The organism is Kitasatospora sp. NPDC057015, assembly GCF_042673745.1.
In the GTDB taxonomy this organism is placed as follows: Bacteria; Actinomycetota; Actinomycetes; order Streptomycetales; family Streptomycetaceae; genus Kitasatospora.
In genome coordinates this window covers 1-55,618 of the sequence record NZ_JBHUSG010000042.1, presented here as the reverse complement: position 1 = coordinate 55,618, position 55,618 = coordinate 1, and the positions used below count along the sequence as shown (strand labels likewise).

At 75.1% G+C, this 55,618-nt stretch carries 53 protein-coding genes and 1 pseudogene (1 of these 54 cut by a window edge); 28 read left to right on the top strand and 26 right to left on the bottom strand.

Annotation, left to right across the window (positions count from 1 at the left end; all coding sequences use genetic code 11):
* Both ACFTWP_RS30895 and ACFTWP_RS30890 read left to right on the top strand, forming a co-directional pair.
* Positions 1-72, top strand: partial view of an isoprenylcysteine carboxyl methyltransferase family protein gene (locus ACFTWP_RS30895; RefSeq protein WP_380268240.1) — the 3' end only. Its footprint begins 447 nt before the window's first position; 72 of the gene's 519 nt are visible here — the last part of the coding sequence; the start codon falls outside the window, past its left edge; it ends in the stop codon at positions 70-72.
* Between the two features lie 11 nt (positions 73-83).
* Positions 84-1,103: an NAD(P)/FAD-dependent oxidoreductase gene (locus tag ACFTWP_RS30890; RefSeq protein ID WP_380268239.1), complete on the top strand. Its 1,020-nt coding sequence runs from the start codon at positions 84-86 to the stop codon at positions 1,101-1,103.
* Between the two features lie 51 nt (positions 1,104-1,154).
* On the opposite strand, the gene ACFTWP_RS30885 is transcribed toward ACFTWP_RS30890, so the two are convergent.
* Both ACFTWP_RS30885 and ACFTWP_RS30880 read right to left on the bottom strand, forming a co-directional pair.
* Entirely contained in the window at positions 1,155-1,952 is a 798-nt protein-coding gene (locus ACFTWP_RS30885; protein WP_380268238.1) for a tyrosine-protein phosphatase, read from the bottom strand.
* A 62-nt stretch (positions 1,953-2,014) separates the two neighbouring features.
* Positions 2,015-3,145 (bottom strand): DUF1152 domain-containing protein, encoded by a 1,131-nt coding sequence (locus ACFTWP_RS30880; protein ID WP_380268237.1) that lies wholly within the window; start codon positions 3,143-3,145, stop codon positions 2,015-2,017.
* Positions 3,146-3,363: 218 nt separating this feature from the next.
* Between ACFTWP_RS30880 and ACFTWP_RS30875 the strand changes: the two genes are divergently transcribed.
* The gene (locus ACFTWP_RS30875; protein WP_380268236.1) at positions 3,364-4,767 is read left to right on the top strand and encodes an STM4012 family radical SAM protein; all 1,404 of its coding nucleotides are present in this window, start codon (positions 3,364-3,366) and stop codon (positions 4,765-4,767) included.
* Between the two features lie 82 nt (positions 4,768-4,849).
* Here the strand turns inward: ACFTWP_RS30875 and ACFTWP_RS30870 are convergent, their stop codons facing one another.
* Positions 4,850-5,755 (bottom strand): DMT family transporter, encoded by a 906-nt coding sequence (locus ACFTWP_RS30870; RefSeq protein ID WP_380268235.1) that lies wholly within the window; start codon positions 5,753-5,755, stop codon positions 4,850-4,852.
* 243 nt (positions 5,756-5,998) lie between these two features.
* On the opposite strand from ACFTWP_RS30870, the gene ACFTWP_RS30865 reads away from it, so the two are divergent.
* The gene (locus ACFTWP_RS30865; RefSeq protein WP_380268234.1) at positions 5,999-6,235 is read left to right on the top strand and encodes a hypothetical protein; all 237 of its coding nucleotides are present in this window, start codon (positions 5,999-6,001) and stop codon (positions 6,233-6,235) included.
* Between the two features lie 320 nt (positions 6,236-6,555).
* Here the strand turns inward: ACFTWP_RS30865 and ACFTWP_RS30860 are convergent, their stop codons facing one another.
* Positions 6,556-7,146 (bottom strand): hypothetical protein, encoded by a 591-nt coding sequence (locus ACFTWP_RS30860; protein WP_380268233.1) that lies wholly within the window; start codon positions 7,144-7,146, stop codon positions 6,556-6,558.
* 114 nt (positions 7,147-7,260) lie between these two features.
* Positions 7,261-8,676: a PLP-dependent aminotransferase family protein gene (locus ACFTWP_RS30855; protein WP_380268232.1), complete on the bottom strand. Its 1,416-nt coding sequence runs from the start codon at positions 8,674-8,676 to the stop codon at positions 7,261-7,263.
* 68 nt (positions 8,677-8,744) lie between these two features.
* Between ACFTWP_RS30855 and ACFTWP_RS30850 the strand changes: the two genes are divergently transcribed.
* Entirely contained in the window at positions 8,745-9,659 is a 915-nt protein-coding gene (locus ACFTWP_RS30850; protein ID WP_380268231.1) for an EamA family transporter, read from the top strand.
* Between the two features lie 118 nt (positions 9,660-9,777).
* Here the strand turns inward: ACFTWP_RS30850 and ACFTWP_RS30845 are convergent, their stop codons facing one another.
* The gene (locus ACFTWP_RS30845; RefSeq protein ID WP_380268230.1) at positions 9,778-9,993 is read right to left on the bottom strand and encodes a hypothetical protein; all 216 of its coding nucleotides are present in this window, start codon (positions 9,991-9,993) and stop codon (positions 9,778-9,780) included.
* A 344-nt stretch (positions 9,994-10,337) separates the two neighbouring features.
* Here ACFTWP_RS30845 and ACFTWP_RS30840 point away from each other — a divergent pair, with 344 nt between their 5' ends.
* Positions 10,338-12,014, top strand: coding sequence for a carbohydrate binding domain-containing protein (locus tag ACFTWP_RS30840; RefSeq protein WP_380268229.1), 1,677 nt, complete (start codon positions 10,338-10,340; stop codon positions 12,012-12,014).
* 111 nt (positions 12,015-12,125) lie between these two features.
* Here ACFTWP_RS30840 and ACFTWP_RS30835 read toward each other — a convergent pair whose 3' ends face one another.
* From ACFTWP_RS30835 to sigK, 3 genes are all read right to left on the bottom strand, one after another.
* Positions 12,126-12,557: an SRPBCC family protein gene (locus tag ACFTWP_RS30835; protein WP_380268228.1), complete on the bottom strand. Its 432-nt coding sequence runs from the start codon at positions 12,555-12,557 to the stop codon at positions 12,126-12,128.
* 218 nt (positions 12,558-12,775) lie between these two features.
* Positions 12,776-13,012, bottom strand: a complete 237-nt coding sequence (locus ACFTWP_RS30830) for a hypothetical protein (RefSeq protein WP_380268227.1) — start codon at positions 13,010-13,012, stop codon at positions 12,776-12,778.
* 148 nt (positions 13,013-13,160) lie between these two features.
* Positions 13,161-13,757, bottom strand: a complete 597-nt coding sequence (sigK, locus tag ACFTWP_RS30825; RefSeq protein ID WP_380268226.1) for an ECF RNA polymerase sigma factor SigK — start codon at positions 13,755-13,757, stop codon at positions 13,161-13,163.
* A 287-nt stretch (positions 13,758-14,044) separates the two neighbouring features.
* On the opposite strand from sigK, the gene ACFTWP_RS30820 reads away from it, so the two are divergent.
* Positions 14,045-14,386 (top strand): hypothetical protein, encoded by a 342-nt coding sequence (locus tag ACFTWP_RS30820; RefSeq protein WP_380268225.1) that lies wholly within the window; start codon positions 14,045-14,047, stop codon positions 14,384-14,386.
* 171 nt (positions 14,387-14,557) lie between these two features.
* Here ACFTWP_RS30820 and ACFTWP_RS30815 read toward each other — a convergent pair whose 3' ends face one another.
* The 3 genes from ACFTWP_RS30815 to ACFTWP_RS30805 form a co-directional block, all read right to left on the bottom strand.
* Positions 14,558-14,935: a hypothetical protein gene (locus tag ACFTWP_RS30815; protein WP_380268224.1), complete on the bottom strand. Its 378-nt coding sequence runs from the start codon at positions 14,933-14,935 to the stop codon at positions 14,558-14,560.
* Positions 14,936-15,170: 235 nt separating this feature from the next.
* Entirely contained in the window at positions 15,171-15,803 is a 633-nt protein-coding gene (locus ACFTWP_RS30810) for a hypothetical protein (RefSeq protein WP_380268223.1), read from the bottom strand.
* Positions 15,804-15,949: 146 nt separating this feature from the next.
* On the bottom strand, positions 15,950-16,564 hold the full coding sequence (locus tag ACFTWP_RS30805; protein ID WP_380268222.1) for a CGNR zinc finger domain-containing protein: 615 nt from the start codon (positions 16,562-16,564) through the stop codon (positions 15,950-15,952).
* Between the two features lie 92 nt (positions 16,565-16,656).
* Here ACFTWP_RS30805 and ACFTWP_RS30800 point away from each other — a divergent pair, with 92 nt between their 5' ends.
* The 5 genes from ACFTWP_RS30800 (at position 16,657) to ACFTWP_RS30780 (ending at position 23,022) form a co-directional block, all read left to right on the top strand.
* On the top strand, positions 16,657-17,439 hold the full coding sequence (locus ACFTWP_RS30800; RefSeq protein WP_380268221.1) for an MBL fold metallo-hydrolase: 783 nt from the start codon (positions 16,657-16,659) through the stop codon (positions 17,437-17,439).
* Between the two features lie 315 nt (positions 17,440-17,754).
* Positions 17,755-18,483 carry a hypothetical protein gene (locus ACFTWP_RS30795; RefSeq protein ID WP_380268220.1) on the top strand — a complete coding sequence of 243 codons (729 nt, stop codon included), beginning with the start codon at positions 17,755-17,757 and terminating at the stop codon, positions 18,481-18,483.
* A 2-nt stretch (positions 18,484-18,485) separates the two neighbouring features.
* Complete coding sequence (locus tag ACFTWP_RS30790; protein WP_380268219.1) at positions 18,486-20,243, top strand: alpha/beta hydrolase; 1,758 nt, start codon at positions 18,486-18,488, stop codon at positions 20,241-20,243.
* Positions 20,240-20,833, top strand: a complete 594-nt coding sequence (locus ACFTWP_RS30785; protein WP_380268218.1) for a hypothetical protein — start codon at positions 20,240-20,242, stop codon at positions 20,831-20,833. Before ACFTWP_RS30790 ends, ACFTWP_RS30785 begins: the two co-directional genes overlap by 4 nt.
* A gap of 284 nt (positions 20,834-21,117) precedes the next feature.
* The gene (locus ACFTWP_RS30780; RefSeq protein ID WP_380268217.1) at positions 21,118-23,022 is read left to right on the top strand and encodes an alkyl/aryl-sulfatase; all 1,905 of its coding nucleotides are present in this window, start codon (positions 21,118-21,120) and stop codon (positions 23,020-23,022) included.
* 147 nt (positions 23,023-23,169) lie between these two features.
* Here ACFTWP_RS30780 and ACFTWP_RS30775 read toward each other — a convergent pair whose 3' ends face one another.
* Positions 23,170-24,051 carry a hypothetical protein gene (locus ACFTWP_RS30775; protein ID WP_380268216.1) on the bottom strand — a complete coding sequence of 294 codons (882 nt, stop codon included), beginning with the start codon at positions 24,049-24,051 and terminating at the stop codon, positions 23,170-23,172.
* A 151-nt stretch (positions 24,052-24,202) separates the two neighbouring features.
* A complete protein-coding gene (locus ACFTWP_RS30770; RefSeq protein ID WP_380268215.1) occupies positions 24,203-24,895 on the bottom strand; it encodes a DUF2306 domain-containing protein in 693 nt (230 codons plus the stop codon).
* A gap of 206 nt (positions 24,896-25,101) precedes the next feature.
* Between ACFTWP_RS30770 and ACFTWP_RS30765 the strand changes: the two genes are divergently transcribed.
* From ACFTWP_RS30765 to ACFTWP_RS30755, 3 genes are read left to right on the top strand one after another with little or no spacing between them, the layout of a single operon-like run.
* Entirely contained in the window at positions 25,102-25,281 is a 180-nt protein-coding gene (locus ACFTWP_RS30765) for a hypothetical protein (protein WP_380268214.1), read from the top strand.
* Positions 25,269-26,522 carry a sensor histidine kinase gene (locus ACFTWP_RS30760; protein WP_380268213.1) on the top strand — a complete coding sequence of 418 codons (1,254 nt, stop codon included), beginning with the start codon at positions 25,269-25,271 and terminating at the stop codon, positions 26,520-26,522. The genes ACFTWP_RS30765 and ACFTWP_RS30760 overlap by 13 nt, the downstream gene beginning before the upstream one ends.
* An 8-nt stretch (positions 26,523-26,530) precedes the next feature.
* Entirely contained in the window at positions 26,531-27,205 is a 675-nt protein-coding gene (locus ACFTWP_RS30755) for a response regulator (protein WP_380268267.1), read from the top strand.
* Between the two features lie 25 nt (positions 27,206-27,230).
* Here the strand turns inward: ACFTWP_RS30755 and ACFTWP_RS30750 are convergent, their stop codons facing one another.
* The 3 genes from ACFTWP_RS30750 to ACFTWP_RS30740 form a co-directional block, all read right to left on the bottom strand.
* The gene (locus ACFTWP_RS30750; protein ID WP_380268212.1) at positions 27,231-27,923 is read right to left on the bottom strand and encodes an aspartate/glutamate racemase family protein; all 693 of its coding nucleotides are present in this window, start codon (positions 27,921-27,923) and stop codon (positions 27,231-27,233) included.
* Positions 27,924-28,087: 164 nt separating this feature from the next.
* Positions 28,088-28,861, bottom strand: a complete 774-nt coding sequence (locus ACFTWP_RS30745; RefSeq protein WP_380268266.1) for an isocitrate lyase/phosphoenolpyruvate mutase family protein — start codon at positions 28,859-28,861, stop codon at positions 28,088-28,090.
* A 32-nt stretch (positions 28,862-28,893) separates the two neighbouring features.
* Positions 28,894-29,895 (bottom strand): cytochrome P450, encoded by a 1,002-nt coding sequence (locus ACFTWP_RS30740; RefSeq protein WP_380268211.1) that lies wholly within the window; start codon positions 29,893-29,895, stop codon positions 28,894-28,896.
* 336 nt (positions 29,896-30,231) lie between these two features.
* On the opposite strand from ACFTWP_RS30740, the gene ACFTWP_RS30735 reads away from it, so the two are divergent.
* A complete protein-coding gene (locus tag ACFTWP_RS30735) occupies positions 30,232-30,462 on the top strand; it encodes a hypothetical protein (protein ID WP_380268210.1) in 231 nt (76 codons plus the stop codon).
* A 72-nt stretch (positions 30,463-30,534) separates the two neighbouring features.
* On the opposite strand, the gene ACFTWP_RS30730 is transcribed toward ACFTWP_RS30735, so the two are convergent.
* Together ACFTWP_RS30730 and ACFTWP_RS30725 are read right to left on the bottom strand one after the other, a co-directional pair.
* Positions 30,535-31,158, bottom strand: coding sequence for a dihydrofolate reductase family protein (locus ACFTWP_RS30730; protein ID WP_380268209.1), 624 nt, complete (start codon positions 31,156-31,158; stop codon positions 30,535-30,537).
* Between the two features lie 134 nt (positions 31,159-31,292).
* Positions 31,293-32,501: an FAD-dependent oxidoreductase gene (locus ACFTWP_RS30725; protein WP_380268208.1), complete on the bottom strand. Its 1,209-nt coding sequence runs from the start codon at positions 32,499-32,501 to the stop codon at positions 31,293-31,295.
* A 251-nt stretch (positions 32,502-32,752) separates the two neighbouring features.
* Here ACFTWP_RS30725 and ACFTWP_RS30720 point away from each other — a divergent pair, with 251 nt between their 5' ends.
* The 5 genes from ACFTWP_RS30720 to ACFTWP_RS30700 all read left to right on the top strand — a co-directional run bounded on the left by ACFTWP_RS30720 (position 32,753) and on the right by ACFTWP_RS30700 (position 37,454).
* Positions 32,753-33,247, top strand: coding sequence for a peptidylprolyl isomerase (locus ACFTWP_RS30720; RefSeq protein WP_380268207.1), 495 nt, complete (start codon positions 32,753-32,755; stop codon positions 33,245-33,247).
* A gap of 212 nt (positions 33,248-33,459) precedes the next feature.
* On the top strand, positions 33,460-33,741 hold the full coding sequence (locus ACFTWP_RS30715) for a hypothetical protein (protein WP_380268206.1): 282 nt from the start codon (positions 33,460-33,462) through the stop codon (positions 33,739-33,741).
* Between the two features lie 162 nt (positions 33,742-33,903).
* Entirely contained in the window at positions 33,904-34,434 is a 531-nt protein-coding gene (locus ACFTWP_RS30710; RefSeq protein WP_380268205.1) for a hypothetical protein, read from the top strand.
* A gap of 231 nt (positions 34,435-34,665) precedes the next feature.
* Positions 34,666-36,252 carry an MFS transporter gene (locus ACFTWP_RS30705; protein WP_380268204.1) on the top strand — a complete coding sequence of 529 codons (1,587 nt, stop codon included), beginning with the start codon at positions 34,666-34,668 and terminating at the stop codon, positions 36,250-36,252.
* A gap of 230 nt (positions 36,253-36,482) precedes the next feature.
* Positions 36,483-37,454: a LuxR C-terminal-related transcriptional regulator gene (locus tag ACFTWP_RS30700; RefSeq protein WP_380268203.1), complete on the top strand. Its 972-nt coding sequence runs from the start codon at positions 36,483-36,485 to the stop codon at positions 37,452-37,454.
* A gap of 30 nt (positions 37,455-37,484) precedes the next feature.
* On the opposite strand, the gene ACFTWP_RS30695 is transcribed toward ACFTWP_RS30700, so the two are convergent.
* From ACFTWP_RS30695 to ACFTWP_RS30675, 5 genes are all read right to left on the bottom strand, one after another.
* The gene (locus ACFTWP_RS30695; protein ID WP_380268202.1) at positions 37,485-38,096 is read right to left on the bottom strand and encodes a LysE family translocator; all 612 of its coding nucleotides are present in this window, start codon (positions 38,094-38,096) and stop codon (positions 37,485-37,487) included.
* A complete protein-coding gene (locus ACFTWP_RS30690) occupies positions 38,090-38,833 on the bottom strand; it encodes a thioesterase II family protein (RefSeq protein ID WP_380268201.1) in 744 nt (247 codons plus the stop codon). Before ACFTWP_RS30690 ends, ACFTWP_RS30695 begins: the two co-directional genes overlap by 7 nt.
* 5 nt (positions 38,834-38,838) lie before the next feature.
* Complete coding sequence (locus ACFTWP_RS30685; RefSeq protein WP_380268200.1) at positions 38,839-39,093, bottom strand: acyl carrier protein; 255 nt, start codon at positions 39,091-39,093, stop codon at positions 38,839-38,841.
* Positions 39,090-43,508, bottom strand: coding sequence for an amino acid adenylation domain-containing protein (locus tag ACFTWP_RS30680; protein WP_380268199.1), 4,419 nt, complete (start codon positions 43,506-43,508; stop codon positions 39,090-39,092). The genes ACFTWP_RS30685 and ACFTWP_RS30680 overlap by 4 nt, the downstream gene beginning before the upstream one ends.
* A gap of 239 nt (positions 43,509-43,747) precedes the next feature.
* Positions 43,748-44,662 (bottom strand): DMT family transporter, encoded by a 915-nt coding sequence (locus tag ACFTWP_RS30675; protein WP_380268198.1) that lies wholly within the window; start codon positions 44,660-44,662, stop codon positions 43,748-43,750.
* 83 nt (positions 44,663-44,745) lie between these two features.
* Here ACFTWP_RS30675 and ACFTWP_RS30670 point away from each other — a divergent pair, with 83 nt between their 5' ends.
* Positions 44,746-45,699, top strand: a complete 954-nt coding sequence (locus ACFTWP_RS30670) for a LysR family transcriptional regulator (RefSeq protein ID WP_380268197.1) — start codon at positions 44,746-44,748, stop codon at positions 45,697-45,699.
* Between the two features lie 179 nt (positions 45,700-45,878).
* Here ACFTWP_RS30670 and ACFTWP_RS30665 read toward each other — a convergent pair whose 3' ends face one another.
* Positions 45,879-46,730, bottom strand: a complete 852-nt coding sequence (locus ACFTWP_RS30665) for a universal stress protein (protein WP_380268196.1) — start codon at positions 46,728-46,730, stop codon at positions 45,879-45,881.
* Between the two features lie 462 nt (positions 46,731-47,192).
* Here ACFTWP_RS30665 and ACFTWP_RS30660 point away from each other — a divergent pair, with 462 nt between their 5' ends.
* Complete coding sequence (locus ACFTWP_RS30660) at positions 47,193-47,906, top strand: helix-turn-helix domain-containing protein (protein ID WP_380268195.1); 714 nt, start codon at positions 47,193-47,195, stop codon at positions 47,904-47,906.
* 120 nt (positions 47,907-48,026) lie between these two features.
* Here the strand turns inward: ACFTWP_RS30660 and ACFTWP_RS30655 are convergent, their stop codons facing one another.
* Positions 48,027-49,484 carry an MFS transporter gene (locus ACFTWP_RS30655; RefSeq protein WP_380268194.1) on the bottom strand — a complete coding sequence of 486 codons (1,458 nt, stop codon included), beginning with the start codon at positions 49,482-49,484 and terminating at the stop codon, positions 48,027-48,029.
* Between the two features lie 264 nt (positions 49,485-49,748).
* On the opposite strand from ACFTWP_RS30655, the gene ACFTWP_RS30650 reads away from it, so the two are divergent.
* The 5 genes and pseudogenes from ACFTWP_RS30650 to ACFTWP_RS30630 form a co-directional block, all read left to right on the top strand.
* A complete protein-coding gene (locus tag ACFTWP_RS30650; RefSeq protein ID WP_380268193.1) occupies positions 49,749-50,204 on the top strand; it encodes a MarR family winged helix-turn-helix transcriptional regulator in 456 nt (151 codons plus the stop codon).
* Positions 50,205-50,408: 204 nt separating this feature from the next.
* The gene (locus ACFTWP_RS30645; RefSeq protein WP_380268192.1) at positions 50,409-50,975 is read left to right on the top strand and encodes a GNAT family N-acetyltransferase; all 567 of its coding nucleotides are present in this window, start codon (positions 50,409-50,411) and stop codon (positions 50,973-50,975) included.
* A 75-nt stretch (positions 50,976-51,050) separates the two neighbouring features.
* Positions 51,051-53,324 (top strand): hypothetical protein, encoded by a 2,274-nt coding sequence (locus ACFTWP_RS30640; RefSeq protein WP_380268191.1) that lies wholly within the window; start codon positions 51,051-51,053, stop codon positions 53,322-53,324.
* Between the two features lie 134 nt (positions 53,325-53,458).
* On the top strand, positions 53,459-54,022 hold the full coding sequence (locus ACFTWP_RS30635; RefSeq protein ID WP_380268190.1) for a hypothetical protein: 564 nt from the start codon (positions 53,459-53,461) through the stop codon (positions 54,020-54,022).
* Positions 54,023-54,183: 161 nt separating this feature from the next.
* Positions 54,184-55,618: pseudogene (locus tag ACFTWP_RS30630) on the top strand (hypothetical protein); the annotation flags it as partial.

The window sequence follows — 55,618 nt, the reverse complement described above, 5'->3', positions numbered from 1 at the left end:
AACCTGCCCCTGCTGGCCGTCCGGCTGCGCTGCGAGAACGCCGCCCTCGCCGCCGCCCCGGCCGCCCCCTGACCGGGCCCGCCGTGATCGACCTGCTGGTCGCCGGCGGCGGACCGGCCGGACTCGCCACCGCCATCCGCGCAGCGCTCGCCGGCCTGGACGTGGTGGTCGCCGAGCCCCGCGCCACCCCGATCGACAAGGCCTGCGGCGAGGGCCTGATGCCCCCCGCCCTGCGCGGGCTCACCGGCCTCGGCGTCACCGTCCACGGCCACCCGCTGCGCGGCATCCGCTACCTGGACGGCGCCCACCGGGTCGCCCAGGCGCCCTTCGCCTCCGGGCCGGGCCTGGGCGTGCGCCGCACCGACCTGCACACGGCCCTCGCCCACCGGGCGGCCGAACTCGGCGTCCCCGTCCTGCCGGTGCGGGTGGACGGGATCCGCCAGTACGGCGACCACCTGCAGGCCGCCGGACTGCGCGCCCGCTACCTCGCCGCCGCCGACGGGCTGCACTCGCCGATCCGCCGCAGCCTCGGCCTGGCCCTGCCGGACGACCGCCCCGCCCGGTACGGGCTGCGCCGGCACTTCGCCCTCGCACCCTGGAGCGACCACGTGGAGGTGCACTGGTCGGCCCACTCCGAGGCCTATGTCACCCCGCTCGGGCCGGAGTTGGTCGGCGTCGCCGTCCTCACCAGCCGGCGCGGGCCGTTCGACCGGCAGCTGGCCGACTTCCCGCTGCTCGCCCGCAGGCTGCCGCCCGCGGCGGCGCTCGGCGCGGCCCGGGGCGCCGGCGCGCTGCGCCAGCGCGTGCGCCGCAGGGTCGCCGGCCGGGTGCTGCTGGTCGGCGACGCCGCCGGCTACGTCGACGCGCTGACCGGGGAGGGCATCTCGGTGGCGCTGGCGGGGGCCGCCGGACTCGTCGACTGCTTGCTGGCCGGGCGTCCGCAGGCGTACGAGCGCGTGTGGAGCCGCAGCACCCGGCGCTACCGGCTGCTCACCGAGTCCCTGGTACGGCTGCGCGGCCGGCCGGCGGCGGCCGCCCGGATCGTCCCGGTGGCGGCCCGCTGGCCCGGCCTCTTCGCCACCGCGGTCCGGTGCCTGGGCTGACCGCCGGTCGCCGCCCGGACCGCGAGCCGGCCGCCGAGCCCCGGCCGCGGGTCAGGCCTCGGTGAGCAGCAGCTCGCGCAGCCGCCCCCGGAGCCCGTCGCTGAGGCCGAGACCGTCCCGGAGGTAGGCCTCGGGGCCGCCCCAGTGCTCGCGTACCGAGTCCCAGGCCGCCCGGAGGTACTCGGGGCGGGCCTCGAAGATCGGGCGCAGCAGGGTCCACACTTCGGAGCCGGGCTCCGGGACGCTGCCGTCGGCCCGCCGGAACCGGTAGGCCTGGGCGGGGTCGTTGCTGGCCAGGTAGTCGGCGAGGATCGCCTCCTCGGGCACACCCAGTGCCAGCAGCACGACGGCGACCGCCCAGCCCGCCCGGTCCTTGCCGGCCGAGCAGTGGACGACGGCGGGCAGCCCGCCCGGCTCGGCCAGCAGCCGCAGGATCCGCCCGTGCTCCTCGGTGCGGGCGAGCACCCGGTTGCGGTAGGCGGCGATCATGCGGGCCTCGCCGCCGCCGTCGGCCAGTGCGGCCCGCAACGCTGCCAAGTCCCCCTCGCGGAGCAGCCCGTGGAACTTCGCCCCGGCCGCCGGGTCGGTGAGCGCGATCGACAGGTGCGAGGCGCCCGGGATCGGCACGTCCGTCCGCTCCGCGCGCAGGTCCGCCGTCCCCCGCAGGTCGATGACCGACCGCAGGCCGAGGGCGACCAGCGCCGCCACGTCCTGCGCGGTCGCGTGGGCCAGGTGCCCGCTGCGGAACAGCAGGCCGCGCCGGACGGACCGGCCCTCGCCGGCCGGCAGCCCGCCGACGTCGCGGAAGTTGCGGACTCCGGTGAGGTTCGGTGCGGTGTGCTGCTCCACGGCGGGGCTCCCTCGGACGACTGCGCTGACACCCGCACCCTACGAGGGCGCCACCCCGGTGGTCAGGCCCCCGCGGCGGCGGCCCGGCCCGGTACCCGCCAGAGCGGCGCCGCGTTCTGGGCGGGGTCGGTGGACAGCCGGGCGCGCAGCAGGTGCACCGACGCCTCGTCGAGCGCCAGCCCCTCGGTGAGGCGGCGCTGGGTGACGAGGGTGATGCCCCGGCCGCGGAGTGCGGACTGCCAGCGGGCGTGCCGGGTGACCGGACCGGTCGGCCCGTCACCGGGCAGGACGGGGAACTCCGCGTCGTCCGGGGCGGATTCGGCCGGCGCGGCGGCGCGCGCCCGCTCGCGCGCGATCTCGGAGAAGCCGCAGACCTCGACGGAGGCCTGCTCGGCCTGGCTCAGGGTGCGGGCGTCGGTGAGCAGGCGGGCCAGCGGGTTGCGGGCCATCGCCTGGGCGAGGGTCAGCCGGTGGACGCCGGCGCTCCGGGCGTCCAGGCGCAGCGGCTCGGGGACGTCGCGGATGCCGCACAGTCCCCGGACGCCCCGGGCGGCGGCGGCCAGCATCGCGCTGGCCTCCGACGGGTGCCAGTCGAAGATCCGGCGCACCGGCGCGGTGGCCTCGGCGGGCAGGGCGAAGGCGGGCGGCGGCAGGCGGGCGAAGAGCTCGGCCTCGGGGATCTCGCGGTCCAGTCCGGGGCCCGTGACGTACACGTCGGCGGGCAGGCCGCTGCGGGCGCACGCGGCGAGCACCAGGGCGTCGCCGAGCGGGCTGCGCAGGGTGGGTTCGTCGCCGGCCGCGAGGATGTCGCCACCGACGTCGACCACGTCGATCCGCTCGGCGCCGCAGTACGCGGCGGCCGCGGCGACCGTCCGGGCGAGGCCGGCGGCGCCGTCGTACGGATCGAGCAGCCCGAGCGGGCCGCCGAGGTCGCGGGCCAGCCGGGGCAGCGAGGACCCGGCCGGGGCGAGGGCCGTGCTGTCGCCCGTGACCAGGGCCAGCCCGGGGAGCGGGGTGGCGAGCCCGGTGAAGTCGGCCCGCCCGCGCGGGCCGGGCAGCGGGTCGACCGTCAGCCGCTCCCACGAGTAGGTCAGCACCAGGGCGGGGGCGGTGGGTCCGTAGAGCGCGGTGCGCAGCATGGCGGCGGCGATGACGTCGCCCCCACCGCCGGCCGCGATGACAAGTCGCTTCATGGACGCCACCGTTGCCGCAATTATCGGCAATTGCCAGAGGAGCGACGGGCACTGACGAAAAGTCATTTCCCCCCAGGGTGCGAACGTCCCAACCGGCCGGCGGGAGACGGGCGTGCGCTCGGACGTTCACCCCATGACCGCGGGCGGGTGCCAGGCCCTAGCGTCATGGCTTCGGCTTTACCGAAACTTGACTGCGAGGAACGGGAGTCATGCCCCCGATGAGCCATTCGTCACCGGTTTCCCTCACCCTGCTGCCCACCGGCGGCCCCGCCGCCGAGGAGTCGCCCGGAACCCCGTACAAGCAGTACGTCTACGCCTATCCGCACCAGAAGGCGTACCGGCCGCAGAGCGCCGGTGCACTGCTCGGCGACCTGTGGGCCGGTGAGCGGCTGGACGCGCTCTCGCTCTACGTGCACGTGCCGTTCTGCGAGATGCGCTGCGGCTTCTGCAACCTCTTCACCCGGACCGGTGCGCCGGAGCAGGTCACCGGGGCGTTCCTCGGCACCCTGGAGCGGCAGGCCCGGGTGACCCGGGAGGCCCTGGAGGCCCAGGGCCGGGAGATCCGCTTCACCCTGGCGGCCTTCGGCGGCGGCACCCCCACGTACCTGACGGCGGCCGAACTGGCCCGGCTCTGCGACGTCTGCGAGAACGTCATGGGCGCCGACCTGCGGGCCGTCCCGTGGTCGGTGGAGACCTCGCCGGCCACCGCCACCGCCGACCGCCTCGCCGTCCTCGCCGAACGCGGCGCGACCCGGCTCAGCATCGGCGTGCAGACCTTCCTGGAGGACGAGGCCCGGGCGGCCGTACGACCGCAGAAGCGCGCGGAGGTGGACGCGGCGCTGGCCCGGCTGAAGGCCGCCGCCTTCCCGATCCTCAACATCGACCTGATCTACGGCATCCAGGGGCAGAGTGAGCGCAGCTTCGTGGAGTCCCTGGACGCGGCGCTCGGTTGGGAGCCCGAGGAGATCTACCTCTACCCGCTGTACGTGCGCCCGCTCACCGGCCTGGTCGACCGGCACCGCGAGAGCGGCGAGAGCTGGGACGAGCAGCGGTTGCGGCTCTACCGCTTCGGCCGCGACCACCTGCTGGCGGCCGGGTACGAGCAGACCTCGATGCGGGTCTTCCGGCGGCCGGGCACGGCGGCCGTCGAGGCGGCCGACGCCGGCATCAGCGAGTACAACCAGCAGGCCGGCATGGTCGGCCTCGGCGTCGGCGCCCGCTCCTTCACCACCGGGCTGCACTACACCACGGACTACGCGGTCGCCGTGCCCGAGGTCCGCCGGATCATCGACGACTACATCGCCACCCCGACCCAGGACTTCCGGCGCGCGCAGTGGGCGTTCCGGATGGACGAGGACGAACGCCGCCGGATGTACCTGCTGCAGACCCTGCTGGAGAGCGCCGGGACGTCGGTCGCCCGCTACCGCGAACGGTTCGGCGCCACGCCCCGGGAGCACTTCCCCGCGCAGTTCGCCGAGCTGTCCGCCCGCGACTGGGCGACCGAGGACGCCACGGGCACCCTGCGGCTCACCCCGGAGGGCATGGCCTGGGCCGACGCCGTCGGCCCGCTGTTCTTCTCCGCCCGGGTGAACGAGGCGATGGCGGCCTACCGGGACCGCTGAGCCCCGCCGCGAGGGCCCGGGGCGGTCGACCCCGGCCGACCGCCCCGGGCCCCCGGAACGCCGCGGCGGGCGGCGGCGCCGGTCAGGCGACCCCCGCCGGCGGCCGGACGCGGCGCCCGTCCGGCAGCGCCACCGCCACGAGCCCGCCGAGCAGCAGCGCCATGCCCGCGCCGGACCAGCCGGACAGCCGCTCGCCCAGCAGGAGCACCCCGAGCAGGGCGGCCACCAGCGGTTCGGCGAGGCTGAGGGTGCCGGTCGTCGCCGCGCTGATCCGGGTCATGCCACGGGTGAAGAGCAGGTAGCCGAGGGCCGTGGTGCCGAGGGCCAGCCAGCCGACCAGGACGAGCCCGCGCGTCGAGCCCAGCCCGGCCGGCGCCCCCACCAGCCACGGGGAGACCAGCAGCCCCGCGCAGAACACGCTCGCCGGAGCGGCCGCCGCCGGATCCGCGCCGGCCGCCGCGAGCCGCTTGGCCGCGACGATGTAGACGCCGAAGCTCGCGCCGGCCGCCAGGGCCAGCAGCACGCCCCCCGGCTCGGCACGCCCGCCGCTGCCCGGCAGGGCGAGCAGCGCGATCCCGGCGGTGGCGCAGGCCGTGCCGGCGAGCCACCCCGCGGGCGGCCGCTCGCGGTGCAGGACGCGGGCGCAGAGCCCCGAGACGGCGGGCACGCTGCCGAAGGCCACGGCCGTCGTCACGGCCGCGCCCGTCCGGTCCACGGCCTGGAGGAAGGCGCCCTGGAAGAGCGCGGTCACCCCGACGCTCACCAGCATCCACACCCGCGTGCCGGGCCCCCACAGCGTGCGCAGGCCGCTGGGCCGGACGGTCAGCGCGCACAGCACCGCGCCGCCGAGCAGCATCCGGCAGGCGCCGAGCGCCACCGGGTCGACGCGGGCCTGCGCCAGCAGCTGCGCGGGGCCGACCGTGCCCCACAGGACCGCTGCGGACAGCACCGGCACCACACCGGCGCGCACCGCGATTCCACCCGTCACGCCGAGCTCCCGCCCTAGGGCGGCCGAGCCGCCGGATGCGAGGAATGCTAGATTCGCCCCGCCCGCAGGCCCATTGGGGAATTCCCTCGACTACGGATCCCCGGCCGCGCCCCGGCCCGGAGTTTCGTACGGCAGACGCCGGCGGCCCGTGCGGCCGTGCGTGCGCGGGCCCGGCCGGCTGCCCGGCGGCCGTTCTCCGACCCTCCCGGCGCGCGCCGTCCGCGGGCACGGGAGAATGGGGGCATGACCGATGACCATGCCGCAACCGACGCACCAGCCGATGCACCCAGGAGCGCCACCGAGCGACGGCAGCAGTTGCTAGACACGATTCGCCGGGACGGCGGCGCCTTCGACTGGCGCCGCGCGCGGGAGACCTACCGGGTGTACCCCGATCCGCGCCTGGTCCGCCGCGACCTCGAACAACTGCGCAAGGCCGGACAGCTGGTACGACTCGACACGGGTGAGTACCAGGCCGGTTAGCCGAGTACCCGGGCCGGCCGGCCGGGCACCGGGCCGGTCGAGGCGGCCCCCGGGCCCGTGACGATCGGCCGGGACCGGCACCGCGGCCCGCCGCGGGGGCGCCGACGGAGTTCCGCCGGCCGGCGCAGAACCGAGAGACGTAGGAGCAGTGTCCGCCGCCGTCGCCCCCGCGGGGGTGGCGGCGGCGGACCTGTCGGGGCGGGTGGTGACCGCCGCGGCGCTCGTCGGCGGCCCGCCGCGCTACCGCCCCCGCGCCGGCCGGGCCGCGCAGCCGGATCGGTCGGCCACCTCAGGCCGTGCAACCGGATCGCCCGGCCACCTCAGGCCGCGGAGTCGGGCGAGCCGTCCGGCTCGGCCGCCGCGCCGCCCTCGCGGAACCAGCGCGGCGGCCAGCTCCGGTCCCGGGAGACGGCGACCCCCGGGATGCCCAGGGTCGACCGGGCGCAGCGGTGGAACTCGTCGCGCGCCAGCCGGTAGGCGGCGAAACCCGCCCGCCACCGCACCGGATCCGCCGGGACCCGGCCGCTGCTCATCGCGCTGAGGTGCCACACGCACCGGTTCAACTCGGTGACGGCGGTCATCGTGTCCGAGTCGGTGAGCAGCCGCACCGTCTCGACCAGCGCGATGCGCCGCACCTCCGCGTCGTCCAGCTGGGCGAGGTTCTGCTCGGTGGGTTCCAGCGGTGTGGCGTGCGGCGTCAGGCCACGGTGGGCGGCCAGCCGGTTCGCGGCGGCGACGATGTCCTTGATGGCGCTGACGTAGTCCGCGTACGCGACCAGCCGCCGCTCGTCCCAGCGCACGTCGAGCTGCCGGCGCCAGCGGGCCCGCTCCGACAGCGAGGTGCTGACGTACGAGGCACCGGCCCCGACCACGACACCCACCAAGGCGATGAACTCGGCACCCACAGCCACTCGGCCCCCCTCCCGCGGTCGCGCGGCGGATGTGGCCGCACCCGTCGACACTGGCACGAGCGGCGCCGCACGTGAAGCCCCTTCTCGTTCCCGCCGCGCGGCCCGGGCGGGACGTCAGCGGCGGCCCCGCCCCGACCGGTCGGCGCCGGCCGACGGACCGCCGGCCCGGCCGACCGCCCCGGCCAGCAACTCGGCGGCCCGGGTGAGCCGGTGCGGGGGGAGCGTCCCGTAGCCCAGGGCCAGGGCGGGCGGGCCGGGCCGCAGGCGCATCGGGGCGACCGCCTCGACCCGTACGCCGGAGGCGGCGGCCTGAGTGACCGTCAGCTCCTCGGAGGCACCCGGCGGCAGCGCGAGGTAGAGGTGCAGGCCGGCCGCGACGCCGTGCACGCCGGCCGCGGGAAGGTGCTCCCGCAGGCCGTCCAGCAGGGCGTCGCGGCGCCGGTGGTAGTGGGCCCGGACGGTGCGCAGGTGCCGGTGGTAGCCGCCGCCGGACAGCAGCTCCGCGAAGGCGAGTTGGTCGATCACGCCGGTGCCGAGGTCGGCGTAGCACTTGGCGTGGTGGAAGTCGGGGGCGAGCGCCGGGGGCAGGAGCGCCCAGCCGAGCCGCAGGCCGGGCGCGAGCGACTTGCTGAGCGAGCCGAGGTGGACCACCAGGTCCGGGGCCAGGCCCTGGAGGCAGCCGATCGGCTCACGGTCGTAGCGGAACTCGGCGTCGTAGTCGTCCTCCACCACGTACCCGCCGATCTCCTGCGCCCAGGAGAGGAGTTCACCGCGGCGCGCCGGGGCCAGCACCACGCCGGTCGGATACTGGTGCGCGGGGGTGACCAGGACGACGGTGGCGTCGGTGGCGGCGAGCGCCGCGACGTCGAGGCCGTCCTCGTCCACGGGGACGCCGACCGGCTCGACCCCGTGCGCCCGCAGCAGGGCCAGGGTGCCCGGCGAGCACGGGTCCTCGACGGCGAACCGGTGGTGGCCGTGCCGGGCCAGCACCGCGATCAGCAGGGACAGGCCCTGGGCGACCCCGCCGACCACCGTCACCTCGCCGGGGCCGGCCGCCGCCGCCCGGGCTCGGCCCAGGTGACCTGCCAACTCCGCGCGCAGGTGGGGGAGTCCGACCGGATCGCCGTACCCGAACCGCGGGTGCTCGGCGGAGGCGAGGGCCCGCCGGGTGGCGGCCAGCCAGGCACCCCGGGGGAACGCCGCGAGGTCGGGCGTGCCCGGCTTGAGGTCGTAGGTCGGGGGTGTCTCGGCCGCGGCCGGCGGTGCGGCGGGGGCGGGCCGGGCGATGCCCGGGGCGACCCGGGTGCCCGACCCGTGGGCGGCGACCAGGTAGCCCTCGGCCACCAGTTGGGCGTACGCCTCGACCACCACGCCGCGCGAGAGGCCGAGTTGGCCGGCCAGCGCCCTGGTCGCCGGGACCTTCGCCCCGGCCGTGAGGCGGCCGGACCGGACGGCCTCCCGCAGCGCCCGGGTCAGCTGGCCGGTCAGGTCGCCGAGCCCGGGGTCGACCGTGATGAGCAGCTCCGACAAGTGGTCCTCCTCGACGCGTTCGAAGTGGATCTGTCCAGCGGACCACTTCCGCTCCTAGCGTGCCAGACATGCCACTCTCCGACAGCGCCTCCGGCGCCCTGCGCGCCGCCACCGGGATGACCGTGCTGGGGTGCTCGACCAGTGCCACCGCGGCCCTCGCCGACTACCCGCTGCACGGGGCACAGGCCCTGCGCTACCTCCTCGCCGCCGCCGTCCTGCTCCCGCTCGCCCGGCGGGCCGGCCCGCTGCGGCCCGCGCTGAGCCGCGCCGAACTGGCCCGGCTGACACTGCTCGCCGCCACCGGCCTGTTCGCCTTCAACGTGCTGATGATGCAGGCGCTGCGCCACAGCGACCCGGCGGCGGTCGGCAGCGTGGTGGGGTGCACCCCGCTGCTGCTGGCCGTCCTCGGTCCGCTGCTGGCCCGTCGCCGGCCGCAGGTCCGACTGCTGGCCGCGGCCGCCGTGGTGGTGGCCGGGGCGGCCGTCACCCAGGGCCTGGGCCCGGGTGACCTCCCCGGGTTCCTGTTCGCCCTGGGCACGCTGGCCTGCGAGGCGGCGTTCTCGCTGCTGGCCGTCGGCCTGCTGCCGAGGCTGGGCCCGGTCCGGGTCTCGGCGTACACCACCGCGCTGGCGGTACCGATGTTCGCCCTCACCGGGCTGGCCCTGGAGGGCGGCCGGATGGTCCGGATGCCGAGCGCCGCCGAGGGGGCGGCCCTGCTGTACCTGTCGCTCGCCCTGACCGTGGTGGCCTTCCTGCTCTGGTACACCGCGCTGGGCCTGCTCGGGCCGGAGCGGAGCGGACTGTTCGCGGGCCTGATCCCGGTGACCGCCGCCCTGTCCGGAGCGGTTCTCGGCACGGCCGCCCTGCGCCCGGCCGAACTGCTCGGCAGCGTCGTGGTCGGCCTCGGGGTCTGTGCCGGTCTCGTGGTGGCGAAGGCGCCTGAGCCGGCCCGGCCGGCGGAGGCGGTGCCGGCCGGGCGTTGAGGGCGCCCGGCCGCCCGGTCCGCCGTGGGGGCGAGGTGTCCGTAGTGGGTGGCCGGGCGGTCGGTGAACGGGCGCCGGTGACCGGGTGCCGGTGACCTGGGGGGTGACTGACCTGGGGTCAGTGCCCGAGGAGTCCGGCGAGGTCGGTGCCGAGGTTAGCGACCTTGGTGAGGTCCCCGACGTCGGTCACGGCCAGCACGGGGATGCTGTAGGTGTGCTCCGTGCGGGAGGGCGCCACGGTGTCCGCCGGGGCCGCCGTCGCGGCGTCGGCGGCGGTGAGCGCGCCCGCGAGGAGCAGGGCGCCGGCGAGGGCGGTACGGGCGGCGGTGCGCATGGGGCCTCCGGGGGTAGGGTCTGCCGGCCCTGCTCAACTGCCGGCGTCGTGCGAGGTCACGGGTGCTGCGGGAAAGCCGCCCGGACGGCCGCCGGGCGTGTGCGCCGCCGGTGTGACGGATCGTCCGGTCGCCGGTGTGACGGGCCGTCCGGCGCTGGTGGAGGGGGCGGCCGGCGGCCGGTGGAGGGCGGCGGTCGGAACGGACGCGGGCCCGTGCGGACAGCCGCCGGTGCGACAACTCCGCGGGCCGCCGCCGGGATGCGGGCTTGACATCGGAATTGGTCCAGTCCATTTTGTTCAGCACCCCCGCACCTCCATCCCCCACGATCTCCACCGGAGGTACCGTGCACGTCCGTACCCGGCTGCCCGCGGTCGGCGCAGCCGTCCTGCTGGCCGCGACCGCCGCGCTCACCGCCCCCACCGCGGCCCATGCGGCGAACCTGATCACCGATCCCGGCTTCGAGAGCGGTTCGCTCACCGGCTGGTCCTGCTCCGGCGGGCTCGGCTCGGTGGTGTCCACACCCGTCCACGCCGGCTCGCGCGCCCTGGCCGGAGCCGCCAGCGCCTCCGACAACGCCAAGTGCGTGCGGACCGTCGCCGTCCTGCCCAACACCACGTACTCGCTGTCCGGTTGGGTGCGCGGCAGCTACGTCTACCTGGGCGTCACCGGCGCCGGCTCCACCTGGACGTCCTCGCCCTCCGCCTACACGCAGCTCGCCGTCTCCTTCACCACCGGAGCCTCCCAGACCAGTGCCGAGGTGTACCTCAACGGCTGGTACGGGCAGGGCACCTACTACGCCGACGACGTCAGCCTCGACGGCCCCGGCGGCGGTACGCCCGACACCCAGGCGCCGACCGCGCCCGGGGCGCCGGCCGGCACCGGCAAGACCTCCTCCACGGTCTCGCTGTCCTGGACCGCCTCCACCGACAACGTCGGCGTCGCGGGCTACGACGTGTACAGCGCCGGCGCCAAGGTCGCCACCACCACCGGCACGGGCACCACCGCCACCGTCACCGGCCTGACGGCGAGCACCGCCTACACCTTCACCGTCAAGGCCCGCGACGCGGCGGGCAACACCTCCGCCGCCTCCGGCCCGGTCACCGTGACCACCGACGCCGGCGGCGGCACGGGCACCGGCTTCAAGCAGGCCGCGCCGTACCTCTACAACGGCTGGGGCAACCCGCCGGCCGCCACCACCGTGATGAACGCCACCGGCGTCAAGTGGTTCACGATGGCGTTCATCCTCTCCTCCGGCGGCTGCAATCCCGCCTGGGACGGCCAGCGCGCCCTGGCCGGCGGCGTCGACCAGAGCACGATCAACGCCGTCCGGGCGGCCGGTGGCGACGTCGTCCCGTCCATCGGCGGGTGGAGCGGCAACAAGCTCGGCCCCAACTGCGCCACCGTCGCCGACCTGGCCGGCGCCTACCAGAAGGTCATCGACGCCTACGGGTTGAAGGCCGTCGACGTCGACATCGAGAACACCGACGAGTTCGAGAACAACGCCGTCCAGGACCGCATCGTCGGCGCGCTCAAGCTGGTCAAGCAGAACAACCCGGGTCTGCGCACCATCCTCACCTTCGGCACCGGGACCACCGGCCCCACCGCGGCGGGCAACCGGCTGATCGAGCAGTCCAAGGCCCTCGGCGCCGACATCGACGTCTTCACCATCATGCCGTTCGACTTCGGCAACGCCTCCACGGACATGTACGCGAGCACCGTCAGCGCGGCCGAGGGCCTCAAGGCGAAGCTCAAGTCCACCTTCGGCTGGGACGACGCCACCGCGTACGCCCACCTGGGCATCTCGGGCATGAACGGCGTCAGCGACAACCAGGAGGTCACCACCGTCCAGAACTGGACCGGGATCCGGGACTGGGCCAACTCCCACCACATCGCCCGACTGGCCTTCTGGTCCGTCAACCGCGACCGCGGCTGCGCGGGCGGCGGCCTGGCCGAGAACTGCTCCGGCATCGCCCAGAGCGACTGGCAGTTCACCTCCATCACGGCCGGTTTCACCGGCTGACCACACCCCGCCCACCCGCCACGGGTGGGCCCCGGGCCGGACCGCCGCTCCAGGCGGTCCGGCCCGGGGGCGGGCGCCGGTTCACGGGGGAGGAGTCCCCGCATGCGGGTCTCAGAGGGTGTCGAGCACCCGGGGCAGCCGCTCGGCCACCTCGTCCGCGAGCCGCTCGAACGCGGGGCGCAGGAACGGGCCGGCCACCCGGGCCAGGCCCTTGAACTGCAGCCGTGCACGGTAGTCGACGACGGTACGCCCCGCCCGAGCCCGGACCGTGATGTCGTCGGTCGCCGTCACGGTGCGGTTCGCCCCGACGAACACCAGGCGGTCGGCCTCGTACCGGTCGAGCCGGTAGGAGAGTTCGGTGCGCCGCCCCCGGAACCGGGAGACGTTCAGCCAGCGGGCCCCCTCGGCCACCGGGCCGCCGTCCAACCGGGCGCAGCTCTCGGTGCCCGGGTCCCACTCGACCGTGTGGCCGAAGTCCGCGAGATACCTCAGCACCTCGTCGGCGGGACGGTCGACGGTGATGCTGCGTTCGACGGTGACCATCGGTGCTCCCTCCTGGCGCCCCGGCGCCGCGCCGGCGTCCGCCGTCGGCTTGTTCGGAGCCGGACGGCGTTCGGATGGGTCGGGTCGGCCCGGTGTGCGGGTGGCCGGACGTTCGAACTGGCTCGGTGCTCGAACCGGCTCGGTGCTCTGACGGGTTCGGTGCTCGAACCGGCTCGGTGCTCGGGCGGGCTCGCCGGGGTTCGGACGGTTCGCCGTGCCTACCAGCCGGCGATCCGGCCGACGGCGAAGCCGAGGCAGCTGACCACCATCAACGCGATGAGCAGCAGCGGAATCCAGCCGGGCCAGGCGGTGTGGAGTTCGACGGACTCGGGGGTCGAGATCGCGGCGCCGGTCGAGGACTCGCACTCCGGGGTCTCGGTGGGCGCCGGGCGTGGCGTGCCGGTGGTGGGCCGGGTCGCCGGCGGGCGACGTACGGTCGGTTCGATCACAGCCATCGTGTCCTCCTGCCGAGAAGCCCGTCCGTGCACCGGTTCGAGGGGCGGACGGGTGAGGGGTACGGGTCCCAGCGTCCCGCCCGGAGCCCCGACCGGCCGCTCGCATCGCTTGCGCACCGGTTGCCCGGGGCCGGAGCGGGCCGGTGGCTCAGGAGTCGCCGTCCAGCTGGGCGCGCAGGCGGATCAGGCCGTCCCTGATCCGGGTCTTGACGGTACCGAGCGGGGTGTCGAGGAGGTCGGCGATCTGGGCCTGGGTGTAGCCGCCGTAGTAGGCGAGGATCAGTGACTCGCGCTGGGGCCTGGTCAGTGCTGCCAGCAGCCGCCGGACGCGCTCCTGCTCGAACCGGAGCTCCACCTGCTCGGCGACCTCGTCGAACACCGGCGCGTACGAGCGGACGGTGACCCGCCAGTCCCGGTCGAAGGCGGCCTGGGTGGCGCGGACCCGGTCGACCGCCCGGCGGTGGGCGATGGTGAGGGCCCAGGCGAGTACGGACCCGCGCTCCGGCCGGTAGCGCCCCGCCGTGTGCCAGAGCTCCAGCATCACCTCCTGCGCCACCTCCTCGGACTGCGCCGGATCCCGCAGGACACGGGTCGCCAGGCCGAGCACCGGCCCGGCGAGCTCGTCGTAGAGGCGGGCGAAGGCGTCCTCGTCGGCCAGGGCGACCAGCGCCACCAGCGCCGGCAGCCGAACGTCGCGGTCCCGCCGGTCGGTGGCCGGGGGGCCGGGGCGCGGTCTGACTCCCACGCGGCTGTGCCGCGACTCTGCCTTCACCAGGCCACCGTCACGGAACCGACCGGAGGGAGGCTACTTGCAGCGTTCCTGCACCGTTATGGGGTGCGCTGCTCCCGCGGCACGTCGTCCAGCGCTCCGGCACCCGCCGGTCGGCGGGGTGCGACCCCTGGCCGACGGCGGGGGAGGGGAGGTCCGACGGCGGGGGGCGGTTCGTCCCGGAGTACGAGGTGACGGCGGCCCAACGCTTGCGACGCTTTCTGAGGGCATGTCATGTCCCGGAAAGAGAAAAGAGATCACTGATGATTCGCACGCGCAGGATGACCGGCCTGGCCGCCTCCGTCATCGGCCTGGTGTCGGCAGGGACGATGCTGGCCGCCGCGCCGGCCGCCCAGGCCGCCGTCGGCCCGGAGGGCTGTACGGCCTATGTCTCCCACACCGACGAGCACACCGCGGTCGGCTGGTGCGCACGCGGCAACGGCACCTGGTACGTGAAGGCCAAGTGCGCGGGCCCGGGCCGGGTGAACGGTCCCTACGTCGGCAGCCAGGGCAAGCGGTCGATGGGCCGGGAGCAGGCCTCCACGGTGAACTGCGGCACCAGCGGCTGGCCGATCGAGATGAGCGTCGTCAACATCAAGGCGTGAACGTCAGGTCGTGAACACGAAGTAGTGAACGACAAGCCGTGAACGTGAACGACAAGCCGTGAAGGTGAACGACAAGCCGTGAACGGCGGGTACGGGCCCGGCGGCCTTCGGGCCGCCGGGCCCGTACCCATGGGTGCACGTGGGGGCCGGGCCCGTACCGGCGGGTGCCGCTCACATCGGCCCCGGCTCCTCCGGCCAGAGCACGGAGGGCTCGCCGGGTTCGACGGCCGCGTCGGACAGGTCGACGACGGCGTCGTGGCGGTGGCGCCGCGCCGTGTCCGTGCCGGCCTCGCGGGCCGCCGCGGCCAGGGCCTCCTCGGCGGTCGGGGCGCAGACCGTGAAGTGCTGGATGCCGCGCCGGCCGCCGCCGGTGACGGTGGTGAGGGTGACGCCCCAGCGGCGCGGCGGCAGGTCGAACCGGGGCCGGCGCCGGCCGGTGGGCCGGGCGAGCGGGGTGGGCGCGTCCGGGGTGGCGGACGGGTCCCCGTCCGGCGGCCGCAGGCACCGCGCGGGGTCGTCCGCGCAGGGGGACGGCAGTTTGGCGATCACGGGCGGCATCCCTTCGAGAAGGCCGAGCGGCCGGCGGCGGGGTCGGGCGCCCCGCGTCGAGGCCGGCCTCGGACAGTGGGTCTGGTCCGGTCTCCGGAGTGGGTGGGAGCGGGTACGGCCCGCCGGGCGGTGGTCGCGCGCCCCGGAGTGCGTCCCGGAGTGCGGCACGTGACGCCCGCGCTCGCGTCGCCGGCGCATCACCGGTCAGCGCGTCACCGGTCGGCGGGCCGTCGGTTCAGCGGGCCGCAGTCGCATTCCAGGTGTGCGCCACATCGACCACCAGGCGGTTGTCGAGCTGGAAGACCCGGAACGGCAGGCGGGCCCGGACTCCGAGGCCGATCTGGGTCTGGCCCTCGAAACTGGCGCCGAAGCGCGTGTCGGTGAAGGTTCGGTAGCCGGTCAGGTCGACGCCGGGCAGCGCGCGGCCGCCCTGGCCCGGGTAGGTGGTGGCACCCGTCGCAGGGTCGTAGGAGGGTGCGTTGACGACGATCTCGATGATCGCGCCGCCGCGTACCGGCAGCGGCCGGCCGGAGCCGTCCTGGTACAGCGTGTCGACGTACCGGACGTGGTAGCCGACCGGTGTGCCGGCCGAGGTGCCCGGTACGTCGAGGACCAGTCGGTCGTAGCACGGGTGCGTGCCGGTGCGGATGTTCCGCAGCGAGTGTGAGTTGACGGAGCCGAGGTCCTTCGGCAGGCTCCCCCAGCCGGTCGGGCAGGTCTGCGCGGCCGGGGCGGGCTGGGCGCTCCGGGCGGCCGCGGCCACCGTGGTGGTGGCGGGCGCCGCCGGGGAGGCGCCCATCAGGGTGACGGGGACCGCGATCGTCGCGGCGAGAGCGAGTGCACCCGGGATTCTGAACCAACGTCGCATGGCTGCCTCCTTGGGCAGTGCGTGAGTCTCTCACCCTGGGAGACGGCGCCGGCGGAGCGCATGGTTCCACTTCTGCCCCGCCGCACCGATTCCCGGTTCAGCCCGGTTCGGTTCCCAAGAAGGCCCGGCCCCCTCCGGCTGTCGGCTCAGGCCTGTTCGGCGGCGCGGGTGCGGGCGTAGTGGCGGGCCGCGCGGACCCGGTCGCCGCAGCGCTGGGAGCACCACTGCCGGGCGGCGTGGGTGCGCAGGTAGAAGCGGATGCAGTCGGGGGCGCCGCAGGCGGCGACCGAGGCCGCCTGCGGGCCGTCGAGCAGCTCCGCCGCGTCGCGGGCGAGGAGGGCGAGGGCGGCGTCCAGCGGAGTGGCGGCGGCGGGCAGCGACTCCAGGCGCGGGCCCGCGTCGGCGTCCTCCCAGTGCAGTCGGCCGCCGAAGGGGGTCGCGCCCAGGACGGCGTTGACCTCGGCGAGTGCGGCCGGATCAGGGGTTTCGTGGTGCAGGCGGGCGCCGAGCAGGGCGCGTACGCACTCGCGCAGTGAGCGGAGCCGCTCGATCCCGGCGGGAGTGAGCGCGGCCGGGCTCGGGAGCAGGCCGGCGGTGGTCAGCCACTCGCGGGCGGCGGCGGGGTCGGCGAGGTCGTCGACGGGCCCGGTGGGGCGGGCGGTCCGGGTGTTGACCAGGGCCAGCGCGGGGTGGTCGGCGGCGCCGGGGGCGGCGGGCAGGGGTGCTGGGGCGTGCTGGGGTCCGGCATGCGGGGTGCTCACATCTCTCACGGTACCTCTTGCTGTTCTCCGTGAGGAGGACTAGCGTCATCCTCACGCCAAAACGTGAACTATTCCGTGAGAGGTTCCATCTCGTGACGACCACCACCGCATTCGCCGTCCGCGCCGTCGGCGGACCGACCGCCGTCCTCGAGTACGGCGGACTGCGCCTGCTCACCGACCCCACCTTCGACGAGCCCGGCGACTACGTCCCCGACCACGGGCTGATCCTCAGCAAGCTCCGGGCCTCCGCCGTCGGGCCCGACGAGATCGGCCCGGTCGACGCCGTCCTGCTCTCGCACGACCAGCACGCCGACAACCTCGACACCGCCGGGCGGCTGCTGCTGGCCGAGGTGCCGCTCACCGTCACCACCCCGGCCTCCGCGGAGCGCCTCGGCGGCACGGCCCGCGGCCTCGCACCCTGGGAGTCGCTCGAACTGGCCCGCCCGGCGGGCGGCCGGGTGGTGGTGACCGCCGTACCCGCCCGCCACGGTCCGGCGGGCTGCGAAGCCGTCACCGGCGACGTCACGGGATTCGTGCTGACCGGCGCCGGTCTGCCGACCGTCTACGTCAGCGGCGACAACGCCTCGCTGGACCTCGTCCGGGCGATCGCGAAGCGGACGGGCCCGGTGGACACCGCGGTGCTCTTCGCCGGCGCCGTCCGCACCCGGCTGTACGACGGCGCGCTGCTCACCCTCGACAGCGCGCAGGCCGCCCTGGCCACCGGGATCCTCGGCGCCCGCCGGGTCGTGCCGGTGCACTTCGACTCCTGGCAGCACTTCACCGAGGGCGCCGCCCACCTGCGTGCCGCCTTCGAGCGGGAGGCCCTGGCCGACCGCCTCGTCCTGCTGGCCCCCGGCGAGTCCGCGGCGCTCTGACGGACCGCCATCCCGCTCGCGGGCCCGGCCGACCCCCGGCCGGTCCCCGCGCCGGTCCCCGTGCCGGAACCCCGGGCGGCGTCGCCGGCGTGACCGGCACCACGTACGGTCCGTCAACCTCCGTACGGGAAGCGGTTCGCCCCCCGACTAGGCCGCCACCGCAGGGGCCACGCCCGGCTGTCGCCCCGGCCCCGGGCCGCGCACCCGGCCGACCTGCGGGTAACACCTTCGCCACCCGGGTGGATCCAACCGTCGGGTACTCGCTACGGTGGCCCGCAACCGCATCACCTGACACATCCGCACAACGGGGGCACCATGGTAAGGGCACCAGAACCGGGGGGCTCGGGGTTCCGGGTCCAGCCCGGCGAGCTGGACGGGGCCGGGCAGACCGCCAAGCAGACGGCGGAGCTCATCCCGGGGGAGACCAAGGGCGTGCTCGGCTCGTCCGACAAGGCCGAGGGCAGCCTCAAGGGCTGGGCCACCGGCGCCGAGCTGAACGTCTGCACGGACTCCTGGCGGGCGCTGCTTGACGCCCTGTCGGCGGAGATGGACCGGCAGGGCGAGAACCTGGTCAAGACCGCGAAGAACTACCGCGAGTCCGAGGAGAAGGCCGCGGGCCGGATCGGCGGCCTCGCGCACGCCGGCGGCGGGCCGGAGTTCGCCGCCGGTGGTGGCGGCGGCGCGGGCGACCGGCTCTCGACGATGTCGGCCTTCGACAACGGGATGGCGAAGGGCGGAGCCGAGACCGGGTCGACCAGGCCCACACCGGCCGACCCCGGATCGACCAGGCCGACTCCGGCCGACTTCGGGTCGACCAGGCCCACGCCGGCCGACCCGCCGTGGGCGCACACCTTCCAGCCGCCGGACGACGGCACGGTCGGCTGGGAGCGCCCGGTCATCACCGGCGACCCCGACCCGGGCTTCCACGCCCCGCCGGGGATCGGCGAGAACTTCGCCGAACTCCCGCTCCCGAGCCCGGCCGAGCGCGCCCGCATCGACGCCGAGCGATTCGGCCCCGGCGCCAAGTCCCCGCAAGGAATCTGACCATGGACATCGCGACCCTGCGGGACGCCAGGCCCGCCGACCTCTACGACACCGCCACCGCCTACGACAAGTTGGCGGAGAACTTCGGCAGGCACGCCGGCACCTGGAAGGACGGCGTCGACACCCGCGTCAAGAACTCGCAGTGGACGGGCAGCGCCGCCGACCAGGCCGAGACCTCGCTGTCCCAGACCACCGCCAAGCTGTCCGCCGCCCAGATCGAGCTCGGCATGATCGGGCCCGTCCTGCGCGACGGGGCCGAGGCCTTCCTGCTCGCCCAGTCCAAGCTGCTGGACGCGCTGGAGGAGGCCAAGGCCGGCGGTTACACCGTCACCGACGACGGCGGCGTCTCCTGGCCGCCGGCGTCGCCGGGCGAGCGGCACGACCCGGACTTCCAGAGCCCGTCCGTCAAGGGCCACCAGATCTCCGACCGGATCAGCAACGCCCTCGCCGAGGCGGCGCACGCCGACCAGGTGATCGCCGAGCGCCTGCGGCACTACACCGACAACGCCAAGAGCGGCGCCGGCCTCGACCTCGGCACCGCCACCACCGAGCTCACGAGCAAGGTGATGAACATCTTCGGTGGTGAGGAGGACCTGCTCGCCAAGGGCATGCCCGCCGCGAACGCCACGCCGACCGAGGTCAACTCCTGGTGGAACGGCCTCACCGCCGACGAGCAGCAGCGCCTGCTCAAGGACCACCCCGACCTGCTCGGCAACCGCGACGGCATCCCCGCGGAGACCAGGGACACGGCCAACCGCGCCCTGCTCCCCGGCCTGATCAAGGACCTGGAGAACAAGCCGAACCGCACCGAGGACGAGCAGACCAAGCTCGACGGCTTCAAGAAGATCCAGGGCCGGCTCGCCGAGGAGGACGGCAAGGGCAACCCGCCGGTCTTCCTGATGGCGATCGGCACCGAGGGGCAGGGCCGGGCGGCCATCTCCTTCGGCAACCCGGACACCGCCGACGACGTGGTCGCCTACGTCCCCGGGCTCGGCACCAAGGTCGGCGACGTCGGCGGCAAGGACGGGAACCGGGCCAAGGACCTCTGGACGGAGGCCCAGAAGGCCGACCCGTCCCGCACCACCGCCTCCATCACCTGGCTCGGCTACGACGCCCCGCAGCTCAAGGGCGCCGAACAGGAGACGCTGGCCGTGGCCGGCACCCAGCGCGCGGAACAGGGCGGGGCCGGCTACCAGCAGTTCCTGCAGGGCCTGCGCAGCACCCACGAGGGCACGCCCGCGCACGTCACCGCCCTCGGGCACAGCTACGGTTCGCTGACGGTCGGCCAGGCCGCCCAGCGCCCGGGCGGCATCCCCGCCGACGACATCATCCTGGTCGGCAGCCCCGGCACCGGCGCCCAGAAGGCCGATCAGCTCGGCGTCGGCTCCCAGCACGTCTGGGTCGGCTCCGCGGAGCACGACCCCGTCACCCACCTGCCCAGCCACTCCGAGACCAACGGCATGCTCGGCGGCGCCGGCATCGGCCTGGTCACCGGCGGCATCCCCGGCGCCCTGGTCGGCGGGTTCATCGGCGACCAGGTCGGCAAGTCCGGTGACCCGCACGAGCTCTGGTTCGGTCAGGACCCGGCCAGCAGCGAGTTCGGCGGCCGGCGCTTCGACGTCGCCGACGGCGAGTGGAAGCACTCGCACTCCGACTACTGGAACCAGGACTCCGGCGGCAGCGGGGGCAACTCGCTGCGCAACCTGGGCAGCATCGTCTCCGGTCACGGCGACCGCGTGAACCTTCAGGAACCCCGATGAACCCCCGTGCACTGCGCGCCGTGGCCGCGCTCGCCGTCACCGCCCTGCTGGTCGGCGGCTGCTCGTCGGCCGGCGCGGACACAGAGAAGAAGAGGACCCCGAGCATGGACGCCTCCGAGGCCCGGAGCAAGATCGACGCCCTGCTGGACGGCACCACCAAGGCCATCGTCCCGGCCGTCCAGTTCAGCGACGACGCCTACACCAGCAGCGAGAACACCGAGGGGATGAACGACCGCCCGGACGGCACCACGCACCTGTCCAAGAACCGCTACGTGATGACCAAGGTCGCGCAGGCCAAGTACGGCGCCCTGCTCGGCCTGGTCGAGCGGTACTGGAAGGCGCAGGGGTACACCATCACCAGCGTCAACTCCGACGACCGGATGCCGGCCATCGACGCCCAGGCCGGGGACGGCATCGGCGTGCACATCCAGATCGGGTTCCCCGGCAACGTCACGCTCTCCGCCGGCGTCGGCGCGGTCAAGGACCCGCAGACCCGCTACCCGTTCGGCCCGGGCACCCCGCTGCCCACCGACGCCAAGGGCAACCAGGACCTGCTGCCCAAGGTGGACGACCCGTTCTGGTCGCACTGACGGGCCGACGACGCCCGACGGTCCGCCGCCCTCCCTCCTCGCCGTTCGGCGAGGAGGGAGGGCGGCGCCGTTCGGTCCCCGCGCGGCGCCGTTCGGTACAGGGCGGGTGGCGCCGCGCGGCGCGCCCGATGCCCGGCGGAGCCGCCCTCCGCGGGCGGGGCACCCGTGGCGCGCCCGGGGCGGTGTCCGGCCCCTCACCCGAACGGCCCTGTCGCCTTGCCGGGGGGCGGGTTCCCGGAAGGCTGGGGGAGTCAGCCGTCGCCGTACCGGACAGGAGGGTCTCCATGGCCCGGATATCGAAGCCCGCCACCCCTGCCACCGCCACCGCGAACCGGGAGGCGCTGGCCGGGTACGACATGGCCGACCGGCAGGACTTCGCCGACAGTGCCCGCGGGCTGATCGCCCCGCTCCCGTGCCGGCTGTCCGGGGCCGACGGGCACGTCATCTTCGATCCGGCCGCCTACGACCACCTCGCCGACGACGCCCCGGCGCCCGACACGGTGAACCCGAGCCTGTGGCGGCAGTCGCAACTGATCTCCAAGGGCGGCCTGTTCAAGGTCGTCGACGGCGTCTACCAGGTCCGCAACAACGACATCGCCAATCTGACCGTCGTCGAGGGCGAGCACGGCCTGGTCGTCGTCGACTGCATGGCCTCCGTCGAGGCCGCCGCCCAGGGCATGGCGATGATCCGCGAGCACGTCAGCGACAAGCCGGTGGCCGCGGTGATCTACACCCACACCCACATCGACCACTACGGCGGCGTGAAGGGCGTGGTGAGCGTCGAGGACGTGGCCTCCGGCAAGGTCCCGATCATCGCCCCGGGGACGATCGCCTCCTTCGACAAGCACGCGATCGGCGAGAACGTCATCGCGGGCAACGCGATGTCCCGCCGGGCCGGCTACGCCTTCGGCAGCCTGCTCGACCTCAGCGCGACCGGCTGCGTCACCTGCGGCATCGGCATCGGTACCGGACCGGGCGTCACCGTCTCCTACATCTCCCCGACCGACGGGATCACCCGGACCGGCACCCGGCGGGACCTCGCCGGCCTGGAGTTCGAGTTCCTCTACGCCCCGGACACCGAGGCGCCGGAGGAGATGCACATCTGGATCCCCCAGCTCGGCGCGCTCACCTGCGCGGAGAACGCCAACCACTCCCTGCACAACATCCAGACCCTGCGCGGCGCGCGCACCCGGGACGCCCGCAACTTCGCCCGCTACCTCGACGAGACCCTGCAGCGCTGGGGCGACGACGTCCTAGTCCACTACGGCCCGCACACCTGGCCGGTCTGGGGGAACGGCGAGGTGACCGCGTTCCTGGAGTCCCAGCGCGACACCTACAAGTACATCCACGACCAGGCCCTGCGCCTGGCGAACAAGGGCTACACCCCGCTGGAGGCGGCCGAGGAGATCGAGCTGCCCGAGGAGCTGGGCCGCAGGTGGTTCAACCGCGGCTACCACGGCACCCTCCACCACGACGTGCGCGCGGTGTTCACCAAGGAACTCGGCATGTGGGACGGCGACCCGGTCTCCCTCCACCCGCACCCGCCGGTGGAGACCGCCAGGCGGTTCGTCGACCTGATCGGCGCGGAGAAGATCCTCGCCGAGGGCCGGCGCGCGATCGCCGCCGCCGACTACCGCTGGGCCGCGCAGATCCTGCACGCCCTGGTCTTCGCGCAGCCCGACCACCAGGCCGCCCGCGACCTCCAGGCCGACGCCTACGAGCAGATGGGCTACCAGGCGGAGGGGCCGCAGTGGCGAGGCGTCTTCCTCACCGCCGCCCGGGAGCTGCGGGAGGGCGTGCTGCCCGCCGCGTTCGCCACCGCCAGCCCGGACAGCATCCTCGCCATGCCGATCGACATCCTCTTCGACTACGCCGCCGTCCACCTGATCGGCGACAAGGCCGCGAACGCCGACCTGCGGATCGACTTCCACTTCACCGACTCGGACCAGACCTGGACGATGTGGGTCGGGCGCGGTGTCCTCAACGCCCGGCCCGGCGCCTCGGCCGACACCCGGCTCACCGTCACCGGGCCCAAGTCGGCCCTCGTCGGCGCCCTGCTGAAGCCCGCCACCGCCGGGCAGCTGGCCCAGGCGGGGAAGATCGTCCTCGACGGGGACGAGACCGCCCTCCAGACCCTCGCCGGTCTCTTCGACGACTTCGACCCGGACTTCGCCGTCGTCACGCCCTGACCGCACTGCACCGCACCGCTCGCGGCCCCACCTCTCCCGGCCCCACCTCTCCCGGCAACGGGAGCGGGCGTCCGCCGGCCGCGGCCTCGGGAACGCCGGGGCGGCGGCCGGCGTCCCGCCGGCCGCGAGCGGCTCGCCCGGGGGAGGTCACCAGGTGGGTGCGGGCACGGTGGTGATACCCAGCGTGCTCTGCATCGGCAGCAGTCCGGCCTGGATCACGCCCAGGAAGAAGGGCACCATCAGCTCCATGAAGCGCTCGGACCGCTCGGTCCCCAGCGCCTCCCACGGCCCGGCCGCCAGCTGGTCGGTGAGCCGCTCGACCTCGTTGCGGCCGGCCCGCCCGCGCTCGGTGACCTCGCCGTCCGCGTCCAGCCAGCCGCGCGAGGCCAGCCGCTCCCGGGCGGCCGACCACTCCTCGTCCGTCCAGCCGCGGCCGGCGAAGTTCTCCGCCGGAGCGGCTCCCACCGCGGCGAAGGAGACCAGCGACTCGCACGGGTCCAGGCCCGCCGTGAGGAGTGCGGCCAGGTGCCCGTCCCCGCGGTGCTCGCGCAGGACGGTGACCGCCTGCCAGAGCGCCAGATGCGGCTCCTCGGGCCAGGCCAACGCGGCGTTGGCCGCGGCCAGCGGCCGCCCGGCCGTCACGGCGGCCTCGGCCGCCAGCCGGGCCAGCCCCACCAGTTCGGTGAACTCGGCGGTGTGCAGCCGCCCGGCGAACAGGCTGCGGTAGACGGCGTCCACCGACCGCAGCCGTGCCTCCAGGACCTTCTCCGGACCGGCCACCGCCCAGGCCTTCGGCACGTGGCGGGCGACGGCCGCGGGGCTGAAGCTGTAACAGACGGCGGTGGCCACCTCGGCGCCCACCGCCCCCAACGGGGCGATCCGCCAGGCGAAGTAGCGGGGCCAGCGGTCCGTCACGTCGTAGCCGAGCGCCTCGGCCTCGACGGCGGCCTCCTGGGCGAAGTACAGCACCGCGTGCATCGGCTCCAGGTGGTGCCAGGCGCGGCGTGGTAGGGCACGGTCGAGCGTCATGGCGAGATCCTCCCGGGGGCGGCTACGGCGTCGGGACCTGATCGAACACCACCCGGAACCGCACTGTCCAGCGAGCCCGGACCGGGCCGGCCGGCGGCATCCGGAACGCTGGACTCCCTTTGACGGTGGCCGATCTGACGGTGCGACGACCTCAGCTGTTTGCTACGGGCGGGCGCCGGTCCCGGAGCCGGGCGATGACGAGTTCGGCTACCAGCAGGTCCAGCAGCCAGGCCGCCCAGGCGCCGCTCTCGTACGCCTGCCCGAACGGGACGCCGGCCGCCGAGAAGCCCGAGATCCACAACCGGAACGTCACCCCGGTGAAGATCAGGGCGTACGACCTGATCATCCACACCTGGTGGCGGGCCACCGCGCCCCGCCTGATCGTGACGTACGCGGCCACCGAGGTCGCCGCCACCAGCAGCCCCAGCGCACCGAAGCCGAGCGGGGCGATCGGGCCGAACAGCCCGTTCGGAGCCAGCCACAGGCCGCCGGACGCGGTGGCCAGCGTGCTCACCAGGTAGATCCGGCCGATCAACCGGTGCACGGCCGGGTACCGGCTGCGGAAGCGGGGCGGGAACTGCCAGGGCCCCAGGAGCAGTGCCACCACCGCGCCTCCCACGTGCAGCGTCAGCGGCGCCAGATGGGCGAGGTAGGTGGCGCGCTGCTCCGGGAGGAAGGTGTCGGGGTCGAGGGTCAGATAGCGGGCGGAGAGCAGGGAGATCGCGGTGGCCAGCACGGTGACCGTGATCCAGCCGGCCCGGCGGAGGGCGGTGGGCGCCGGCGTGGCCGGCCGGGCCCGGGGGCGGGGAGCGGGCGGGGCTGCGGTGGGTCCGGAGGGGTTCATGGCGAGGACGCTACGGAGCGGCGGGCCCGGCGGCGTCCCCCTCCGGAGGCCGTCCGTGGTGCCGGCGGGAGGGTACGTCCGGCCCCGCGTACCCCGCCGGGGGTACGTCCGTCGTACCCCCGCCGGGCGATGCGCCCGCCCACCGTGTGCCGCTAGGGTCCGGAGCTGTCACCGCGCTGCGGTGAGCGCGACCCACCGGAGCTGCGATGAGCCTGCCGACGTCCCCCGCACCCCGCACCAGGCGCCCGGCCGCCCCGCCGGCCGGCGCGCCGTCAGGAGCCCCGGCCGCCGAGCCGTTCGCGGACCTCCGGGAGCACCTCGACCGTCTCGACCGTCTCGACCGCCTCGGCCGTCTCGGCCGGGTGGAGCAGGCGTGCGCGGCGTGACGGCCGGCGCGGGCTCCGCCCGGGTGCTCGGGGCGGCCCGGCTGGTCGGTGCCGCCCGGAGCGGCGTCGCCGACCTGCGCCGCACCGGTCGGGGCGCCGCCCTCCTGGACGGCGCGCTCGCCGCCGCATGCCTCGCCGCCATGGTCGCCGAACGCGTCCGGGCGGCAGCGCCGGCACACCTGGCGCTCCCACCGGCCCTCCTGCTCAGCCTCGTCGTCGCCGGCGCCCTCGCCCTGCGCCGCCGCGCGCCGCTGGCCGCATACCTCGCCGGGACGGCGGCGCTCGCGGTCGAGGCGCTGTTCGTGCTGCCCAGCCCCGTCTCCCCGTACGCGAACCTGATCGGCCTCCACTCGCTCGGCCTGTACGCCACGCGCGGCCGGGCCCGGCTGGGGCCGCTCGTGCTGCTCCCCGGCCTGGCCGCGTACTTCGCCGGCCTGGCCCACACCTACCCGGCCGTGCCCGCGGGCGTCCTCTTCCTCTGGCTGCTGGCCTGGGCCGTCGGCTACGCCACCGCGCGGCGCCAGGAGGAGCGCGAGATCGCCCGCCGGCTGCTGCGCCAGCGCGTCGTCGTCGAGGAACGGGCCAGGATCGCCCGCGAGCTGCACGACCTGGTGGGCCACACGCTGAACGTGATGCTGGTCCAGGCCGGCGCCGCCCGCCGGGTCCTCCCCCGGGACCCGGAGCAGACCCGCGAGCTGCTCGCGGGGCTGGAGCACACCGGACGGGAGGCGCTCGACGAACTCGACCGGGTACTCGGCCTGCTGCGCCGGGTCGGCCCGCCGCCTTCCGCCCAGGCCACCGGCTCCGAGCAGGGGCCGCCCGCCCCGGACGGCCCCGACCCGCAACCCGGCCTCGCGGACCTGCCCCGGCTGATCGACCGCGTCGGCCAGGCCGGCGTCCGGGTCACCGCCCGGCTGGATCCCGCTCTCGACCAGGTGCCGCGCACCATCGACCGGTCCGCCTACCGGATCGTCCAGGAGGCCCTCACCAACACGGTCAAGCACGGCCGGACCGGCGCCGCCGACACCGTGACCGCCACGGTGACCGTCGCCGTCCGCCCCGAGGCGGGCCTGCTCGACCTCCTGGTCCGCGACGCCGGCCGCGGCGCCCCCGGCGGCTACACGCCCGGCCGGGGCCTGCTGGGGATCGCCGAACGGGTCGCGATGTTCGGCGGCAGCCTGGAACACGAGGGCGGTGAACGGGGCGGGTTCCGGATCCACGTGCTGCTCCCGCTCGGGTGACGGCCGGGGTGCGGGTGCGGGTGGTGATCGCCGACGACGACGCCCTCCTCCGGGCGGGCGTCGCCGTGGTCCTCGGCACCGAGGACGGCATCGAGGTGGTCGGTCAGGCCGCCGACGGCCTGCAGGCGGTCGAACTGTGCCGCACGCTGCTGCCGGACGTCGTCCTGATGGACGTCCGGATGCCCGGCATCGACGGGATCGAGGCGACCCGGCGGATCGTCGCCGACGGCCTGGCGACCCGCGTGCTGGTGCTGACCACCTTCCACCACGACGAGTACGTCTGGGGCGCGCTGCGGGCCGGTGCGGGCGGGTTCCTGCTCAAGCGGGCCTCGCCCGAGCGGCTGGTCGACGCCGTCCGGACGCTCGCGGCCGGCCAGGCCCTGCTGGACCCGGCCATCACCCGCGACCTGGTGAGCCACCTCGTCGCCCGCGGCCCCGCCCCGGCGGTGCCCGCCGTCCCCGACCGTCGGCTGGCCGGGCTGACCTCCCGGGAGCGGCAGGTGCTGCGCCGCGCCGCGGAGGGCGACTCCAACGCGGAGATCGCCGAGCTGCTGGTGGTCGCCGAGTCGACGGTGAAGACGCACATGAAGCGGATCCTCGCGAAGACCGGCGCGCGGGACCGCGCGCAGGCGGTGGCGATCGCCCACCGGGGCGGCCTGATGGCCGCGGCGGACCCGCTGTGACGGGCCGTGGTCCCGAGTACGGGGGTCAGGGCGCCAGCGCGGCGTCCACGGCGGCCCGGGCGTGCAGGCTGGTGGTCGCGAACACCGGGACGGGGCTGTGCTCGGGGCCGATCAGTAGCTCGATCTCGGTGCAGCCCAGGACGATCCCCTCCGCGCCGGCCGCGACCAGGTCGGCGATCACGGCCCGGTACGCGTCCCGCGACTGCGTACGGACGATGCCGAGGCAGAGCTCCTCGTAGATCACCCGGTGCACCTCCGCCCGCCCGGCCCCGTCCGGCAGGATCACCTCCAGACCGTGGCCCGCGAGGCGGTCCCGGTAGAAGTCCTGCTCCATCGTGAACGCGGTGCCGAGCAGCCCGACCTTGCCGAGACCGGCGGCGAGCACCGCCTGCGCGGTGGTGTCGGCCAGGTGCAGCAGCGGCACGGACACCGCCTCGGCCACCTGGTCCGCGACCTTGTGCATGGTGTTGGTGCAGATCAGCAGCAGGTCGGCCCCCGCCGCCTCCAGCGACCTGGCGGCCTCGGCCAGCACCTCGCCCGCCCGGCGCCAGTCCCCGGCGACCTGGAGCCGCTCGATCTCGGCGAAGTCGACGGAGTACAGCACGCACCTGGTCGAGTGCAGCCCGCCCAGGCGCTCGCGGGTCAGCACGTTCAGCAGGCGGTAGTACTCCGCGGTCGATTCCCAGCTCATCCCGCCGAGCAGTCCGATGGTCTTCACCGGGCCACTCTGGCACAACCCCGGCCGGCACCGGCGGGGGAGGGCCCGCAGGGCTTCCGGGCGGGCGGGAGCCGGGCGTACGGACCCTGCGGTCAGGCGGTCAGGCGGTCAGGCGGTCAGGCGGTCAGCGGGTTAGCGGGTCAGTCGGTCAGCGGGTCGGCGGGTCAGCGGATGAGCCGCTGGACGTCGGTGTAGCTCGGGGCCCGGGACGTCACCCCGGCGGGCGACCGGCCCTCCCGGACGGCCACGGCCGCCGCGACGGCGGCGCCGAGAGCCAGGCGGTAGAGCAGCGAACCCAGGCTGACCCGCGCCACACCGAGGTCGGCGAGCTGCGGCAGGGTGGGCCCGGCGGGGGAGAGCAGGACGTTCAGCGGCGCCTCGACCTGCCGGACCAGCTCGGCGATGCCGGCCGGGTCGGCCAGGCCGGGTACGAACACCCCGTCGGCGCCGGCCTGCTGATAGGCGTCGAGCCGCTCCACGGTCTCCCGCTCGTGGCCGCCCAGCCAGTAGGTGTCGGTACGGGCGTTCACGAAGAGGCCGGGGGCCTCGGCCTTCACCGCCGCGATCTTCGCCGCGTGCAGGGCCGCCGGGGCCAGCGAGCCGTCGGCCCGGCCGTCCTCCAGGTTGAGGCCGGCCACGCCGGCCGCGGCCAGTTCACCGGCGAGCGCGGCGACCTCGGCGGGGTCGTCGCTGAAGCCGGCCTCCACGTCCACGGAGACCGGGAACGGCTCCCGGCCCAGCCGTCGGGCCAGCCGCAGGGTCTCCGCCCGGGTGGCGCCCGTGCCGTCGGGGAGGCCGGCCGCCGCCGCGACCCCCAGGCTGGTGGTGCCGATCGCCGCGAAGCCCTGGTCGGCGAGCAGTACCGCCGAGGCGTGGTCCCAGGCGTTGGGGAGCAGCAGGGGTGCGCCGGGCCGGTGCAGAGCGGCGAAGGGGGTCATGGCGTTCTCCGGTGGGGTGGGGTGGGTGGTGCTCACGGGGTGGTCGGGCGGTCGTCGCCGTCGCGGGTTGCGCCGTCCAGGACTCCGGCAGCCAGGACTCCGGCGGTCAGGACTCCGGCGGCCAGGGCGAGCGCGTGCCGGTGGCCGGGGCAGAGCCGGGGCGCGGCGCCGAAGGTCAGCGCCGCCGGCCCGGCGGCGGGGGCCCGGTCGGGGGTGAAGACGTCCGGGTCGGTGAACACCTCCGGGTCCCGGTTGGCGGCGGCGACGTCGAGCAGGACGACGTCCCCGGCGGCGATCTCGACACCGGCGACCCGGGTGCCGCGTACGGCGACCCGGCGCAGGGCACGGACCGGCGGATCGTGCCGAAGGGTCTCGACCAGCAGGGCCTCGGGGGAGTGACTGCCGGGCCGGTCGGCGACCGCACGGCGGGTGTGCTCGACCAGCGTGGCGGTCGCGTCGCAGGCCTGGACGAGCAGTCCGATCCGGTTGGCGGCGGCCTCCAGCGCCGCCTCGTCCGGGTCGGGCGCACCGCCGGGGGCGGGCGGGTCGGGGAGCAGCCGGGGGAGCAGCCAGGCCACCGCGGCGTCGGCAGCGTCGTCGGCCTCGGCCTCGTCGGCCTCGTCGGCAGCGTCGTCGGAGGAGGCATGCGCGGGGCCGGCTCCCGGCCCCGCGCCGGGAGCCGCGCTGCCGAAGTAGGCGCCCGCGACCACCACCACCGCCCGGGCGACCGCCTCGGGCTCGGCGACGCCCAGCGCGGCGGCGAGCACCCCCACCACCCGGAGCCGGGCGTCGGGCCCGGTGGCCGCGGCGGCGGCCGTCCGCAGCGTCGCCGGATCGAGCCGGGCCAGCTCGGCCTCGACCAGGGCTCGCCGGCGCGCGTGTACGTCCCCGGCGCTGAACCTGGCCACCGTGGCACGCAGCCAGGCCGTGCTCCCCGGCGGGCCCGACCGGGCGGGCAGCGGGACGAGGTGCGGGTCGGCGAGGGCCGTCCCGACCTCGGCGTGGCGGGTGAACACGTGCTCCGTGGTGGGCATGTCCGCCACTCTAGGAGCGGCACGTTTCGGCGCCCGCCGAACCGTGCCGTGGTGGCCGGCCGGCATCGGAGCCACCGTCAGAAACGCCGCCACGGCCCGGACCGCCCTTCCGCCCTTCCGTCCTTCCGTCCTTCCGGAGTTCCCGAGTTCCCGAGTTCCCGAGTTCCGAACTTCCGGACTTCGCCCGGGCGGGGTTGCCTGCCGCTACATTTGACGCACGGCCCCGGCCGTACGTCGCTTCGGTTCGCCACCCGGGGCGAGGAGGGACGGCGGCGCTCCACCGGGCACCGCCGGCAACCGGTGTCCCCGGGCCGGGAGCAGCGAAGGAGCCGCAGCATGACGACTCATGACGCATCGCCCGTGCGCGAGCGGGTCAGCGCCGACGAGGCCGAGGCCCTGCACACCCTGGCGACGCGCGAGCTGGCCCGGGCGGCGACGCTGGCCTCCCTGCTGGAGGACGTCGCGCTCAACGGACTGCCCGCCCCCGAGGAGTGCCGGCCGTGGGAGGAGATCCGCGAGGAGCACCTGCGACGTGCCGACGCCGGGTCGGCGGGCGGGACCGCCTGACGGCGGTGGCTCCGGCACCACGGGCCACACCGCACGTCCCCCGAGGGCTCCGCCCGGGGGCGGGGGCAGCACTCACCCGTCGGTGGCGAAGCTCCCGAAGACCGCCCGTCCGACGGGCCGGTAGGTGTGGATGGCGACCCCGGCGGCGGTGGTGCGGGATTCCAGGAGCCGGAACGAGGTGGGCAGTCCGACCTCCGGGAACAGGCGCTTGCCCTGGCCGAGGACGACGGGGAAGACCAGCAGCCGGTACTCGTCGATGAGGTCGTGCTCCAGCAGGGACCCGGCGAGCGATCCGCTGCCGTGGATCTGGAGTTCACCGTCGAAGTGCTGCTCCTTGAGCTGCGCCACCTGCTCCGGGACGTTCGCGCCGAGGAGCGTGCTGCCCGCCCAGTGGGTCCGGTCGAGGGTCGCTGAGGCGACGTACTTGGGCAGGGAGTTCAGCCGGGTGGCGATCCGGTTCTGCGGGTCGGTCACCTTGGGCCAGTAGCCGGCGAAGATCTCGTACGTGCGGCGGCCGAGCAGGAAGGCGCCGGCGCGGTCGACGACCTCCGTCATGAAGTCGCCCACCTCCTCGTCGCCGAAGGGGACGAGCCAGCCGCCGAACCCGAAGCCGCCGCTGGTGTCCTCCTCGGGACCGCCGGGGGCCTGCACCACACCGTCCAGGGTGAGGAACGTGGTGAAGGTCAGTTCGGTCATGGCGCTTCCCGTCTCCGTCCGGCGCGGTCACTGCGCCCAGATTTCCAGACGGGACCGGCTCCGCCGCCCGCGGCGCGCCGAAGCCGCGGGCCTGCCGCGCCGCCCGGCTACCCGGCCCGCCCGCGCCGCGGACCTCAGGCCGGGTGGTCCGGCGCCGCCGGCAACGGGGTGTCCCAGTCGAGCAGCCGCCGCAGCTCCTCGTCCACGCCGGGGGCTGGCCGCTCGGAGTCGCGCGGTGGCGCGCCGGACGGTGTCGGCCCGTTCGTGCGGCTCGCCGTGAGCCGGGCGCTGGCCGCGGTGTTCTGCTCCGCCCGGGGCCGGCGCAGCCGCTCGTAGTGCTCCAGCGCCGCCGCCCGGTCATCGGGCCCGGAGCCCGCGTCGCGCAGCGCCTTGGCCAGCACCACGGCGTCCTCCAGGGCCATCGAGGCGCCCTGTCCGGTGGCGGGCGAGGCGGCGTGGGCGGCGTCGCCGAGCAGGACGGTGCGGCGCCCGCGCCAGCGGCCCCCGGGCGGCAGGTGCCGGGCATTGGTGACCATCAGGCGGTCGCCGGTGGCGGCGACGATCTCCGCCGCGGCCGTCCGGTCGGGCCGCAGCAGGGGCAGCAGCCGCTCGCGCCAGCCGGCCGGCCCGGTGGCCGCCAGCTCCGCGGCACCCGCCGGCGGGCCGGGCACCCGCGCGAACCAGTAGGCCTCCCCGGCGGGGGAGAACGCGTACCCGAACGCGGCGCCGCTGCCCCGGACCATCGTGATCCGGTCGCCGCCGCCCCCGGCCGGCACCGGGGCGTCGGCGGTGTACCCGTAGAAGACCTGCTGGCCCGCGTACTGCGGCTCGGGAGCCTGCGGATCGAGTCCGGACCGGACGGCCGAGTGCAGGCCGTCGGCGCCCACCACCAGCTCCGCGGTCGCCGAGCCGCCGTCCGCGAACGTCAGCTCGACGGCGTCCGCGCGCTCCCGCAGCCCGAGCAGTCGGGCCCCGTGCCGGATCGGGATCCCCCGGCGGCGCACCTCGCCGCGCAGTGCCTCGCCGAGGTCCGCGCGCCGCAGGCAGCGGTAGCGGGTCGGCGGGTGGTCGTGCTCCCCGAGGGGTACGGCGGCCAGCTCCCGCCCGGCCTCGTCGAGCACGCTCATCGTGGTGAGCGGGAAGCCGAGCGCACCCGCCGCCGCCGCGGCGTCCAGTTCGGCGAGCGCGCGCATGCCGTTGCTCGCGAGGGTGAGGAACGCCCCGGCGTCCGCGCCGCCGTCGGGGTGCGCCTCGTGGACGGTGACCTGGAAGCCCGCCTTGTGCAGCCCGAGGGCCACCGCCGCGCCGCCGATCCCCCCGCCGATGACCACGACCTCGACCATCCCGGTGCTCCCTCCGGCTTCACCCCACCGCCACGGGTGGGTCCTGACGTTCCGTCACCTGAACCCTAGCCGCCCGCCGCCGCGGGGCCGGGGCGAACCCCGGGACCGGCCGAAACCCGCCGGGCCGGGCGGCCGGCCACCGCTCCGGAGCCCCCCGCGCGTCGGCCGGACCGGTGGCGGACCGGTGGCCGGACGGTGTGTCCGGTGCGGGCGATGCGGTGCGGGCCGGTGTGATGGTGCAGGATGAGGGCATGGCTGCAAACGTTTACTTCGACATCACCATCGACGGCGAGGCCGCTGGCCGGATCGTCTTCAAGCTGTACGACGACGTGGTTCCCAAGACGGCTCAGAACTTCCGTGAGCTGGCCACCGGGCAGCACGGCTTCGGGTACGCCGGTTCGGCCTTCCACCGCGTCATCCCCGAGTTCATGCTGCAGGGCGGTGACTTCACCCGTGGGGACGGCACGGGCGGGAAGAGCATCTACGGCACGACCTTCGCCGACGAGAACTTCAAGCTCAAGCACGACAAGCCGTTCCTGCTGTCCATGGCGAACGCCGGCCCGGGCACCAACGGCTCGCAGTTCTTCGTCACCACGGTGCTGACGCCGTGGCTGGACGGCAAGCACGTCGTGTTCGGCGAGGTCGTGGAGGGCCAGGACCTGGTCACCAAGATCGAGGGCAAGGGCTCCCCCTCCGGCAACACCCGCGCGAAGATCGTCATCGCCGAGTCCGGCATCGTGGAGTAACTCCCGCGACCCCGACGGGGGCGGGCGCCGCGACTGCGGCCGTCCCGCCCCCGCCCCGTTCCGCCCGGGCCTCGCCCACCGACCGGCCCCGGCACGGTGTTCCGACCGGCCCGACCGGCCCCGCGCCCTGCAAAACGCGTGATCGGCCCCGTCCGGGCCCGGATCCCTCTAAGCTGCCATGACAAAAGCAGTGGCACCGGGGGACGCGCACGATGACAACAGCCGACGACCTGTCCGTACGGCGGGCGGGCCTCGCGATCGCCGAGGCCGTCGAGAGCCTGGACCGGCAGAAGTTGAAGGCCCTCGGCCCGGACGCCTTCGAGGCCCAGTTCCAGGCCCGCGAGGCCCTGCTGGAGCACGTGCGGGAGATTTGGGACGACCTGAAGGCGCGCGGGCTGAGCCCCGCGGTACGCTCCGAGTACCAGCCCGTCGCCGCGTTGCTGGACATCCTCACCGCACTGGGCGAGCACGCCGCCCACACCGAGCGGCCCTGACCACCGGGCCGGCGCCGCGACGGCGACGAACCGAGTCGACGTACTGAACCGACCTACTGAACCGACTTACTGAGCCGACGTACCGACAGTGATCTACCGGCAGCGACGCACCGACGGGGACGCCCCGGCGGTCCGGACGCAGACGACACCGTGGGGGACTCCGTGAGCAGGCCGTTGCTGTTCCTCGACGTGGACGGACCACTCAACCCGTACGCGGCGGTACCCGAGAGCTGCCCCGACGGGTACGTCACCGCCCGCGGCCGGCACGCCACCGGCGGGCGCCCGGGGATCCTGGGGCGGAGTACGAGAGCGCGGGAGGTGTGGCTGAATCCGGGACACGGGCGGGCACTGTCCGCCCTCGGCTACGAGATCTGCTGGGCCACCGCCTGGATGGGCGACGCGAACCGGTGGATCGGACCGGTGCTCGGTCTGCCCGAACTGCCGTTCGTGGACTTCGGTGAGGCCCTGCTCACCGAACGCCCGGACGGCGTGCACTGGAAGACCGCCCCGCTGCTGGCGTACGCGGCGGGCCGGCCGTTCGCCTGGGTGGACGACGAACAGGGCGACGCGGACCACCGGCACGTGGCCGGCGCCCACCGCGGAGCCGCGCTGCTCCACCACGTCGATCCGCGGATCGGGCTGCGCGAGGACGACTTCACGGCTCTCAAGGCCTTCGCCGCCTCCCTCGACTGACCGGCCCCGACCGGCGCCGGCCGAGCACCCTCCGGCGGCGCCGGCGGGCTCGGGGAGCGCCGGCGCAGCGGGTGGCCCGGCCGTCGGGCATGGTCGGGTGGCTCGCCCGTTCGGCGTAGCCGGGTGTCCCCCCGCCGGTGTCGGGCTGCAGGTGGCGGCCCCGGCCCACATAGTTGAAGGGTCGACCCCGGCCCGAGCTCTCCAGGCCGGCCAGAGCTTGGGAGCCGGCTGATGGACCGTTCGACCAGTGTTCCGCACGACGGGTACTCGGAGCACCGCTGGAAGGCCCTCACCGGCATGTGCGTCGCGGCCGGCATGGTCTGGCTGTCGTTCGCCGACTTCGGGGTGGCCGTCCCGACGATCTCCGAGGAGCTCTCGGTATCCCTGCCGGACCTGCAGTGGGCCAACAACGCGTTCAGCCTCTCCACCGGGGCGCTCGTCCTGGCGGCGGGTCGGCTCGGGGACGTGTTCGGACGCAAGCGGATGCTGGAGCTCGGCCTGCTCGTGATGGGCGCCGTCTCCCTGGTGGCCGCGTTCGCTCCCGGGGTGACCGGCATGATCGTCGGGCGGGCGGCCATGGGGGTGGGCGCCGCGCTGATCCTGCCCGCCACGCTGGCGCTGATCCCGCCGATGTTCCCGCCGGAGGAGCAGCCGAGGGCGTTCGGCGCCTGGATGGCGGTGGCCTGGGTCGGCCAGGCCGCGGGGCCTGCCGTCGGCGGCGTCCTCACCGGAGTGCTCGGCTGGCGCTCCACCTTCTGGATCAACGCCCCGCTGGCGTTGGTCGGCCTGTGGCTGGTGCGGCGCTCGGCCGTCGAGTCCACCGACCCCAGGGCGTCCCGGCACATCGACCTGCCGGGGCTGTTCACCAGCGCCCTGGCGGCGTTCTGCCTGCTGTACGGCTGCACGGCCGGTCAGGAGAAGGGTTTCGACGACCCGATGATCATCGCGCTGCTGGTCGGCTCGGTGGCCCTGGCAGGGCTCTTCGTCCTGCTGGAGAAGCACGTGTCCGACCCGCTCATCGACCTGAGATTGTTCTCCTCCCGCCCGTTCTGCGGGGCGCTGGTGGCGAACTCCGTGATGAACATCGTCTTCGCGGGGGTGAGCTTCCTGCTCACGCTGTACCTCCAGGAGGTCAGGGGCTACGGCCCGGTCGCGGCCGGGCTCCTGCTGCTGCCCTCCACCGTGACCATCCTGCTGCTCAACCCGGTGGGCGGCCGGGTGTCGGCCCGCCGCGGGGCCCGGCTCCCGGTGATGGCCGGGGTGCTGCTGCTGGGCGCCGGCACCCTGGTGACGGCCCTGATCGGCCGGCACTACAGTTACGCCGCCCTGGCCGGCGGTCTGCTGGTGCTCGGCGCCGGCCTCGGCCTGATGTCGATCCCGCTGTCGGACACCGCCGTGGCCGGGCCGCCCGAGGAGCTGGCCGGTACGGCGTCCGGCATGTTCAAGGTGACCAGCATGCTGGGCGGCGCCTTCGGCGTCGCGGTGATGGTCGCCGTCGAACAGGCGGTGGAGACGAACCAGGCGATCGACCGGGCCAAGGCGGCCGGACTCTCCGACGCGGACGCCCAGCAGCTCGGAAACGCCGTGACGGACTCCAAGTTGGCCGACCAGATCCTCTCCTCCGTCGACCAGGCGACCAGTGACGCGATCAACGCGGCCTTCCGCCAGGTCGAGGCGATCGGGGCCGGTCGGGCGATCGCCCTGGCCGGACTGCTCGCCGTCGTGGCGGGCCTGGCGCTCCCGCTCGTCTGGCGGACCCGCAAGGCGGCCGCGCCGCTGGAGGCCGGCGGACCGTCGGAGCCGGTCGAGGCACCCTGACCCGCCGGAACTCGGCTTCCGTGTGCGAACGTTCCCGGCGTCGCCGGGTTCGCTCACGTTTTCGGCCAGTTGACTTCTGCAACGCCTGCACCGGCTCACGATGTGGTTGGATTCGACCACGCACCGCACTCCACGCATGTGTGCGCTCCGCGATCCGGAGCCGCGCATCGGACCACGGAAGGGCGACCGGTGACCTCATGGCGGAATCAGGACGGAACGAGACCGCCGGCTTGGCCCTCTACCAATGGCTGCGGGAGAACGATTCCAGCGACCTCGCCGATGCCGCGGACGCCCTCGGGCTCGACGCCGGGGAGGCGGCCGCCGCCCGGGCCGAACTCCGGACGCTCCGGCTGATCCGGCCCGGCGCCTCGGCCGGGGAGACCGACCTGGTCGAACCGGACGCGGCCCTGCTGAGCCTGCTGCGCCAGAAGCAGGCGGTGCTCCGCACCCAGTGCGAGGAACTGACCTCGATCGTCGACGCGACCGAGTCCCTGCTGGGCCGCTACCGGCCCGCCGTGGCACGGGCGACCGAGCGGGTCGAGGTGGAGATGGTCGTCGGTTGGCGCGACCAGCAGCGCGTCCTGCGGGACTTCTCCGACACCCCCAGGACGCAGAGCGACACCCTGCACGCCGACCGGGTGCCGTCCAAGACGATACGCCAGACCCTGAACAGCTTCCTCACCGACAAGAGCCGGATGGTCAGACGGGGCGTCGCCGTCCGGGCCATCTACCCACAGGGCTTCAACTCGGCGCGCTGGCAGTGCAAGTACCTCGCCGAGGTGCAGCGGGTCGGGGTGGAGCTGCGGCTCGCCCCGCAGGTTCCGTTCAGCCTCGTCATCGGCGACCTCGACGTCGCGCTGCTGCCGCCGCGCTCGGACCAGCCCGGCCAGGCCCTGATCGTGATCCGCGGCGCCGCGCTGGTGCGCACCTACGCCGCCCTCTACGACGACTACTGGCTGCGCTCCATTCCCTACCAGGGGCCCGGACACGCCGCCTCCGACCTCCAGGCGGACTGGCTGACCGAGCAGCACCGCACCTCACTGCGGCTGCTCGCCAACGGGCTGACGGACGAACGGATCGCCCGCTCGATGGGCGTGTCCGTCCGCACCGTCAGCCGGTTGGTGTCGGAGCTCTCCCGGCACCTCGGGGCGCACAGCCGGTTCCAGGCCGGTGTCATCGCCTGTTCCCGAGGGCTGGTCTGACCCCGCCCGGGCCGGCCGCGCCCGGCCCGGTCAGTGCTGCAGCGCGAGCCGGACGCCGAAGGCGATCAGCAGCGCCCCGGTGGACCGCTCGATCCGCTGCCGGACGACGGGGCGGCGCAGGAACGCTCCGAAGCGGTCCACCGTGACGGTGTAGAGGCTGAACCAGAGCAGGTACAGCAGCACGAACACCGCGGACAGCTCCAGGGCGCTGCCCAGCGTGTGCGCGCTGTCCGGCAGGAACTGCGGCAGGAAGGTCACGAAGAAGAGCGCCACCTTGGGGTTGAGGGCGTTCGACAGGAAGCCCTGCCGCAGGCACTGTGCCCGGGAGAGCGACGGGGCCTGCGGCGTGTCCCCGCCCTGGCGCGTGCGGCGCCGCGCGCTGCGCAGCGTGGCGATCCCCATCCATACCAGGTACATCGTGCCGACGACCTTGAGCACGGTGAACGCGGTCGCCGAGGCCAGCAGCAGCGCCGAGACGCCGAGCGAGGCGGCGCTCACGTGGACGCTCAGGCCGAGCATGCCGCCCAGCATGGTGAGGAGACCGGAGGAGCGGCCGCCGACCAGGGCGTTGCGGGTGATCAGTGCCTGGTCGGGGCCGGGGATCATGATCAGGAGCAGCGCGGCGACCGCGAACGTCAGCATGCCGCCGCCTCCACCGTCCGCAGCACCGCGGCGCGTTGCCGTTCACGGAAGTAGAAGTGGCCGCCGGCGAACGTGCGTTGCCGGATCGGGCCCATGGTGGTGTGCGCGCACCAGGCCGCCAGCTGCTCCTCGGACACCACGTCATCCCGGCCGCCGAGGACGGTGATCGGCACCGGCAGCGGCGGTCGGGGCCGCCAGCTGTAGGTCTCCACGATCCGGTAGTCGGCCCGTACGCAGTGCGCGGCCAGCCGGCTCAACTCGGCGTTGCCGAGCACCTCGTCCGGGATGCCGCCGTGCAGCCGGGCGACCTCGGCCAGCAACTCCCCGTCGGGCAGCCGGTGCAGCCCGCTGCTCTCGCGGGGCAGGTGCGGGGCCGGGTAGCTCGACAGGATGAGCCGCTCGGGCAGCGGACGCCCGGCCGTGCGCAGCGCCTGGGCGAACTCGTAGGCGACGAGGGCGCCGAAGCTGTGCCCGAAGAGGACGTACGGGGGGTTGAGGACGAGCTCCTCGACCAGCGTGCCGACCAGCTCGTCCATCCCGGTGGGTGCGGGCTCCTCCAGCCGGGAGCCGCGGCCGGGCAGTTGGACCGCGCAGACCGCGACCCTGCGCAGGTCACGGGCCCAGCGGACGTACTCCGCGGCCGAACCACCGCCGTGCGGAAGGCAGTAGAGGGTACGGGCGCTCCGCTCGGAGCCCGGTGCGCGGATGGTCCAGCGCGGTGTGGCGGGGGCGTCCATCCGCGTCACCTCGTCCCGGCCGGCTGGTCGGAGCCGCTGAGGTGGTCGGCCAGCCGCTCGATGGTGGGGTGGTCGAGGATCTCGCCGGGCCGGGTCTCCCGCCCGGTCCGGGCGGTCAGGTCCGCGCTCAGCACGAGGGTGGTGGCCGAGTCGACCCCGAGGTGGTCGAGCGGGATGTCGGTGCCCACCTCCTCCGGCGTGACGTCGAGCAGGTCCGCCAGGTAGTCCCGCAACCAGTCGATCAGCTGTTGCCGGGTCATGCCGTCCCCTCGCTTCCGACGGTGCCGGTCGTCGGCCGGTCGTCCAGTGGTGCGGCCGGGCCGAGCAGCGGTTCCAGCCAGGTGTCGAGCGCGGCCACGGTGGGGTGCTGCAGGATGGTCCCGACCGGCACCTCGATGCCGAAGGTCCGCTGCAGGGCGGCCGAGATGCGGGCGGCGAGCAGCGAGTCCCCGCCGGCCTCCAGGAAGTCGTCGGCGAGGTCCACCTGGGCGAGGCCGAGGACGGCGCGGTAGATCTCGACGATCTTCAACTGGCGGTCGGTCTCGGGCGGACGCACGGCCCGGCTGCGGCCCACCCGGCGGGCTCCCGCCTTGGCGAGGGCGCCGCGGTCGACCTTGCCGGTGCGGCTCAGCGGGAGCCGGTCGAGGGCGAGCAGCCGGGTCGGGACCATGTGCTTGGGCAGCCGCTCGGCGGTGTACTCCCGCAGGGCCTCGCGGTCGAAGCGGCGTACGGTCAGCGGGCCCTGGGCGGCGATGACGTCGAAGCCCACCGAGGCGGGGCCGTCCCCGTCCCGGGTGAGCACGGTGGTGTCGCCGAACCCGGTGGCGGTGAGCAGGCCCGCCCAGCGGGCGCGGTCGAGCAACGGGTGCCCCCAGTCGCGCAGTTCGGTGTCCTCGTAGCCGTCGAAGCCCTGCTGCAGCCCCATCGTGAGGTCGAACCACGGGTGGAAGGCCGTCTGTTCGACCATCAGCAGGGTGCCGCCGGGCGCGAGGACCGACCGGAGCGTTTCGAGTCCGGGGCCGATCCGGCGGATGTCGTGCAGCACGCTCGCCGCGATCACGAGGTCGACCGACAGCCCTTCGTGGCCCTGGAGTTCGGGGGCCTGGTCGAGGTTGAAGAGCCCGGGGCGCAGGAACTCGTAGGCGCCGAAGACCTCCCGGGCCCGGTCGGTGAAGTACGGGGAGATGTCGGTGAAGAGGTAGTCCGTGCGGTCCGCGGGCAGCAGGGGCAGCAGGTGGCGGGTCAGCGTGCCGTAGCCGCCGCCCACCTCCAGGATCCGCAGCGGGCGGTCCGCGGGCCGGTCGGCCACGAGGCGGCGCACGGCCTCGGTGGCGACGTGGTAGGCGGGCCCGAACAGCCGGGCGTAGACCTCGGGTGTGCGGTCGGAGGCGTACAGCTCGGCCGAGTGCATGGACTGGGTGAGGATGTCGGCGAGACCGCCGGCCAGCGAGAGCATCCAGTCGATCAGGTCGTCCGGCACCTCAAGGGTCCGGCGCAGGGCCTGTTGGGCGTTCTCGGCGACCGGCTCGGCGATCAGCGCGGGGAGGGTCCGGGTCACCTCCAGGCCGTGCGGTGTGCGGCGCAGCATGCCGCGTTCGCAGAGCACGCCGACCGCGCGGGTCAGCCAGCGCTCGTAGCGGGGGGCGACGCCGGCGGCCAGCGCGGCGGCCGGGTCGAAGCGCTCGCCGGGCCGGTGCGGCAGGCCGAGGGCCCGGAAGGCGGCGGCCACGGCGGCGGCGTACACGTCGTCCAGTGCGGCCCAGGCGGTGCGGAGTTCCTCGCTGCCGGGGCCGGGCGCCGGCACCCGGGCGGTCTCCTGCAGGGCGCGGCGACATCGGGCGGTCTCGGCCGGGTCGGCGGTCTCCGTCCGCAGCAGCGAGCCTTCGGTCCGGTCCGGTACGACGAAGCCGAGCAGCTTGGCGCTCGTGCCCTCCTCGGCGGACTTCACCACCACCGCCGACTCCACGCCGGGGTGCCGGGCGAGGACGGCCTCCACCTCGCCGCACTCGATCCGGTGCCCGCCGATCTTGACCTGGCCGTCCCGCCGGCCGAGGAACTGGAGCACGCCGTCCGGCAGGTAGCGGCCGAAGTCGCCCGTCCGATAGAGCCGTTCGCCGGTGACCGGGTGGTGGACGAAGCTCGCGGCGGTGCGCTCGGCGTCACGCCAGTACCCCCGGGCCAGGCCGGCGCCGGCGATGTACAGCTCACCGGGCACCCAGACGGGGCAGGGCCGCAGCTGCGCGTCCAGGACGTGGAAGGCCTGGTTCCGCAGCGGCCGGCCGTACGGGATGCTCGGCGCGTCCGGGGCGACGTCCTCGGCGGGGTGCCAGTTGGACCAGATCGACGCCTCGGTGGCGCCGCCGAGGCTGATCACCCGGGCGTCCGGCCAGAGCGCGAGGATCCGGTCGGGCAGGTCGAGGGGGATCCAGTCACCGCTGAGCAGGACCAGCCGCAGTGCGGCCGGCACGGTGTCGGCGTCCTCCAGGTGCTCGACCAGCATCTGCATCTGGGCGGGCACCGAGTTCCACACGGTGACACCGTGACGGTCCATCAGGTCGGCCCAGTGCGAGGGCTCGCGGCGCTTGTCCTCGTCCGGCAGGACGAGGGCGGCGCCGGCCGCCATGCTGCCGAAGACGTCGTACACCGACAGGTCGAAGCCCAGGTCGGCGAGGCCGAAGAGCCGGTCGTCCGGGCCGACGGCGAAACGCTCGTTGATGTCCGCGACGGTGTTGAGCGCCGCGCGGTGCTCGATCATCACGCCCTTGGGGAGCCCGGTCGACCCGGAGGTGTAGAGCACGTACGCGAGGTCGGCGGGCGCACCGGCCCCGCCGGGCGCGGTGGCCGGCGGCCGTGGTCCGTCCGGTTCGGCGGCGGGGCCCTCGCAGTGCAGCCGGGGGAGGTCGGCCGGCCACTCCAGCCGGTCGGCGTGCTCCCGGTCGGTGACCACGGCCAGGGCCTCGCCGCTCGCGAACAGCTCCTGCCGGCGCCGGGCGGGCAGGGAGGGGCCGACCGGGAGGTAGGCGGCCGAGGCCAGCAGCACCCCGTGGGCGGCGGCGATCTGGCCCGGCCCCTTGGGCAGGGTGATGCCGACCAGGCGGTCCCGCGGCGGCTCCTCGGTCAGCCGGGCGATGTCGTCGGCGACCGCGGCGGCCTGCGCGGCGAGCTCGCGGTAGCTCACGGAGCCGGAGCCGTGCAGGACGGCGGGCCGGTCGGGGTGGGCCTGCGCGCCCCGGAACAGGGCCTCGTGCAGCAGGCCCCGGGGGGCCTCGCCCGCGGTGTCGTTGGCGGCTTCGCGCAGGGTGAGCTGGTGCTCCGGCAAGGGGATGACGAGGGCGGTGTCCCAGGTGTCCTCCCGGGTGAGCCGCTGGACGGCGGCGCAGTAGGCCGCGAACATGTCGTCGAGGACGCCCTCGGGGAAGAGCTCCTCGACCGCGTCCCAGGTGAGGTCGAGCGAGCCGGTGACGTCGAGCACCTGGTGGTCGAGCCAGATCTGCGGGGTCTGGCTGAGCCGGTAGCTGATGTCGCCGAAGTACTCCATCGGCCCGGAGGCGTCCGAGACCGTGCCGAGGCCGCTGGTGAACACCACCGGCATGCCCTCGAATCCGGTCTGGAGGCCGCGCCGGCGGCGCTCGCGCAGGGTGTGCAGGGCGCTCACGTACCGGTGGCGCAGGTCGTGCTGGAGCTGGGTCTGGGTGCGGGCGGCCAGGTCGGTCAGCGGCAGGTCGCCGGTGGTGTCCATCTCCAGCAGGCAGATCGAGGTGAAGTCACCGACCACGCGCCGCAGATGGGGGTGGACCGTGCGGTAGCCGCGCTCGTTCTCGGCGAGCAGCAGCGGCAGCCGGTTGAAGACGGTGAGGTTCAGGCTGAAGCGCGGGGTGCCGCTCCAGGTGGCGAGCACCTCGGCGAAGACGGTCGCGAGCACCGCGGTCGGCGTCAGTCCGCGCTGCTCGGCGAGCCGCTGGAAGCACTGCCACTCGTCGGGCGGCAGGTGGTACTCGCGGTGCGTGAACCGGGGCTTGTGGATCTGCACCGGCGGTTTGGCCAGCGGCAGTTCGGGTGGCGGGGCCAGCGTCTCGGCGCGCGAGGCCCAGTAGTCGAGGGACCTCTTGTAGCGCGGCGCGTCGGTGCCCTGCTCCAGGGCCGTCACGTAGTCGCGGAAGGTGACGTTGATCGGCGGCAGCTCCAGGTTCTCGTCCTGGCAGAGCCCGCTCCACTCGGTGAACAGCAGGGTGATGCTGGCCAGGTCGACCATCAGCAGGTCCAGGCTGACGTGCAGCCGGTCGTGGTCGGCGAGCCGGCTGATCCGGATGTCGAAGAGCGGCCAGACGGCGGGGTCGTAGACCCGCTCGGACATGTCGGCCCGGGTGGCGGCGAGCCGCTCGGCCGCGACGGCGGGGTCGGCGTCGGAGAGGTCCTCCAAGCCGACCTCGAACGCCGGCGCCTCGGGCAGGACCTGTTGGCGCCCGTCCTTGTGGACGACCGCCCGGAGCATGTCGTGGCGCTCCAGCAGTCGACGCCAACTGCGCGAGAGCAGCGCCGGGTCCAGGCGCCGGCCCTCCATCTCGAAGTAGGCGTGCGGAGCGACGTTTCCCAGGACGAAGTTCGGTCCCCGGCCCACCCAGTACGCGTACTGGATTTCCGTCAACGGGAAGGCCGCGTGGGCGTCTGCTGTCATTCGGTGGCCCGCCTCCTGAGATCGGTGATCGGTCACAGGCAAGTGAAGCAACCGGATGGTTGCGGGACAACGCGGTCGAGTCTGCCGGAATCCGCCATGTCCGAACCACGCCAACAGCCGGACCGGCCCCGGCGATCCGTCGGATCCGCCGGGTCGGACCGGACCGACGGCGGGGCCGACCAGCGCGTTCCCCCGCCGCGGCCGGTGCCCCGCGCGGGCGGGAGGGCACCGGCCCGCCGTCACCGCACCGCTTCGCGGCGCTCCGCCGGGTGGACCGGCCCGCCCTCCACGGCCGGGGCGGGCACGCCCGCCCTGGCTCCGCCGCGCTCCGCGCCGACGCCCGCGGCGACCACCAGGACGATCCCGGTGACGGCGCCGGCACCCGGGACTTCGTGCAGCAGGACGAGACCCACCAGGACGGCGATGGCGGGCTCCAGCGCCATCAGCGTGCCGAACGCGGCGGTGGTCAGCAGGCGCAGGGACAGCAGTTCCAGGACGAGCGGGAGCACCGGCAGCAGCACGGCCAGCCCGAGGCCGGCGAGCAGCAGCTGCCAGCTGAGGCGGCCTGCCGTCGACGGGCCGGCGAAGGGCGTCGTCACCAGCGCCGCCACCGGCAGGGTGACCGCGAGCGCCCTGATCCCCGAGGCCTCGTCGCCGACCCGCTGGGTCAGCAGGATGTAGGCCGCCCAACAGGCCGCGGCGCCCAGGGCGAAGGCGACGCCGGCCGGATCGGCGCCGGCGTGCCAGGGTTCGGTGAGCAGCAGCACTCCGGCCGCGGCCAGGACGGGCCACAGTGCTCCGCCGCGGCGTCCGCGGGCCACCGCCACGGTGAGCGGGCCGAGGAACTCCAGGGCGCTCGCGGTGCCCAGCGGAAGGCGCTCGACCGCGGCGACGAAGAGCGTCATCATCGCGGCGGTCACCACCCCGAGCAGTACGCAGGCCGCCAGGCCGGACCGGGTGAACCAGGACGGACGGGGGCGCACCAGGGCGAGCAGCAGCACGCCCGCCCAGGCCAGCCGCAGCCAGACCGTGCCCTGGGCGCCGGCCTGGTCGAACAGGCCCACGGAGAGGCCCAGTCCGAGTTGGGCGAAGCACATCGAGCCGAGGGTCATCAGCGCGCCGGTGCGCGCGGGGGAGGAGGGCGAGGCGGTCACGTCCTCAGTAGACGCAGCGAGGATCGTCCATGTCCACGTGCCGATGATGGACATACCGTTCGTCGATTGTGGATGATGGGCGGATGGAAACGCGTCGCCTGCGGCTGCTGCTCGAACTGTCCCGGCTCGGGTCCATGCGCGAGGTGGCCGAGCAGCTCGGCACCACCACCTCGACCGTCTCCCAGCAGATCGCGGTGCTCGCCACCGAGTACGGGACGACCCTGATCGAACCGGACGGACGCCGGGTCAGGCTCACCCCGGCGGGGCGCCGGCTCGCCGAGCACGCCGTCACGATCCTCGCGGCGCACGAGGCGGCGCACGCCGACCTCGACCCCGGCGCGGTACCCGCCGGGACGGTGCGCGTCGCGGGCTTCGCCACCGCGATCCGGCACTCGCTGCTGCCGATCATCACCCGGCTGGCCGACACGCACCCGCGGGTGCGGCTGGTCGTCCGCGAGCACGAGCCGGCGGAGGCCACCGCCTTGCTGGCCGCCGACGAGGTCGACCTCGCCCTGAGCTACGACTACAACCTCGCCCCGGCGGCTGCCGACCGCGCCCTGGAGTCGGTCCCGCTCTGGTCCACGGCCTTCGGTCTCGGGGTCTCCGACCCCGACCCGGGGGGCACGGAGAGGACCGGGGGCGAGGCGGCGGCGGTCTTCGCCGGGTTCCGCGGACACGACTGGATCGGCAACTCCCGCAACAGCGCCGACGAGGACGTGATCCGCGTGCTGGCCTCGACGGCGGGCTTCGAACCGCGCGTCACCCACCAGGCCGACAGTCTCGAACTCGTCGAGGACATGATCGTCGCCGGGCTGGGCGTCGGGCTGCTGCCCGCCGACCGGGTGACCCGGCCGGGTGTGCGGATCCTCCCCCTCACCCGCCCGGACGTCGTCCTGCGCGCCCACACCCTCGTCCGCCGCGGCCGGGGCCACTGGCCGCCGCTGGCCCTCCTCCTCGACCTGCTCACCGGCGGGTCCGCCCCCGACCCGGGCCGGTCGGCGCCCGCCGAACCCGCGGGCGCTCCCGCCCGGCGGTGAACGGCGCACCCGCCCACGTCGGGTGACGCGTGGCCGGCGGGGCCGAACCCGTGCGTGCGGGCGGACTCCTAGCCCGACCGGACTCCCATCCCGACCGGAGTCCTAGCCCGACAGGACTCCTATCCCGGACCGGACTCCTATCCCGCCCGGGCGGTGCCGCGCGGCCGGGCGCGGGGCGATCAGGCGTCCGGAACGACGGCCACCGGGCACTGCGCGTGCTGCACGACCGCCTGGCTGGTCGAGCCCAGCCGACCCAGCGGCCCGTGCGGCTCGCGGCTGCGGCCCACCACGAGCAACTGCTGGCTCCGGGAGGAGGTGACCAGCTCCTTGGCTGCGCCGCCGCGGACCGCGGACGTGGTGACGACGGTGTCCGGGTACTGCTGGCGCCACTGGGCGGTCAGCTCGGCGAGCAAGCGCTCCTGCTGGTCCACGATGTGCCCCTCCTCGTAGACCGGCGGCAGGGCGTGGTTCGGGCCGCTGACCAGCGGGTACGACCAGGCGTGGACGGCCGTCAGCGGCAGGTTGCGGCGCTGCGCGGCCTCGAAGGCGAAGGCGAGCGGGCGGTCGTCCCGGCCGTCCCCCTGGAGGCCGACGAGCACCCCGCCCTGGAGCGGACCCGCCGGGACCGGCCGGACCACGACGACCGGGCAGCGGGCCGACGCGGCCGCATGGAGCGAGGTCGAGCCGAGCAGGAGGCGGGAGAAGCCGCCGGAGCCGCGTGCGCCGAGGGCCAGGAGCTCGGCCCTGTCGGCGGCGTCGGCGAGGGCCTCGCGGGCCGGCCGGTCGGCCAGCTCGGTCGTGACGCTCAGCCCCGGGTGGCGCAGCAGCGCCTGCTCGGACGCCGTGGCCAGCAGGCGCTCGCCGTCGGATCCGTCCGGCGGCCCTGCGCCGGGTGCCTCGTCCTGCTCGCCGGCCCACGCGTGGAGCAGGTGCAGCGGCCGGTGGCGCAGCCACGCCTCGTCGGCGGCCCATTCGAGGGCGTGTCCGCTGGACTCCGACGCGTCGACGCCTACGACCACGGGGTTTGTCATCGCCGAATCCTCCGCATCCCGGGGGCGGTGCCGTACCGCGCCTCCGGATTCCGGGGCGGTGCCGTACCGCCGGCCGCGCCGGGGGCGGCCTGGGTCCCAGGCTATGCCGCCGGGGTGCGCCGGGCAGCGCGAGGAGCGGCGGACCGACCCGGACGGGCGAGCGGGCGGGCTCCGTCCCGGTGGGCGGGCCCGCTGCGGGGCGGGGCCGTCCGGTCCCCTCCGCCGGGCCGTGCGCCGCTGGTCGGAACCACCCGGCGGGCGGATCCTGGAGGGGCCCGGGCCCGCTCCGTGCGATCCGCACCCACGGCCGTTCGCCGCGGGCCCGCGACGTCGGACGGCCCGCGGCGGACCCGGTGGACCGTCCGGACCGGGGCGACCGTCCGGGCCGGGACGCTGCCCCGAGGCGGTCGAACGCGGCGGATCCCGGTCGTGGCCGGGCCGTCCAGTGGCGAGGAGGATTCCGTGAACGCCGGAACCGAGTACGACGCGCAGCCCCCGCCCCGGCCGGATCCGGCCGACCTCGGCCGGCGGATCGCAGAGCGCCGGGCCCAGCTCCGCCTCTCCGAGGAGGCGCTCGCCAACCGGGCGGGCATGGCGCCCGCGTACCTGCGCAACCTCGTCCAGGCGGGCCCGGGTTTCGACGCGGGCGGGCTGCTGCGGATCGCCGCGGCACTCGGCGTCGGCTACCGCGAACTGCTCGAGGGCCGGGCCGACCCACCGCCCGGACAGGGCCCGGCGGCCCCGCACCCGGTGCTCGTCCACCTCTCCGAGGAGGAGTGCTGGGATCGACTCGGAGGGCACGGCGTCGGGCGGGTCGCGCTGCCGGCCCCGGGCGGGCCAGTCGTCCTGCCGGTCAACTACCTGGTCGCCGACCGGGCCCTCGCCTACCGCACCGATCCGGGCGGCGCGGCCGAGCCCGCGGCCGGCGCGGCGGTGTCCTTCGAGGTCGACCGCGTGGACGACCGGCTGGCCGGCGGCTGGAGCGTCCTCCTCACCGGAGCGGCCGAGCTCGTGGACGACCCCGGGGCGATCCGGCTGCTGGACGGGCTCCAGGTCGAGTTCGGCAGCCCGCCGTGGGTCGGCGGCAACCGCCCGCGGTGGGTCCGGATCCGCCCGGAGCGGGTGACCGGCCGCCGCATCGGGACGGTCGACGTGGACCGGCCGTCCGCGCAGTGAACGGGAGGCGGCCCGGCGACCCGATCGGTCACCGCCCACCCCCGCGCACGGTGAGGCCCGTCCGCCGCGCGCAGGGCCTGCGCGCAGCGGACGGACCTCGGGGCGCTACGGGCGGGGCGGTCAGCCCTCCACGGCGGCCGGCTCGCGTTCGGCGGTGGGAGCGGCCGGTTCGTCCTGCGCCGCTCCGCCGCGGACCGCCGGGATCACGGCGGCGACGGCCGCCGCGACCAGGGCGACGCCGAGCCCGATGAGCAGGCCGGTGCGGAAGCCGCTCTCGGAGGCGAAGGCGCGGCCGCCCATGGTGGTGGTCATCTGGGAGAGGACCGTGCCGATCACGGCGGCGCCGATCGAGGTGCCGAGTGCGCGCATGAGCGTGTTGAAGCCGTTGGCGGCGGCGGTCTCGGCGACCGGGATCGCGCTCATGATGAGGGCGGGCATCGCGCCGTAGGCGAGGCCGACGCCGCTGCTGATGACCATGGTGACCACCATCAGCCCCCAGGCCGAGCCCATCAGGGCCTGCGAGAGCCCGTAGCCGGCGGCGATCACCAGGACGCCGCTGATCAGCGTGAACTTCGGGCCGCGGGCGTTGGTGAGCTTCCCGCCGAACGGCGAGACGATCATCATCATGATGCCGCCGGGTGCCATCCACAGGCCGGCCGCGAGCATCGACTGGCCCAGCCCGTAGCCGGTGGCCTCCGGGAACTGCAGCAGCTGGGGGACGATCAGCATGCTGGCGTACATGCCGAAGCCGACGAAGACCGAGGCGATGTTGGTGAACAGCACCCGCGGGCGGGCGGTGGTGCGCAGGTCGACCAGCGGGTCCTTGGTGCGGACCTCCCACAGGCCCCAGGCCGCCAGCACGACGACGGAGGTGGCGAACATGCCGATCGTGGTGGCGGAGGCCCAGCCCCAGTCGGCGCCCTTGGAGACCGCCAGCAGCAGGGCGACCAGGCCGACGCCGAGACCGAGCGCGCCGAGCAGGTCGAAGCGCTGACCCCGGGCACCCGCCGGCACCTCCGGGATCAGGAACCAGATCAGGGTGGAGACCGTCAGGGCCAGGACGGCCGCGCCCCAGAACAGCACCCGCCAGTTCGCGTACTGGGCGACCGCCGCGGCGATCGGCAGGCCGAGGCCGCCGCCGATCCCCATCGACGCGCTGACCAGCGCGATCGAGGAGCTGAGCTTCTCGGCCGGGACGACGTCGCGCAGCAGGGCGATGCCCAGCGGCACCATGCCCATGCCCATGCCCTGCAGACCGCGCCCGATGATCATGGGGACGACGGAGGAGGCGAGCGCGCACACCACCGAGCCGGCCACCAGCGGCACCGAGCACACGAGCAGCATCCGGCGCTTGCCCACCATGTCGCCCAGGCGCCCGGAGACCGGCACGCAGACGGCGGAGACCAGCAGGGTGACGGTGATGACCCAGGCGGCGTTCGAGGGGCTGGTGTGCAGGATCTGCGGGAGGTCGGCGATGAGCGGGGTGACCAGGGTCTGCATGATCGCGGCGACCGTGCCGGCGAAGGCCAGCGTGGCGATCACGCCGCCGGATTGTGCCGAACGTTGAGAGGCGTCCATCGAGGAGAGCTCCTGAGCTGTCTGCCGGGCTGGCTGTCTGCCGGGTGGGGTCTGGGGGTGCTGGCGGGCGGGGCGTGCGTCGGGCCGTCCGTCCGTGGGGTGGGTCGTCCGTGGGCGGGCCGTCCGCCGAGCCAGGAGATGCAGCATACATGAGCTGTGCATCATGCATATGCTGTGTCTGATGCATACTGGGAGGGAGCGGCAGGCGGATCGGGCCGGCCGGGGGCGCGAGGTGCCGGCGACCGGCGAGGAGGCGGCGGGACCATGGTCAGACCCACCCACGAGGTCGAGTACGAGCAGATGCTGCTCAGCCGGCACGGGCTCCGCGGCCACGGGGGCGGACGCCGCAAGGACGGCCAGCTCGAACGCAGCGCCTACATCCTGCTGAGCCGGATCCGGGTCCAGGGGCCGATGTCGATCGGCGAACTCAGCGACGCGTTCGACCTCGACGCCTCCACCCTCAACCGGCAGACCACGGCCGCGCGGCGCGCCGGGCTGGTGGAGCGCATCCCCGACCCGGCGGGCGGGATGGCCAGGAAGTTCCGCATCACCGCCGAGGGCGCGCGCATCCTCGACGAGGAGCGGGCCGGCACGGTCCGCAGTCTCGACCGGGTGATGGCCGACTGGACGGACGAGGACATCGCCCTCTTCGCCGGCATGCTGCGGCGCTTCAACGCCGGGATCGAGCGTCTCGGCGGGCGCCCCTGGCCGCGCCCCTGAGCCGGGCCCTCCGGTCGGGTGGCTCCGCCGGCGGCCGGCGGCGGTCGGACGGTCAGGTGGTCGGTCGGCCTCCGGCGGCTGCGCCGCTGCGCGAACGGTCCTCGGGGCGCGGAACGGAGGGCCCTCGCGGGCTTCCGGGGCCCGGCTTGATCTCCGCGCGTAGAGATGATCTGATGACCCCTCATCGGCGCGAAGGGGGAGATCGTGCGCCTTCTGAGCTCGATCCCGACGCCCTCGTTGACGGACGGCGCCGTGACGATCCGCCGGCCCGGCGCCGACGACGCCGACACCCTGCTCGCGGGCACCCGCGATCCGCTGGTGCGCGAGTTCATGCAGGGCGTGATCCCCCACCGGGACCGCGACGCGGCCAAGGAATGGCTCGAAGAGGTGCCCGCCCTGCTCTGGGCCGAGGACCGGGCCGCCTACTTCTCGGTGGCCCTCGGCCCCGGGCCCGCCGTGGGCTGGGCCGAATTGGTCGACCTGAGACCCGCGGAGGGCGCGGCCGAGGCCGCCATCTGGCTGCTGCCCGAGGCCCGGAGCCTGCGGACGGCCGCCTCCGCGCTCCGGCTGGTCTGCCGCTTCGGCTTCGAGTGCCTGGGGCTGCGCCGAATTGACGCGTACGCCGCAGCAGATAATATGCCGGTTCAGGTGGTTGGGGCGCATATCGGCTTCCGGCGCGCGGGCTTCCGTCCGGGACTCTTCCGCAGCTCCCGGACCCACGCGCTGCACGACGCCGTGTACGCCACCCTGGCCCCCGAGGACCTCTGCTGACGCCGAGGCAGCTGACACGGGGACTTCGCAGCAGGACACGCACTGACGGGGAAACCCGTGGAGGAGGACGACGACATGTCGGGGGGAGCGGACATTCCGCCGCTGGAGCAGGGCACGGACGAGGGCGGTCCGGCCGGGGGACTGCGGCTGAGCACGGGGAGCCCGGAACTTCCGGGTGGCCGCGTCGAGTTGACGGTCGCCGCGGACGGGTCACTGCGAGCGGAGCGGCGCACGGGTGACATCCGCACCGTCCGGACCGGGCGACTCGACCCGGGGCTGCTGGGCCGGGTGCTCGGCGCACTGCGCGGAGCCGCCCCCGGGCTCCCGCCCGAGCAGGTCACCGGCGGCGGCGCAGGCCGGCGACTGACCGTCACCGGCCTGCTGGGGGAGCAGAGCCTGACCTGGGAGGACGGCGGCGCCGCGCCGCTGCCCGGTGTCGGGAACGCCCTGGAGGCACTGGCCGCGCAGGTCCTCGACCAGGCGGCGCCGGGCCGGCTGCCCACCGCCCTGATCATCCTGGACCAGCCGGATCCCGTCGCCGCGGAGGCCGTCGGCCGGCCCACGGCGGCCCTCGGCACGGTGGCCGGGCGACCGGCCTACGCACTGGCCCAACCCGGCGAGGGCTTCGGCCTGGCCGCCCTCGACGGATCCGGCACCCTCGGCGGATCGGACGCCGACGCCGGCGTGCAGCCCACCGCGATGGCACTCGGTTCGGCCGGGGAGCGCGAGCTCTTCGCCGTCGGCGGCGAGGACGGCGCGGTGCAGGTCTGGGACGCCGTCGCCGGGACCCTGCTGCACAGCACGGCCGGCGGCGAGGGCGCCCAGGCGGTCGCGGCCGGGCTGGTCGAGGGAGTGCCGCTGGTCTTCTCCGCCGGTCGCGCCGGCGAGGTCAGGGCCTGGCACGGCGAGGACGGCCGCGCGCTGGGCCTGCTGCCGGTCGGGGGCCACGGCGCCGCCGTCCTCTGCCACGCCCGGTGCGCGGACCTCGACCTGGTGGCCGCCGCCGGCGACGACGCCGTGGTGCGGGTCTGGGACGCCTCCACCGGGGAACAGCTCCACCTCCTGGTCGGGCACACCGACCGGGTGACCGTGCTCGCGGTGCTCAGCCTCGGAGACCAGGCCGTGCTGGCCTCGGCCGGTATGGACGGCGTGATCCGGCTCTGGGACCTCGCCACCGGGCAGCCGGTGGCGGCGCTGGCCGGGCACTCCGGCTCGGTGACCGGACTGGCCTTCCTCACGGTGGACGGCGAACCCCAGCTGGCCTCCTGCTCGTTGGACGGCACGATCCGCACCTGGGACGTCTACACCGGTACCGCGTCGGGCGGCCGGCCCGCCGAGCGCGGCTGGCTCACCGCACTCGCCGCCGTCGAACTCGCCGGCGCTCCCGTCCTGGCGGTCGGCGACGAGAGCGGCGGACTCACCCTCTGGGACCCGGTCACCGCGCGCCCGCTGGGCAGCTGCGCCGCACCGGGTGAGATGTTCCCGCTGAACGCCCTGGCCGCCGCCGAGCTGGACGGCCGGCCGGTGCTCGCCGCCGGGTACGGGGACGGCACGCTCCGGCTCTGGGACGCCGTCGGTCGCACCGAACTGCGCACGGCGGCGCCGGAGGGCGGCCCGGTCACCTCCGTCGCGCTCTGCGCGGCGGCCGACCGCGCACTGATCGTCTGCGGCACCGCCACCGGCGCCGTCCGCTGCCTGGACCCCCGGGGCGCCAAGGCGCTGACCGTCCCCGTGCCGCACGGCGGAGCGGTGACCGGTCTCGCCTTCGGCGAGCCGGTGGACGGCGGCCCCGCCGTCCTGGTCTCGGCCGGCGAGGACGGCACGCTCTGGGTCCGGGAGGCCCTCGGCGGCGCGCCGCTGCTGCGGTTGGCGGCCGGCCCGCACGCGGTCACCGCGCTGGCCGTGGGCCTGGTCGCGGGGCGCCGCACGATCGCGGCGGCCGGCGGCGACGGCGTGGTCCGGCTGTGGGACGGGTCGGACGGCCGGCCCGGAGCCGAGATCGCCGCGGCGCCGGGGCGGGTGCAGGTGCTGGCCTTCGGCCGGATCGGCGCGAGCGACGTCCTGGTGGGCGGTCGCGGCGACGGATCGCTCCAGGTCTGGAACCTTCCGGACGGCGCCGTCGTCTCCTCCCTCACCGGCGGCGACGCGCCGGTGCACAGCCTGGTCTGCCAGGACCTCGACGGCGAGGTGCTGTTGGCCGCGGGCGACGCGGGATCGACCCTGCGGCTCTGGCACCTGGCCAGCGGAACCCTGCTGAACGAGGCCGGGCTGGACAGAGTCCCGCTGGCCATCGCCTTCGGCGACTCGGGGCTGCACGTGGTGGGCCCCGGCGGAGCGACGACGCTCTGAGTCGCCGGATCGGCTCGGGGCGACGGCGCTCCGAGCTGCGGGGTCGCGTTTATCGATCGTTGAGAGGTCCGGTGCAGTGTGGCGGGCGGACCGGGTGGGGCCGGGCGTACGCCCGGGAAACGGAGTTGGCACAGATGAGCGGTAAGTCCTTCCAGATCGATTTGGACGAGGTCGAGGCGGCGGCGAAGGTGATCCGCAGCACGCTCGCCGATCTCGAGGCCCCGGCCGCCCGCCTGGAGGCCGTGATCAAGCAGATCCAGCCGGCCGCCTACGGCCGGGACGCCGTCGGCAAGGCCCTCACCGGCGGGACTTCGGCGGTCGGCGGGGTGCCCGACCACCAGAAGCAGATCTTCGAGGGCGTCCGCCGCTACCTGGTGACCTCCGCTCAGCTCGCGGCCAACCTGGAGCTGATGTGCAGTCGCTACCGGGAGACCGACACCGCGCACGCGGATCAGGTCCGGCAACTGGACGGCGGCCGGGGCGCGTCCGACCAGCCGGCCGTCGTCCCCGCGGCGACGGTCGAGCCGCCGCCGATCGTGCCGCCCAAGGAGCCGGTGGCACTCCTGCCGCCGACGGCGACCCCCGCCGCGATCTACCAGGACCCGAACGCGCCCACCCTGGAGTACAACGACCGCACCGACGCCGACACGGAGCGCGAGCCGCGCACGGGCGCCGGCGGATCGCACCAGCTGATCTGAGGGCGTTCGCCGCCACGCCCGCCCCGCGGTCGTGGACGCTTCCTCCGCACGTGATGTGACGATCCGTCACCTCGCGCGGGTCCGGCGGCGCCCCCTCCTCCTCACCCTCCCCTCCGCCCCGGGCCGTCCGGCCGGGCGGCCAGTCCAGAGAGCGACGCGCCATGATCGAGCTGCCGTCCGACCTCGCCGAAGTGCTCAAGATCGTCCAGAGCAACGAGCACGGCTCCGCCATCACCTTCCCCGACGCCAACGAGGAACTGCTGGCGGAGCTCGCCGCGGCCTGGGAGGGCTGGAACCGGGCGGCCGAACCGGCGGTGCGCGCCATCGTGGCGAGCGCCAACCGGGCGATGGCCCACATGTCCGGGGCCGCCGCCGAGAGCTTCGAGGGGTACCTGCGCAAGTACGCCAGCGGTGACCAGTCGCACGCCGCCACCACGCTGGACGCCGGGACGGCCATGGCGCAGTCGCTGCGCGGCGCCCAGCAGGCGGTCACCCAGACCAAGAACGAGATGGTCCGCGAACTCCGTTACGCCAAGGACTACATGGACCAGAACCCGGCGGGCAAGCACGACGACATCGCCCAGTCCGAGGGGATCAAGACGGCCGCGGACACCTACAACACCTACGTCGGCCAGGTCGGATCCAGCGTCGACTCGATGCTCAGGCAGAGCGCGGGGCACGTCGAGCGGATGACCAGTGCGGCCCAGGTCGCCACCCTCGGCGGCGGTGCCGGCGGCGGAGGCGGCACCGCGACCCGCCCGGGGCCGGCGAGCTCGACGGCGTTCGACCCCAGCAGCCTGACGGCACCCGGCACCGGTCTCGACGCGGCCGCGGCCCTCGGGCTGCCCGATGGCGCCGGCGGCGCCGGCGCGGTCGCTGGCCTGCCGGGCGGCCCGGACGCCCCCGGCGCGCCGGACGGTTTCGGCGGCAGCGGCACGGGGAGCACCTACCGGCCCCAACTCGCCGCCCTGCAGCCGTTCCAGGCACCCACGCCCGCCGGGCGCTCGATCGACCTGGGCGCGGGCGGTGGCGGGGCCGGCAGTGGTGGCGGCGCCGGCCTGCCGACCTTCCGGACGGGGACCACGCCGGGCCTCGACCTGGCCGGATTCAGTGGTTCGGGTACGGACACTGCCATTCCCAGCCGGGCCGGCAGCGGGCTCTCCCCCTGGTCACCGGCCGGCCTCGGCGCAGGCTCCGCCGGATCCGGTCTCGGCGCCGGCTCGTTCGGCTCCGGCCTGGGCGCCCTGCCGTTCGGCGGGCTGGGCGGCGCCGGAGCGGGTGGGCGCAGCTCCGGGGCCCTCGCCCGGACGGCCGGGGCTTCCGGTGCGTACGGTCGGACGCTCGCCGGCGGCGCGGCAACGGGTCGCGGCCCAGGCGGCGGTCCGCTCGGATCCGGCGCGGCCGGACGGGTGGCCGGCGGCCGGGGTGTCGGTGGCGGCGGTGTCGGCGGCTTCGGAGCGGGCGGCGGGGGTGGACGAGGCATCGGCGGAGCCTCCGGGGCTGGCGCGGCGGCCCGCGCGGGCGCCACGCGCTCCGGCCTCGGGGTCGCCTCCGGCGCCGGCGGCGGCGCGGGCGCGGGCCGCTCCGGCCTGGGGA

Bases quoted from the DNA above. Each gene is read 5' to 3' on its own strand.
- ACFTWP_RS30880 (WP_380268237.1), bottom strand. From the start codon at position 3,145: ATGAAGCGACTTGTCATCGCGGCCGGCGGTGGGGGCGACGTCATCGCC.
- ACFTWP_RS30875 (WP_380268236.1), top strand. From the start codon at position 3,364: ATGAGCCATTCGTCACCGGTTTCCCTCACCCTGCTGCCCACCGGCGGC.
- ACFTWP_RS30865 (WP_380268234.1), top strand. From the start codon at position 5,999: ATGACCGATGACCATGCCGCAACCGACGCACCAGCCGATGCACCCAGG.
- ACFTWP_RS30850 (WP_380268231.1), top strand. From the start codon at position 8,745: ATGCCACTCTCCGACAGCGCCTCCGGCGCCCTGCGCGCCGCCACCGGG.
- ACFTWP_RS30845 (WP_380268230.1), bottom strand. From the start codon at position 9,993: ATGCGCACCGCCGCCCGTACCGCCCTCGCCGGCGCCCTGCTCCTCGCG.
- ACFTWP_RS30835 (WP_380268228.1), bottom strand. From the start codon at position 12,557: ATGGTCACCGTCGAACGCAGCATCACCGTCGACCGTCCCGCCGACGAG.
- ACFTWP_RS30830 (WP_380268227.1), bottom strand. From the start codon at position 13,012: ATGGCTGTGATCGAACCGACCGTACGTCGCCCGCCGGCGACCCGGCCC.
- ACFTWP_RS30820 (WP_380268225.1), top strand. From the start codon at position 14,045: ATGATTCGCACGCGCAGGATGACCGGCCTGGCCGCCTCCGTCATCGGC.
- ACFTWP_RS30810 (WP_380268223.1), bottom strand. From the start codon at position 15,803: ATGCGACGTTGGTTCAGAATCCCGGGTGCACTCGCTCTCGCCGCGACG.
- ACFTWP_RS30795 (WP_380268220.1), top strand. From the start codon at position 17,755: ATGGTAAGGGCACCAGAACCGGGGGGCTCGGGGTTCCGGGTCCAGCCC.
- ACFTWP_RS30790 (WP_380268219.1), top strand. From the start codon at position 18,486: ATGGACATCGCGACCCTGCGGGACGCCAGGCCCGCCGACCTCTACGAC.
- ACFTWP_RS30785 (WP_380268218.1), top strand. From the start codon at position 20,240: ATGAACCCCCGTGCACTGCGCGCCGTGGCCGCGCTCGCCGTCACCGCC.
- ACFTWP_RS30780 (WP_380268217.1), top strand. From the start codon at position 21,118: ATGGCCCGGATATCGAAGCCCGCCACCCCTGCCACCGCCACCGCGAAC.
- ACFTWP_RS30775 (WP_380268216.1), bottom strand. From the start codon at position 24,051: ATGACGCTCGACCGTGCCCTACCACGCCGCGCCTGGCACCACCTGGAG.
- ACFTWP_RS30770 (WP_380268215.1), bottom strand. From the start codon at position 24,895: ATGAACCCCTCCGGACCCACCGCAGCCCCGCCCGCTCCCCGCCCCCGG.
- ACFTWP_RS30765 (WP_380268214.1), top strand. From the start codon at position 25,102: ATGAGCCTGCCGACGTCCCCCGCACCCCGCACCAGGCGCCCGGCCGCC.
- ACFTWP_RS30745 (WP_380268266.1), bottom strand. From the start codon at position 28,861: ATGACCCCCTTCGCCGCTCTGCACCGGCCCGGCGCACCCCTGCTGCTC.
- ACFTWP_RS30740 (WP_380268211.1), bottom strand. From the start codon at position 29,895: ATGCCCACCACGGAGCACGTGTTCACCCGCCACGCCGAGGTCGGGACG.
- ACFTWP_RS30735 (WP_380268210.1), top strand. From the start codon at position 30,232: ATGACGACTCATGACGCATCGCCCGTGCGCGAGCGGGTCAGCGCCGAC.
- ACFTWP_RS30730 (WP_380268209.1), bottom strand. From the start codon at position 31,158: ATGACCGAACTGACCTTCACCACGTTCCTCACCCTGGACGGTGTGGTG.
- ACFTWP_RS30725 (WP_380268208.1), bottom strand. From the start codon at position 32,501: ATGGTCGAGGTCGTGGTCATCGGCGGGGGGATCGGCGGCGCGGCGGTG.
- ACFTWP_RS30720 (WP_380268207.1), top strand. From the start codon at position 32,753: ATGGCTGCAAACGTTTACTTCGACATCACCATCGACGGCGAGGCCGCT.
- ACFTWP_RS30715 (WP_380268206.1), top strand. From the start codon at position 33,460: ATGACAACAGCCGACGACCTGTCCGTACGGCGGGCGGGCCTCGCGATC.
- ACFTWP_RS30705 (WP_380268204.1), top strand. From the start codon at position 34,666: ATGGACCGTTCGACCAGTGTTCCGCACGACGGGTACTCGGAGCACCGC.
- ACFTWP_RS30695 (WP_380268202.1), bottom strand. From the start codon at position 38,096: ATGCTGACGTTCGCGGTCGCCGCGCTGCTCCTGATCATGATCCCCGGC.
- ACFTWP_RS30690 (WP_380268201.1), bottom strand. From the start codon at position 38,833: ATGGACGCCCCCGCCACACCGCGCTGGACCATCCGCGCACCGGGCTCC.
- ACFTWP_RS30685 (WP_380268200.1), bottom strand. From the start codon at position 39,093: ATGACCCGGCAACAGCTGATCGACTGGTTGCGGGACTACCTGGCGGAC.
- ACFTWP_RS30680 (WP_380268199.1), bottom strand. From the start codon at position 43,508: ATGACAGCAGACGCCCACGCGGCCTTCCCGTTGACGGAAATCCAGTAC.
- ACFTWP_RS30670 (WP_380268197.1), top strand. From the start codon at position 44,746: ATGGAAACGCGTCGCCTGCGGCTGCTGCTCGAACTGTCCCGGCTCGGG.
- ACFTWP_RS30665 (WP_380268196.1), bottom strand. From the start codon at position 46,730: ATGACAAACCCCGTGGTCGTAGGCGTCGACGCGTCGGAGTCCAGCGGA.
- ACFTWP_RS30655 (WP_380268194.1), bottom strand. From the start codon at position 49,484: ATGGACGCCTCTCAACGTTCGGCACAATCCGGCGGCGTGATCGCCACG.
- ACFTWP_RS30650 (WP_380268193.1), top strand. From the start codon at position 49,749: ATGGTCAGACCCACCCACGAGGTCGAGTACGAGCAGATGCTGCTCAGC.
- ACFTWP_RS30640 (WP_380268191.1), top strand. From the start codon at position 51,051: ATGTCGGGGGGAGCGGACATTCCGCCGCTGGAGCAGGGCACGGACGAG.
- ACFTWP_RS30635 (WP_380268190.1), top strand. From the start codon at position 53,459: ATGAGCGGTAAGTCCTTCCAGATCGATTTGGACGAGGTCGAGGCGGCG.